The organism is Streptomyces sp. NPDC001922 (assembly GCF_042891165.1).
Classification (GTDB): Bacteria; Actinomycetota; Actinomycetes; order Streptomycetales; family Streptomycetaceae; genus Streptomyces.
This window is the reverse complement of record NZ_JBIASV010000013.1, coordinates 171574-225796: the sequence shown is the minus strand read 5'-3', so window position 1 is coordinate 225796 and position 54223 is coordinate 171574. Positions and strand designations below refer to the sequence as shown.

Annotated in this window: 59 protein-coding genes, 2 tRNA genes and 1 other RNA gene (2 of these 62 running past the window's edge); 40 read left to right on the top strand and 22 right to left on the bottom strand. The window is 72.2% G+C overall.

Annotated elements, in window-relative coordinates:
• From ACFYYR_RS24740 to nsrR, 6 genes are all read right to left on the bottom strand, one after another.
• Window positions 1-8: the 5' portion of a LytR C-terminal domain-containing protein gene (locus ACFYYR_RS24740; protein WP_388857480.1), read on the bottom strand. The gene continues 625 nt to the left of window position 1, outside the view; only the first 8 of its 633 coding nucleotides appear in the window; it begins with the start codon at window positions 6-8; the stop codon falls past the left edge of the window.
• A 114-nt stretch (window positions 9-122) separates the two neighbouring features.
• Window positions 123-419: a type II toxin-antitoxin system VapB family antitoxin gene (locus tag ACFYYR_RS24735; RefSeq protein WP_030543771.1), complete on the bottom strand. Its 297-nt coding sequence runs from the start codon at window positions 417-419 to the stop codon at window positions 123-125.
• 237 nt (window positions 420-656) lie between these two features.
• On the bottom strand, window positions 657-1901 hold the full coding sequence (locus ACFYYR_RS24730) for an RNA polymerase sigma factor (RefSeq protein WP_388857477.1): 1245 nt from the start codon (window positions 1899-1901) through the stop codon (window positions 657-659).
• Window positions 1902-1943: 42 nt separating this feature from the next.
• Window positions 1944-2348, bottom strand: a complete 405-nt coding sequence (locus ACFYYR_RS24725) for a YciI family protein (RefSeq protein WP_388857474.1) — start codon at window positions 2346-2348, stop codon at window positions 1944-1946.
• A 172-nt stretch (window positions 2349-2520) separates the two neighbouring features.
• On the bottom strand, window positions 2521-3738 hold the full coding sequence (locus tag ACFYYR_RS24720; protein WP_388857624.1) for a globin domain-containing protein: 1218 nt from the start codon (window positions 3736-3738) through the stop codon (window positions 2521-2523).
• 147 nt (window positions 3739-3885) lie between these two features.
• The gene (nsrR, locus tag ACFYYR_RS24715; protein WP_388857471.1) at window positions 3886-4329 is read right to left on the bottom strand and encodes a nitric oxide-sensing transcriptional repressor NsrR; all 444 of its coding nucleotides are present in this window, start codon (window positions 4327-4329) and stop codon (window positions 3886-3888) included.
• 172 nt (window positions 4330-4501) lie between these two features.
• On the opposite strand from nsrR, the gene ACFYYR_RS24710 reads away from it, so the two are divergent.
• The gene (locus ACFYYR_RS24710; protein WP_388857468.1) at window positions 4502-4717 is read left to right on the top strand and encodes an SCO3870 family protein; all 216 of its coding nucleotides are present in this window, start codon (window positions 4502-4504) and stop codon (window positions 4715-4717) included.
• 95 nt (window positions 4718-4812) lie between these two features.
• Here ACFYYR_RS24710 and ACFYYR_RS24705 read toward each other — a convergent pair whose 3' ends face one another.
• Both ACFYYR_RS24705 and ACFYYR_RS24700 read right to left on the bottom strand, forming a co-directional pair.
• Entirely contained in the window at window positions 4813-5601 is a 789-nt protein-coding gene (locus ACFYYR_RS24705) for a hypothetical protein (RefSeq protein ID WP_388857465.1), read from the bottom strand.
• 264 nt (window positions 5602-5865) lie between these two features.
• Window positions 5866-6648, bottom strand: coding sequence for a class I SAM-dependent methyltransferase (locus tag ACFYYR_RS24700; RefSeq protein ID WP_388857462.1), 783 nt, complete (start codon window positions 6646-6648; stop codon window positions 5866-5868).
• A gap of 259 nt (window positions 6649-6907) precedes the next feature.
• On the opposite strand from ACFYYR_RS24700, the gene ACFYYR_RS24695 reads away from it, so the two are divergent.
• Entirely contained in the window at window positions 6908-7102 is a 195-nt protein-coding gene (locus ACFYYR_RS24695; RefSeq protein WP_388857459.1) for an antitoxin, read from the top strand.
• Between the two features lie 451 nt (window positions 7103-7553).
• On the opposite strand, the gene ACFYYR_RS24690 is transcribed toward ACFYYR_RS24695, so the two are convergent.
• The 3 genes from ACFYYR_RS24690 to ACFYYR_RS24680 all read right to left on the bottom strand — a co-directional run bounded on the left by ACFYYR_RS24690 (window position 7554) and on the right by ACFYYR_RS24680 (window position 9321).
• Complete coding sequence (locus ACFYYR_RS24690) at window positions 7554-7955, bottom strand: hypothetical protein (protein WP_388857456.1); 402 nt, start codon at window positions 7953-7955, stop codon at window positions 7554-7556.
• A gap of 91 nt (window positions 7956-8046) precedes the next feature.
• A complete protein-coding gene (locus tag ACFYYR_RS24685; protein ID WP_388857621.1) occupies window positions 8047-8814 on the bottom strand; it encodes an N-acetyltransferase in 768 nt (255 codons plus the stop codon).
• Window positions 8815-9236: 422 nt separating this feature from the next.
• A tRNA-Ser gene (locus ACFYYR_RS24680) sits at window positions 9237-9321 on the bottom strand.
• A 74-nt stretch (window positions 9322-9395) separates the two neighbouring features.
• Here ACFYYR_RS24680 and ffs point away from each other — a divergent pair.
• The 10 genes from ffs (at window position 9396) to ACFYYR_RS24630 (ending at window position 20553) form a co-directional block, all read left to right on the top strand.
• Window positions 9396-9490, top strand: an RNA gene (ffs, locus tag ACFYYR_RS24675) — signal recognition particle sRNA small type.
• Between the two features lie 408 nt (window positions 9491-9898).
• Window positions 9899-12307 (top strand): DNA polymerase III subunit gamma and tau, encoded by a 2409-nt coding sequence (locus ACFYYR_RS24670; protein WP_388857453.1) that lies wholly within the window; start codon window positions 9899-9901, stop codon window positions 12305-12307.
• A gap of 291 nt (window positions 12308-12598) precedes the next feature.
• Window positions 12599-12907, top strand: coding sequence for a YbaB/EbfC family nucleoid-associated protein (locus ACFYYR_RS24665; protein WP_388857450.1), 309 nt, complete (start codon window positions 12599-12601; stop codon window positions 12905-12907).
• A gap of 153 nt (window positions 12908-13060) precedes the next feature.
• Window positions 13061-13660, top strand: a complete 600-nt coding sequence (gene recR, locus ACFYYR_RS24660; protein ID WP_351507929.1) for a recombination mediator RecR — start codon at window positions 13061-13063, stop codon at window positions 13658-13660.
• On the top strand, window positions 13653-14321 hold the full coding sequence (locus ACFYYR_RS24655; RefSeq protein ID WP_388857446.1) for a DUF5063 domain-containing protein: 669 nt from the start codon (window positions 13653-13655) through the stop codon (window positions 14319-14321). The genes recR and ACFYYR_RS24655 overlap by 8 nt, the downstream gene beginning before the upstream one ends.
• 297 nt (window positions 14322-14618) lie before the next feature.
• Window positions 14619-15893 carry an aspartate kinase gene (locus ACFYYR_RS24650; RefSeq protein WP_351507932.1) on the top strand — a complete coding sequence of 425 codons (1275 nt, stop codon included), beginning with the start codon at window positions 14619-14621 and terminating at the stop codon, window positions 15891-15893.
• Window positions 15890-16957, top strand: coding sequence for an aspartate-semialdehyde dehydrogenase (locus ACFYYR_RS24645; protein WP_388857442.1), 1068 nt, complete (start codon window positions 15890-15892; stop codon window positions 16955-16957). Before ACFYYR_RS24650 ends, ACFYYR_RS24645 begins: the two co-directional genes overlap by 4 nt.
• A gap of 291 nt (window positions 16958-17248) precedes the next feature.
• Entirely contained in the window at window positions 17249-17890 is a 642-nt protein-coding gene (locus ACFYYR_RS24640; RefSeq protein WP_388857439.1) for a SigE family RNA polymerase sigma factor, read from the top strand.
• A 164-nt stretch (window positions 17891-18054) separates the two neighbouring features.
• A complete protein-coding gene (locus ACFYYR_RS24635; protein WP_388857436.1) occupies window positions 18055-19326 on the top strand; it encodes a hypothetical protein in 1272 nt (423 codons plus the stop codon).
• 225 nt (window positions 19327-19551) lie between these two features.
• On the top strand, window positions 19552-20553 hold the full coding sequence (locus ACFYYR_RS24630) for an SURF1 family protein (protein WP_388857433.1): 1002 nt from the start codon (window positions 19552-19554) through the stop codon (window positions 20551-20553).
• A 90-nt stretch (window positions 20554-20643) separates the two neighbouring features.
• Here ACFYYR_RS24630 and ACFYYR_RS24625 read toward each other — a convergent pair whose 3' ends face one another.
• Entirely contained in the window at window positions 20644-22509 is a 1866-nt protein-coding gene (locus ACFYYR_RS24625) for a S9 family peptidase (RefSeq protein ID WP_388857430.1), read from the bottom strand.
• 361 nt (window positions 22510-22870) lie between these two features.
• Between ACFYYR_RS24625 and ACFYYR_RS24620 the strand changes: the two genes are divergently transcribed.
• The gene (locus tag ACFYYR_RS24620; RefSeq protein WP_388857427.1) at window positions 22871-23101 is read left to right on the top strand and encodes a hypothetical protein; all 231 of its coding nucleotides are present in this window, start codon (window positions 22871-22873) and stop codon (window positions 23099-23101) included.
• Between the two features lie 220 nt (window positions 23102-23321).
• Complete coding sequence (locus tag ACFYYR_RS24615) at window positions 23322-23984, top strand: GPP34 family phosphoprotein (RefSeq protein ID WP_388857424.1); 663 nt, start codon at window positions 23322-23324, stop codon at window positions 23982-23984.
• Window positions 23985-24362: 378 nt separating this feature from the next.
• Here the strand turns inward: ACFYYR_RS24615 and ACFYYR_RS24610 are convergent.
• Together ACFYYR_RS24610 and ACFYYR_RS24605 are read right to left on the bottom strand one after the other, a co-directional pair.
• Window positions 24363-24436 (bottom strand) — tRNA-Pro (locus ACFYYR_RS24610).
• 342 nt (window positions 24437-24778) lie between these two features.
• Window positions 24779-25717 (bottom strand): metallophosphoesterase, encoded by a 939-nt coding sequence (locus tag ACFYYR_RS24605; RefSeq protein WP_388857421.1) that lies wholly within the window; start codon window positions 25715-25717, stop codon window positions 24779-24781.
• A gap of 251 nt (window positions 25718-25968) precedes the next feature.
• Here ACFYYR_RS24605 and ACFYYR_RS24600 point away from each other — a divergent pair, with 251 nt between their 5' ends.
• Window positions 25969-26433 (top strand): GatB/YqeY domain-containing protein, encoded by a 465-nt coding sequence (locus tag ACFYYR_RS24600; protein ID WP_388857418.1) that lies wholly within the window; start codon window positions 25969-25971, stop codon window positions 26431-26433.
• Between the two features lie 617 nt (window positions 26434-27050).
• Here the strand turns inward: ACFYYR_RS24600 and ACFYYR_RS24595 are convergent.
• A complete protein-coding gene (locus ACFYYR_RS24595; protein WP_388857415.1) occupies window positions 27051-29264 on the bottom strand; it encodes a transglycosylase domain-containing protein in 2214 nt (737 codons plus the stop codon).
• A gap of 332 nt (window positions 29265-29596) precedes the next feature.
• On the opposite strand from ACFYYR_RS24595, the gene ACFYYR_RS24590 reads away from it, so the two are divergent.
• Window positions 29597-29983 carry a WhiB family transcriptional regulator gene (locus tag ACFYYR_RS24590; RefSeq protein ID WP_388857618.1) on the top strand — a complete coding sequence of 129 codons (387 nt, stop codon included), beginning with the start codon at window positions 29597-29599 and terminating at the stop codon, window positions 29981-29983.
• A 511-nt stretch (window positions 29984-30494) separates the two neighbouring features.
• On the opposite strand, the gene ACFYYR_RS24585 is transcribed toward ACFYYR_RS24590, so the two are convergent.
• Window positions 30495-31739: an ArsA family ATPase gene (locus ACFYYR_RS24585; protein WP_388857412.1), complete on the bottom strand. Its 1245-nt coding sequence runs from the start codon at window positions 31737-31739 to the stop codon at window positions 30495-30497.
• A 121-nt stretch (window positions 31740-31860) separates the two neighbouring features.
• Window positions 31861-32850: an ArsA-related P-loop ATPase gene (locus tag ACFYYR_RS24580; protein WP_388857409.1), complete on the bottom strand. Its 990-nt coding sequence runs from the start codon at window positions 32848-32850 to the stop codon at window positions 31861-31863.
• Between the two features lie 71 nt (window positions 32851-32921).
• Between ACFYYR_RS24580 and ACFYYR_RS24575 the strand changes: the two genes are divergently transcribed.
• The 4 genes from ACFYYR_RS24575 (at window position 32922) to ACFYYR_RS24560 (ending at window position 35441) form a co-directional block, all read left to right on the top strand.
• The gene (locus ACFYYR_RS24575; protein ID WP_351507959.1) at window positions 32922-33083 is read left to right on the top strand and encodes a DUF4177 domain-containing protein; all 162 of its coding nucleotides are present in this window, start codon (window positions 32922-32924) and stop codon (window positions 33081-33083) included.
• Window positions 33080-33544: a RidA family protein gene (locus ACFYYR_RS24570; RefSeq protein ID WP_351507961.1), complete on the top strand. Its 465-nt coding sequence runs from the start codon at window positions 33080-33082 to the stop codon at window positions 33542-33544. The genes ACFYYR_RS24575 and ACFYYR_RS24570 overlap by 4 nt, the downstream gene beginning before the upstream one ends.
• 152 nt (window positions 33545-33696) lie before the next feature.
• Window positions 33697-34614, top strand: coding sequence for an NUDIX hydrolase (locus ACFYYR_RS24565; protein WP_388857405.1), 918 nt, complete (start codon window positions 33697-33699; stop codon window positions 34612-34614).
• The gene (locus ACFYYR_RS24560) at window positions 34611-35441 is read left to right on the top strand and encodes an MBL fold metallo-hydrolase (protein ID WP_388857402.1); all 831 of its coding nucleotides are present in this window, start codon (window positions 34611-34613) and stop codon (window positions 35439-35441) included. Before ACFYYR_RS24565 ends, ACFYYR_RS24560 begins: the two co-directional genes overlap by 4 nt.
• Window positions 35442-35564: 123 nt before the next feature.
• Here ACFYYR_RS24560 and ACFYYR_RS24555 read toward each other — a convergent pair whose 3' ends face one another.
• Together ACFYYR_RS24555 and ACFYYR_RS24550 are read right to left on the bottom strand one after the other, a co-directional pair.
• Window positions 35565-35954: a hypothetical protein gene (locus ACFYYR_RS24555; protein WP_388857399.1), complete on the bottom strand. Its 390-nt coding sequence runs from the start codon at window positions 35952-35954 to the stop codon at window positions 35565-35567.
• Between the two features lie 25 nt (window positions 35955-35979).
• Window positions 35980-36420 carry a helix-turn-helix domain-containing protein gene (locus ACFYYR_RS24550; RefSeq protein WP_388857396.1) on the bottom strand — a complete coding sequence of 147 codons (441 nt, stop codon included), beginning with the start codon at window positions 36418-36420 and terminating at the stop codon, window positions 35980-35982.
• A gap of 241 nt (window positions 36421-36661) precedes the next feature.
• Between ACFYYR_RS24550 and ACFYYR_RS24545 the strand changes: the two genes are divergently transcribed.
• The 17 genes from ACFYYR_RS24545 (at window position 36662) to ACFYYR_RS24465 (ending at window position 49045) form a co-directional block, all read left to right on the top strand.
• Window positions 36662-36898: a WhiB family transcriptional regulator gene (locus ACFYYR_RS24545; protein ID WP_388857393.1), complete on the top strand. Its 237-nt coding sequence runs from the start codon at window positions 36662-36664 to the stop codon at window positions 36896-36898.
• The gene (locus ACFYYR_RS24540; protein ID WP_388857390.1) at window positions 36895-37722 is read left to right on the top strand and encodes a hypothetical protein; all 828 of its coding nucleotides are present in this window, start codon (window positions 36895-36897) and stop codon (window positions 37720-37722) included. Before ACFYYR_RS24545 ends, ACFYYR_RS24540 begins: the two co-directional genes overlap by 4 nt.
• Window positions 37719-37931, top strand: a complete 213-nt coding sequence (locus tag ACFYYR_RS24535) for a hypothetical protein (RefSeq protein WP_388857387.1) — start codon at window positions 37719-37721, stop codon at window positions 37929-37931. The genes ACFYYR_RS24540 and ACFYYR_RS24535 overlap by 4 nt, the downstream gene beginning before the upstream one ends.
• A gap of 393 nt (window positions 37932-38324) precedes the next feature.
• The gene (locus tag ACFYYR_RS24530; RefSeq protein WP_388857384.1) at window positions 38325-38732 is read left to right on the top strand and encodes a hypothetical protein; all 408 of its coding nucleotides are present in this window, start codon (window positions 38325-38327) and stop codon (window positions 38730-38732) included.
• Between the two features lie 130 nt (window positions 38733-38862).
• The gene (locus tag ACFYYR_RS24525) at window positions 38863-39432 is read left to right on the top strand and encodes a phage tail protein (RefSeq protein ID WP_388857381.1); all 570 of its coding nucleotides are present in this window, start codon (window positions 38863-38865) and stop codon (window positions 39430-39432) included.
• 455 nt (window positions 39433-39887) lie between these two features.
• Window positions 39888-40178, top strand: a complete 291-nt coding sequence (locus tag ACFYYR_RS24520; RefSeq protein WP_351507982.1) for a hypothetical protein — start codon at window positions 39888-39890, stop codon at window positions 40176-40178.
• Between the two features lie 65 nt (window positions 40179-40243).
• A complete protein-coding gene (locus ACFYYR_RS24515) occupies window positions 40244-40597 on the top strand; it encodes a hypothetical protein (RefSeq protein WP_388857378.1) in 354 nt (117 codons plus the stop codon).
• Between the two features lie 263 nt (window positions 40598-40860).
• On the top strand, window positions 40861-41436 hold the full coding sequence (locus tag ACFYYR_RS24510) for a hypothetical protein (protein ID WP_388857375.1): 576 nt from the start codon (window positions 40861-40863) through the stop codon (window positions 41434-41436).
• Between the two features lie 114 nt (window positions 41437-41550).
• Window positions 41551-42060, top strand: a complete 510-nt coding sequence (locus ACFYYR_RS24505; protein WP_388857372.1) for a hypothetical protein — start codon at window positions 41551-41553, stop codon at window positions 42058-42060.
• Between the two features lie 259 nt (window positions 42061-42319).
• Complete coding sequence (locus tag ACFYYR_RS24500; protein WP_388857369.1) at window positions 42320-43177, top strand: hypothetical protein; 858 nt, start codon at window positions 42320-42322, stop codon at window positions 43175-43177.
• A gap of 6 nt (window positions 43178-43183) precedes the next feature.
• The gene (locus ACFYYR_RS24495; protein ID WP_388857366.1) at window positions 43184-44029 is read left to right on the top strand and encodes a hypothetical protein; all 846 of its coding nucleotides are present in this window, start codon (window positions 43184-43186) and stop codon (window positions 44027-44029) included.
• Window positions 44016-46382 carry a hypothetical protein gene (locus ACFYYR_RS24490; RefSeq protein WP_388857363.1) on the top strand — a complete coding sequence of 789 codons (2367 nt, stop codon included), beginning with the start codon at window positions 44016-44018 and terminating at the stop codon, window positions 46380-46382. Before ACFYYR_RS24495 ends, ACFYYR_RS24490 begins: the two co-directional genes overlap by 14 nt.
• A gap of 49 nt (window positions 46383-46431) precedes the next feature.
• Window positions 46432-46722, top strand: coding sequence for a hypothetical protein (locus ACFYYR_RS24485; RefSeq protein ID WP_388857361.1), 291 nt, complete (start codon window positions 46432-46434; stop codon window positions 46720-46722).
• A 75-nt stretch (window positions 46723-46797) separates the two neighbouring features.
• Window positions 46798-47445 (top strand): hypothetical protein, encoded by a 648-nt coding sequence (locus tag ACFYYR_RS24480; RefSeq protein WP_388857358.1) that lies wholly within the window; start codon window positions 46798-46800, stop codon window positions 47443-47445.
• A gap of 111 nt (window positions 47446-47556) precedes the next feature.
• Window positions 47557-48438: a peptidoglycan-binding protein gene (locus ACFYYR_RS24475; RefSeq protein ID WP_388857355.1), complete on the top strand. Its 882-nt coding sequence runs from the start codon at window positions 47557-47559 to the stop codon at window positions 48436-48438.
• Between the two features lie 77 nt (window positions 48439-48515).
• Entirely contained in the window at window positions 48516-48782 is a 267-nt protein-coding gene (locus ACFYYR_RS24470; RefSeq protein WP_388857352.1) for a hypothetical protein, read from the top strand.
• Window positions 48779-49045 (top strand): hypothetical protein, encoded by a 267-nt coding sequence (locus tag ACFYYR_RS24465; protein ID WP_388857349.1) that lies wholly within the window; start codon window positions 48779-48781, stop codon window positions 49043-49045. The genes ACFYYR_RS24470 and ACFYYR_RS24465 overlap by 4 nt, the downstream gene beginning before the upstream one ends.
• Window positions 49046-49320: 275 nt before the next feature.
• On the opposite strand, the gene ACFYYR_RS24460 is transcribed toward ACFYYR_RS24465, so the two are convergent.
• A complete protein-coding gene (locus ACFYYR_RS24460) occupies window positions 49321-49995 on the bottom strand; it encodes a Crp/Fnr family transcriptional regulator (RefSeq protein ID WP_351508004.1) in 675 nt (224 codons plus the stop codon).
• A 250-nt stretch (window positions 49996-50245) separates the two neighbouring features.
• Here ACFYYR_RS24460 and nth point away from each other — a divergent pair, with 250 nt between their 5' ends.
• The 3 genes from nth to ACFYYR_RS24445 are packed head-to-tail and all read left to right on the top strand — an operon-like array spanning window position 50246 to window position 53042.
• Window positions 50246-51067 (top strand): endonuclease III, encoded by an 822-nt coding sequence (gene nth / locus ACFYYR_RS24455; protein WP_388857345.1) that lies wholly within the window; start codon window positions 50246-50248, stop codon window positions 51065-51067.
• Window positions 51068-51080: 13 nt separating this feature from the next.
• The gene (locus ACFYYR_RS24450; RefSeq protein ID WP_388857342.1) at window positions 51081-51830 is read left to right on the top strand and encodes an NUDIX hydrolase; all 750 of its coding nucleotides are present in this window, start codon (window positions 51081-51083) and stop codon (window positions 51828-51830) included.
• Between the two features lie 12 nt (window positions 51831-51842).
• Entirely contained in the window at window positions 51843-53042 is a 1200-nt protein-coding gene (locus tag ACFYYR_RS24445) for a MarP family serine protease (protein WP_388857339.1), read from the top strand.
• A 468-nt stretch (window positions 53043-53510) separates the two neighbouring features.
• Here the strand turns inward: ACFYYR_RS24445 and ACFYYR_RS24440 are convergent, their stop codons facing one another.
• The gene (locus ACFYYR_RS24440) at window positions 53511-53732 is read right to left on the bottom strand and encodes a hypothetical protein (protein ID WP_351508012.1); all 222 of its coding nucleotides are present in this window, start codon (window positions 53730-53732) and stop codon (window positions 53511-53513) included.
• 112 nt (window positions 53733-53844) lie between these two features.
• Window positions 53845-54223, bottom strand: the end of a protein-coding gene (locus tag ACFYYR_RS24435; RefSeq protein ID WP_388857336.1) for an alpha/beta fold hydrolase. Its footprint extends 548 nt past the window's final position; only the last 379 of its 927 coding nucleotides appear in the window; the start codon falls outside the window, past its right edge; it ends in the stop codon at window positions 53845-53847.

Below are 54223 nucleotides of genomic sequence, written 5' to 3'. Positions count from 1 at the left end.
ATGCTCATGGGCGCAGCGTAGCCCCGACTGTCGGCTGTGCCTACTAAATGATCAATGCGTGGCGCCCAGGCCAACCCAAAAGGGTCAATGTGCCTGGCCGCGCCGGGTGTCGGGGGTGCCGGTCAGCCGAGTTCGAGGACGCGGGCGTGCAGCACCTGGCGCTGCTGGAGCGCCGCCCGCACCGCGCGGTGCAGCCCGTCCTCCAGGTAGAGGTCGCCCTGCCACTTCACGACATGGGCGAAGAGGTCGCCGTAGAACGTCGAGTCCTCGGCGAGGAGCGTCTCGAGGTCGAGCTGGCCCTTGGTGGTGACGAGCTGGTCGAGGCGTACCGGGCGTGGGGCGACATCCGCCCACTGGCGGGTGCTGTCCCGGCCGTGGTCGGGGTACGGCCGCCCGTTTCCGATGCGCTTGAAGATCACACGGAAAGCCTACCGGTCCCGACGCTCCGGGCGCAGCCATGGCGCAGAGTGCAAAGGTGGCGAACGGTTGCAAGACGGCACCGACAGCAGAGCGGAATGAGGCATTCCGCCTTGTTGGACCCCTGGGAGGGCCCTGTCGGGGGTGGTTCCGGCGGCGGCTCTCTCCGGGGGTGTCGCGACCGGATTTCCGGGCGTTGCGAGGGGGCGTGGTGTTCGTTGCCGAGTGGATTGAGCGGGTCACGGGCCGTCCGGGGGCAGCAGCCGGGCGGCCCGCATCTGGAGGTAGCGGCGCTCCGGGACGCTGAGCGTGCGCCGCGCCGCCAGGGCGAAGGCGTCGCGCGCCCCCTCGCGGTCGCCCGCCTTCTCCAGCAGATGGCCGCGCACCGCTTCGAGCCGGTGGTGGCCCGCCAGCCGGTCCTCCAGGCGTCCGACCTCGGTGAGTCCCGCCCGGGGGCCGTGCACCATGGCGACCGCGACGGCTCTGCCCAGCTCGGCCATGGGCTCGGGGGCCAGCCGCACCAGCACGTCGTACAGGGCGAGGATCTGCGGCCAGTCGGTGTCCTCGGCGCGCTCCGCCTCGTCGTGCAGGGCCGCGATGGCCGCCTGCACCTGGTACGCGCCCGCCGGTCCCTGCGACAGGGCCTCCTCCACCAGCGCGGTGCCCTCGGTGATCGCCCGCCGGTCCCAGCGGGTTCGGTCCTGTTCGTCGAGCGGGATCAGTTCGCCGTGCGGGCCGGAGCGCGCGGCGCTGCGGGCCTCGGTGAGCAGTATCAGCGCCAGCAGCCCGGTCACCGAGCCCTCCCGGGGCAGCAGCCGGCGCATGGCCCGGGCCAGCCGGATCGCCTCACCGGCGAGTTCGGCGCGGTGCAGCCGGCTCCCCGATGTCGCGGTGTAGCCCTCGTTGTAGATCAGGTAGAGCACCTGGAGCACCGCGGCGAGCCGCCGGTCCCGGTCCTCGGCGCCCGGCTGCCGGAACGGCACCCCCCGGATCCGCTGCTTGGCCCGGCTGATGCGCTGCGCCATCGTCGCCTCGGGCACCAGGTGCGCGCGGGCGATCTCCGCCGTGGTCAGGCCGCCCACCGCCCGCAGGGTGAGCGCGATCTGGGCGGCGGGGGTGAGATCGGGGTGGCAGCAGAGGAAGAACAGGGTGAGGGTGTCGTCCTCGGACGGGGCGCGGCCGACGCCCGGCGGTGGCGCCGTGAAGGCGTCCCGCGGAGTGAGCGCCGCAGCCGTCTCCTCACGTCGGCGCCGGGCCTCGTCGCTGCGCAGCTGATCCACGAGGCGCCGGGAGGCCACCCTGATCAGCCAGCCGCGCGGGTTCTCCGGCACGCCCTTCTCCGGCCACTGCTGCGCGGCGGCGAGCAGCGCCTCCTGCACCGAGTCCTCGGCCTGGTCGAAGTGGCCGTACCGGCGGACCAGCGCGCCGAGGACCTGCGGCGCGTGGCGGCGCAGCAGGTCCTCGACCTCGCTGTTGCGTCTCATGGACCGCCTCGGCAAGCGTCCTGGAAGGGCAGCCGTCCCGGCTCAGCAGCCTTCCTGGATGGGCCGGATGACCACGGGGTAGTCGGGAGCACCCTCCGGGACTGGGCACTGTGCGACGCGTGCCGCGATCTCGGTGACCCGCTCCAGGCTCTCGCAGTCCAGGACCCAGTACCCGGCGAGCAGTTCCTTGGTCTCGCCGTACGGGCCGTCCGTGACGACCGGGCGGCCGTCCGCACCCGCGCTCACCAGACGGGTGCCGGCGGGCTCCGTCAGGCCCTGCGCGTCGACCATCTCGCCGGTCTCCGCGAGGTCGTTGTTGATCGCCTCCATGTGGGCGAACATCGCCTGGATCTCCTGCTCGCTCCAGGCCGGGCTGTGCTCGGAGGCCTTGCCGGCCATCGCCTCGTAGTCGGCCTGGGTGCCCTGCACCATCACCAGATACTTCATGGCTCCTGCTCCCTCGGATGCGGCGTCGCCCCAGCGGGCAACTCTCACAGGGGACGTCGGGGCCGGGGACCGGTTCTCGACACCGCGCGGAGAAAATCCCGGAACCACTCTCCGGGGCTACTCCGGACAGGGGCCGCCGGGGCCGGACCGGGGGCCTTCAGCGGCCGGGGCCTCACTCCCCGCCGAGCCAGGAGTCCGGCCCGAAGATCTCGTAGTGGATCGCGTGTGCCGGTACGCCGCGGCGCAGCAACTGGCCGCGGAGCGCGCGCAGGAACGGCGGCGGGCCGCACAGGCAGGCGGTGAGCCCGTCCGGGAGGTCGAGCGTGCCGAGGTCGGCGAGGCCCGTCGCGGCCCCGGCGGCCGGGTCGCCGGGCTCCTCGTGCCGGTCGCCGTTCTCCTCGTACCAGAGGTGCAGCCGGGCGTCCGGGTGGGACGCGACCAACCGCCGCTGTTCCTCCCGGTGCGCGTGGCCGGCCGGGGAGCGGTCGGCGTGCACCACCGTCAGCGGGCGGCGGGAACCGGTGGCGACGAGATGCCCGAGCATGGCCAGCATCGGCGTGCTGCCGATGCCCGCGGACGCCAGCAGCAGCGGACCGTCCCCCTCCGGCAGCGTCAGATCCCCGAACGGTTCCGACACCGTGAGCACGTCCCCCACCCGCGCGTGCGTGTGCAGCCAGGAGGAGACCTCGCCCTCCGGTCCCGTTCCGCCCCGGACGCGTTTGACGCTGATGCGCCACCGGTCGCCGCCGGGTGCCGCGGAGAGGCTGTACTGCCGGATCTGCCGTGCGCCGTCGGGGAGTTGGGACCGGACGCTGACGTACTGGCCGGGGCGGAAGGGGCCGGCGGGACGGCCGTCGGCGCGCCGCAGCACGAGCGAGATCACGTCGGGGGTCTCCCGGTGCCGCTCCGCGATCTCCATCCGGTGCCAGACCTCGCCGTCCGCGACGCCCGCCTGCCGGTAGAGGCGGGACTCGGCGGCGATCAGCGTGTCGGCCATCAGCCAGTAGACCTCGTCCCACGCGGCGGCCACCTCGGGGGTGACGGCGTCGCCGAGCGTCTCGGCTATCGCCGCGAAGAGGTGCTCGTGGACGATCTTGTACTGGTCGGGGGTGACGCCGAGGGCCGCGTGCCGGTGCGCGATTCTGCCGATCATCGCGTCCGGTCCGGATCCGGGGCTGTTCAGCAGCATCCCGGCGAACGCGGCGATGGAGCCCGCCAGCGCCTTCCGCTGCTCGCCGTTGGCCTGGTTGCCCCGGTTGAACAGGTCGCGCAGCAGCTCGGGGTGGGCGGTGAACAGCTTCCGGTAGAACAGCTCGGTGATCTCGCCGAGGGCGGCGCCGACGGCGGGCAGAGTGGCGCGGACGACCGGGACGGACTGCTCGGAGAGCACGGCGACTCCTAATTGGTAAATGATCTTCATATTTTGATGGATGGGTGTCGGCCCCTGGAGGGGGTCATGGGCTGGGGCTCGAGGGCTGAGGGCTCGGGGCCCGGGGTGGTGGTCCTGCGGCCGGGGGCGCTCAGGCTCCCGGGCCGGTCACTGCGGCGGGCGGCCGGAGAGTCCGACCAGTACGGGGCCGGTGGGCGAGGCCACCAGGTCGGTCACCGTCAGGGGATCGAGCGTGGCGTAGAACGCCTCCTGGGCGTCGCGCAGTGCCCGGCGGAGCCGGCACGCCCCGCGCAGCGGGCACGGCGGATCGCCCTCGCAGGCGACGACCTCGCCCTCCCCTTCCAGCTCGCGCACCAGCCAGCCGATGGAGGCCCGGCGGCCGGTGCCGGTCAGTTCGAGGCCGCCCCCGCGGCCCCGTCGCGCCTCCAGAACGTCGAGGTGCTGCAGTCGCGTGATCGCCTTCGCCATGTGGGCGTAGGGGACGTCCATGGCCTCCGCCACCTCCCGCGTGGTCAGAGATCCGCCCTGCTCGGAGACCGCCAGGCGCATCACGGCACGGAGCGCCAGGTCGGTGAACTTCGTCAGCCGCACACCCTGACGGTATCAAAGTTGCATCCAAGATGCCTATTTGATGCCGCCGGTGCCGCGCACCCTGCGCCCGACGGCGGCAAATGCTTCCGCGCCGCGCCGAAGTGGAAGGTAAGTTCGCTACTGGACAGGCAAGTTGACTGACAGCCGGCCCCCACTGTTCGAAGGAGACAACATGACTCAGCCCGACATCGCACAGCCCCCCTTCGCCGCCCTGTGCACCTCGCTCGCGGCGCTCGGCACCGCGCTGGTGGCCCTCGCGAGCCAGCTGCGCACCGCCGGCTACGAGCAGTACGTGGAGTCCGTGGGCCACGCCGGCGGCATGATGTGGGTCACCGCGGGCCTCACCGCGTACACCTGGTACCGGCACCGTCAGCAGCACTCCGGCTGACGGCCGGCTGCGACGGCGGGCGGTCCGGGGCCGCGGCTCCCGGGCGCCCGCCGGTCACCCGTGCCCTCCGGGGGCGAGGGTTTCGCTTCTCCGGGTCACACCGGAGGCGAGCACCGTGCGGGCAGCGTGACCCTGCCGGGCCGGTGTTCGAAGGTGTCCATCACGAGCCACTCGTCCAGCTCGGGGTCGTACGGATTCTGGATGCCGAACTGCAGCACCTGCCAGAACGTGCCGCGATCGCGCTGATCGACGTAGATGTCGCCGAGTGTCGGCGGGAACCGCAGGAACTTCCCCGGAGGCAGCTGCGGTACGACGACCCCGACCCGCCAGTGGTTCACGTACCGGTTCGGATTCCCCTGGAGGATCTCCCGCCCGACGAACCGCGCGGTGCCGAGCTTCCGGTTCAGGGTCTCCAGATCGAAGCCCGGGATCCGGGAGCACGGATGCTCGGTCAGGCCGGGCCACTTGTAGGTCAGCGTGTAGAGCGCGCCGCGGTGGATCAGGTTGGTGAACCAGATCGGGTACTGCGGGCCTCCCGCGACCATCCGGCTGTCGCCGTCCCGCCCCTCCCAGGTGAACGGGACCGTGATGCCCAGATCCCGGACGATCCACTTCCCCCTCCCGCGGAAGTCACGCGGCAGGCGGGGCGGCCGCGGAGCCTGTGCGGCGGCGTCTGCCCCGGTGGTGTTGGCGGTTGCGGTCGTGGTTGCGGTGACGCGGCGGGCGCCGTAGCCGCGATGGCGGGCGGCGGCGTGGCCCCGGCCCGCGTACCGGCGCCGGCCGGCGACAACGTCGCCGAGGCGACGGCGATGACCCCGGCGAGAACCGCCGACGCCGCCGCCCGGCGTGTGAGTGTCCAGCCCATGGCCTCCCTCGGCTGTCACGTCGAGCGCCGTCGCGGCGCGGGGTGGAACGCCGAGATGCTGCCCGGTCGCCATGCGTGGGGGTGAGAGGTGTTCAGGAGGTGCTCAAGGCGCTGAAGGGCATCAAGGTCAAGAGGCGTCAAGTGGGACACTTCGTACCAGACGGTGGGCGGGGTTCCCGGAAAGGCGAGCCGCCGCCCCCACCACGCTGCGTGGTCTTTCCCCTGTACGGCGGGGTGGGCGGGTCCGGAGGGCCCCACGGGCCGCGGCCTCACTGCCGTTGCTTCAGTTCTTCCGCGCTTCGATGAGGAAGCGTTGCGAGTGGGCCACGAACGGGCCGTGGCGCTCCATGAAGTCGTGGAGCTCCGCCAGACGCTCGCGGTAGGCGTCGACCGTGAAGCCGGGGACGATCCAGATCACCTTGCGGAGGAAGTGGACCACCGCGGCGATGTCGTGGAACTCCATCCGCAGGGCCTCCTGGCGCAGGTCGGCGACCTCCAGTCCCGCCGCTTCCGCCGTGCTCGCCGCCGCGATCGGGGTGGCGCCGGCGGTGGTCGCGAGCGGTCCCGGCGAGGAGTGGGCCGAAGCCGGCTGCGGCCCCATCATGAACTCGGTCAGTTCGCGCACCGACCCGGGGCCCACCTGCTGGGACAGGTACGTGCCGTCCGGCCGCAGGACCCGGCGGACCTCGTCCCAGCGGGTCACCACCGGATGCCGGCTGACGACCAGGTCGAAGTGGTCCGACGGGAACGGCAGGCCGGCCCTGTCGTCCACCTCGGCGACCGTCGCGCCGAACCCGGCCAGATTGCGCCGGGCGATGTCCACGTTCGGTGGCCACGACTCCGTCGCCGCCACCACCGGTGGGGCGACCGGGACCGAGGCCAGGACCTCGCCGCCGCCGGTCTGGATGTCCAGCACCGCCTCGGCCTTCGCCGCCCGGTCCGCGAGCAGCCGCGCATAGCCCCACGACGGGCGCTGCTCGGTCGCGCGACCGGTGAACCAGGAGAAGTCCCAGCCCTCCGTGGGGACGGCCGCGCCTTCGGCGATGAGGTCTTCGAACCGGGACATTCGGCGGGATTCGAACCGGGGCATCCAGCGAGACTGGCAGACGGTCGCGGCCGTCCGCACCGGAATTTCGACGACGGATGCCCCCGGGCGTCCGTGGCCCGGGGAGTGCGCCGGGGGTGACCGGCCGGGCGGCCTCCCCGTCCTCTCGTCGCAGGTCGGACCGCATGATCGCCACACGCGGATGCGAACCGCGCGGCATGCGGTGACCCTGGAGAGGAGGGGGCCGGTGGGGTGGGGCACAGCGGCGAGGAGGACGAACATGTCCATGATGGACAAGCTCAAGAACATGCTGAAGGGGCACGAGGACCAGGCGAGCAAGGGCGTCGACAAATCGGGCGACATGGTCGACGACCGGACCCAGGGCAAGCACCGTCGCCAGGTCGACACCGCTCAGGACAAGGCCAAGGACCAGCTCGGCGGCGACCAGGGACAGGACCGGCCGCCCCAGCCCTGACAGCCGGCCCTGACAGCACCCTTCCCGTGAACCCACCCGTCTCCGAGGGCTGTTGACCGCATCGCGCCTTCGCCGGGACGTCCGGCCCGGCAGCCGGCTGCGGCACCGCACCTCGGCGGTCGGCGGCCTGCCCGACGGGCCCGCGGGGCACAGGCGGAGCGGAACCGATGACGCCTGCGCTGAACCGGTGACGGAAGCCGGATGCGGCAGCGCACCGCGGCGCCACAGGGACGGAACGCAGAGGGTCGGGGCCCGGACCGTACGCGCGGTCCGGGCCTCCGGCTGCGTTGTCGCAGGCCGTCGTGCTCGTGTGTCTCCGCACCCCTCCGGCGAGCTGGCCGGTCTGTCGGCAGGTGGGCGGGTCGCCGGTGTTCCGAGGTCCGGTGCCGCGCGGCCGAGCCCTGTCGGCGGGGACAGCCGGTCCGGCTCGTAAGGAGTGCCGACGGCGGCATCATGCCCCGAGTTCGCGCCGCAGCTCATGGGTGAGTCGGCGCAGGAGCTCGATCGTCTCGGCGTGCTCCTCGGCGCTCATGGTGGGCCGGGTGTGGAATACCCGGCGGGCGAGGCGGTCGGTGAGCTCGACGGTGCCGGCCGCGCACAGGAGGTGGAGAGCGGACCGACCGTCCTGGAGACGCAGTGCCAACTCGTTGATGCCGGGCCCGTCGTCCCCCTCGCGTCGACCACGCAACTGCTCGAAAAGTTGGCTTCCCGCGGTGGTGAAGTCGACGGCGGCCCTGAGTTTTTGCTCCCGCACCCACAGACGGTCCTGTCGGCGCCCCGTGAACCACGAGCCCAGGCCGACTCCCAGCAGGCTCGCCCCGGCCCCGATAACGACGGCGAGTATCTCTGCCACGGCGCTTCCCCCTGCTCCATCGCCCAGGCATCGGAACATACCCAGCGCTGATGCAGACGATGGGCGGAGACCGCCCATCCGCGCTGCGGCCTCAGCCGACCCGGGGGCGGCCGCCGTGGCGGACCCAGACATTGGGTTCGGTGTAGACCGCGTGGTCCTGCGCGGTGTCGCAGTGCACCGGGGCCAGGGCGCCCGGCACCTCGACGGCGCCGTCGCGATCGAAGGGCAGGTCCGTCCACGCCCGCCACTGGGCCAGGGAGCCGCTGACCGTCATCGACGCCGGAGCGACCTTCTCGATGGTGCCGCCGGCCCGGACGTGAACCCGCAGCCAAGGGTCGCTCGGCAGGCCGTCGTTGCGCCGGTGGCGGATGTACTCCGCCATGGGGACGTGCGGTTGCAGGTGCTTGGCCGTCGGACGGACCGGTGCCAGCAGCACGTCATGGCCCTGCCGGCCGACCGCGGCGCGCATCGCCGACAGCATGCGGGAGGACAGCCCGCAGCCGAGATACCCGGTGTCCACCGTGATTTCGAGCGCGCTCGCCGTCGTCGGGGAGTTCCCGCGGCTCCGGTCGGCGAACGCCCACCCCAGGACGCGGTCCCACCCCTGGTCCGGCATCTCCTCGCGCCCCGCGAGCGCGGTGCTGAACGGCACGCTGAGGCCCCGCGCCACCACGCGGTCGCCGTCCGTCGCCACGACGCAGTACTGCGGGAAGTCCTCGGGAACCCGCCACAGCAGGGCACCGGCGATCTGGTCCTGCGGTATGAACGCCGGCCAGCTCTCGGTGATCTCGTAGACCCGGCCGATCAGCGACGGGCGCTCGTCGAGCGCGGTGATCTTGATGTCTGCCACGGCGGGAATATCCCACGAGGGATGCGCCGCGAGTACGGAATATGTGACCGGGGCCGTGGGAGGGCGTCGGGTCCGGACGCTCTGGGGGCTGCCCCTGTGGTCGCGCGTAGGGCGCGATGCTCACAGCGACGTTCCCAGTCGCTCGCGCTGTACTGCGTGGCCCTCCTGTCCGCGGAGGCCGGCCCGGGTGCCGAACAGGATGACGAGGTTCTGTGACGCTCGCCACAACAGGTCTGCGTATCCCGGACATTGCGGTGGGCGCGATCGTGCACGGATCCCGGGGGGTGCTTCCGGTCCGCGCATCTCCCCGGCCGATGGCCCTCGGGGGTCGCAACAGGGCGGGCGACGCGCCCCGGGCGGTGTCGCAGCCCCACGGCGGGCGGATCAACGACGAAGGCCCCGACCGTGACCGGTCGGGGCCTTCCATCAGGCGGAGGATACGAGATTCGAACTCGTGAGGGGTTGCCCCCAACACGCTTTCCAAGCGTGCGCCCTAGGCCTCTAGGCGAATCCTCCGCGGCAAACAATACAAGACGCGGAGGAGTGCTCGCGAACTCGTTCCCACCCGGTCCGATCCGCTAGGGTGGGGCGCAGCCCCCCACGCGGCGCTATCTCACCGAACTCCCCCAGGGCCGGAAGGCAGCAAGGGTAAGTGAGCTCTGACGGGTGCGTGGGGGGCCCTTTGCTGCCCGGGCTCCGTCCCGTGGCGCTTTGTGTCCCGGGCCGCTCCTGCCGTGGTCCCGGGCACACCCAGGCCGTCGTTCCGCGAGGCCCCCGGCTGTCGTTCCGCCGGGACACCACCGTCGTTCCGCGATGCCCCTCGCCGATGTTCTGCGAGCGCCCGGACTGCCGTTCGGGCGGGACCCGACCCGTCTTTCCGCGAGCGCCCCGGCTGTCGTTCCGGCGGGCGCGGCTCTGTTCCGAGGCGGTCCGCTTCGCCGGCTCCGTTCCGGGCGCGTCCGCTTCGCCGCCCCTTCGGACCCTGCCTCCGGCGGAGTCCGGGAGCGTCGGACCGGGCGTGGTGTGCCGGGGCCGGCTGCTCGTGGTCGGCGGGGGCGGCTCGTTGTCGGTGCGGGCCGATATCGTCGTATGCGTGTCGTCCCTCGCGCTCTACCGCCGTTACCGCCCCGAGTCCTTCGCCGAGGTCATCGGGCAGGAGCATGTCACCGATCCGCTGCAGCAGGCGCTGCGGAACAACCGGGTCAACCACGCGTATCTCTTCAGTGGTCCGCGCGGCTGCGGCAAGACGACCAGCGCCCGCATCCTCGCCCGCTGTCTGAACTGCGTGCAGGGGCCCACCCCCACGCCCTGCGGCGAGTGCCAGTCCTGCCAGGACCTGGCGCGGAACGGGCCGGGGTCGATCGACGTCATCGAGATCGACGCCGCGTCCCACGGTGGTGTGGACGACGCCCGGGAGCTGCGCGAGAAGGCCTTCTTCGGACCGGCGTCGAGCCGGTACAAGATCTACATCATCGATGAGGCGCACATGGTCACCTCGGCGGGGTTCAACGCCCTGCTGAAGGTGGTCGAGGAGCCGCCGGAGCACCTGAAGTTCATCTTCGCGACGACCGAGCCGGAGAAGGTCATCGGCACGATCCGTTCGCGGACCCACCACTACCCGTTCCGGCTCGTGCCGCCCGGCACACTGCGCGACTACCTCGGCGAGGTGTGCGGGCGGGAGCGGATCCCGGTGGACGACGGCGTGCTCCCGCTGGTCGTGCGCGCGGGCGCGGGCTCCGTCCGGGACTCGATGTCCGTGATGGACCAGCTCCTCGCCGGTGCGGGTGAGGAGGGTGTGACGTATGCCATGGCCACCGCCCTCCTCGGCTACACCGACGGTTCGCTGCTGGACAGCGTGGTGGACGCGTTCGCCGCGGGCGACGGCGCTGCGGCGTTCGAGGTCGTGGACCGGGTCATCGAGGGCGGCAACGACCCCCGGCGGTTCGTCGCCGACCTGCTGGAGCGCCTGCGCGACCTGGTGATTCTCGCGGCGGTGCCGGACGCCGGGGAGAAGGGCCTGATCGACGCCCCGGCCGATGTCGTGGAGCGGATGCAGGCCCAGGCCTCCGTCTTCGGTCCGGCCGAGCTCAGCCGGGCGGCCGACCTGGTCAACGAGGGCCTCACCGAGATGCGCGGCGCCACCTCGCCGCGGCTGCAGCTCGAGCTGATCTGCGCACGGCTGCTGCTGCCCGCGGCCTTCGACGACGAGCGTTCGGTGCAGGCCCGGCTGGAGCGGCTGGAGCGCGGCGCCGTCGCGGGCGGGGCGGTGGCCGGAGCGGGCGCCGGTCCCGCGATGGGATACGTACCGGGGCCCCAGGCCCATGGCGCCCCGGCCGGTGCCCCGGCGGGCGAGCCGGCACCCGCGGGTCCCGCGGGCCCGGCGGCAGCCCGTGCGGCGCTGCCCGGCAAGGGCCCGGCGGCGGGCGGCGGCGGGCCCGCGGCCCAGGAGGGTTCCGAGGGCGAGGGCACGGGCGGGCAGCGCCCGGGGGCATGGCCCGGCGCCGGGGGCGCGGGAGCGGCGCCCGGCGCGGACGCCGGAGCCCCGCCGGAGGCGGCCCCGGCTCAGAGTGACACCGCAGGTCAGCGCCCCGGGGCCTGGCCCACGGGCGGACCGTCCGGCGCGGGCGCCGGTGCTCCGCAGGGCGCCGCGGAGCGGCCCGGCGAGGGTGCGGCGGCGCAGCAGCGTCCGGGCGCCTGGCCGACGGCCGCCTCGTCAGCCTCGTCAGCCCCGTCCGACGCGACCGGTGGGGCGGGGCGCAGGCCCGGCGGCTGGCCCACCGCGGGTACCCCCGGGCAGGGCGGGGGCCCGGCCCAGGCTCCGGCGGCTCCGGCGTCGAGCGGCCCCGCGCCGTCGAGCGCTCCCGCGCCGTCGGGTGGCTCCGTGGCGCCGTCGGCGGCCCAGGGCGCCGTCCAGGTCCGTCAGATGTGGCCGGACATTCTCGAGGCGGTGAAGAACCGGCGCCGCTTCACCTGGATCCTGCTGAGCCAGAACGCCCAGGTCGCGGGCTTCGACGGCACCACGCTCCAGCTCGCCTTCTCCAACGCGGGCGCCCGGGACAGCTTCGTCGGCGGTGGCAGTGAGGACGTGCTGCGGCAGGCGCTGAGCGAGTCGCTGGGCGTGCAGTGGCGGGTCGAGGCGATCGTCGATCCGTCCGGCGGCGGTGGTTCCCAGGGTGGTTCCGCGGGCCCGGGGCAGGGGCCCGGTCCCGGCTTCGGCGGTGGCGGCGGGGCACCGCGCCCGGCCGCCCCGGCCCCCCAGCAGCCGGCCCGCCCGGCGGCGCCCGCGCCGGAGGCCGCCCCGCCCCCGGCGGCACCGGCACCGGAGGCGCGGCCGCGCCCCGAGGCGGGCGCCTACGGGGCCCCGGAGCGTCCGCCGGTCTCCCTGGAGGACGACCTCCCGGAGGAGGACGACCCGGACCTCGACGAGTCGGCGCTGAGCGGCCACGACCTGATCGTCCGCGAGCTGGGCGCGACCGTGGTCGAGGAATTCAGCCACGAGTAGCGCCACGAGTCACGCGTACCGCCACGAGTCACGAGTAGCGCCACGAGTCATCGCCACGCGGGGCCCGGCACGCGCCCGCCCCGCCCCCGACGGGGACCGGCTCGGCCGCCTGCCGGCGGACCGGCTCCGGCACCCCGTGCCGGCGGACCGGCTCCCGTGCCGGGCGCCGTACCAGGCGTCTTCGTACGGCGTAGGGCGCGGGGCCCGGTGAGCACGTAGGCTCGGGCTACTGGAACAAACGTCGTCGAGTGCCAGGAGCAAGCCGTGATTCCCGGTGGTCAGCAGCCCGATATGCAGCAGCTGCTTCAGCAGGCCCAGAAGATGCAGCAGGACCTCGCCGCGGCCCAGCAGGAGCTGGCCGAGACCCCTGTCGAGGGTTCCGCGGGCGGCGGGCTCGTCAAGGCCACGGTCACCGGAGCCGGTGAGCTCCAGGGCCTGGTCATCGACCCGAAGGCCGTGGATCCTGATGACACGGAGACCCTCGCGGATCTGGTTCTCGCGGCCGTCCGCGATGCCAACAACGCCGCGCAGGAGCTCCAGCAGCAGAAGCTGGGACCGCTCGCGCAGGGCCTCGGCGGCATGCCGGGGATGCCTTTCTGATCCGGCTCCGGCCGGAGGGGCGCGGTTCGTGGCCGTGCCCGGTCCGTTCGCCCGGCACCGGAATCGGAACCGGCCGGTGAGCCGGTTCTGATCCGGACCTTAGAACGGATCAACTAGCGTACGAACCAGGAAAGAAGAAGGAGACGGCGTTCCGTGTACGAAGGCGTGGTCCAGGACCTCATCGACGAGTTGGGCAGGCTGCCCGGCGTCGGTCCCAAGAGCGCGCAGCGGATCGCCTTCCACGTCCTCCAGGCCGAGCCGGCCGACGTCCGTCGGCTCGCCCACGCACTGACCGAGGTCAAGGCCAAGGTCCGGTTCTGTTCCGTCTGCGGGAACGTCGCGCAGGAGGAGCAGTGCCGGGTCTGCCAGGACCCGCGCCGGGACCGGGCGGTCATCTGCGTCGTGGAGGAGCCGAAGGACGTCGTCGCGATTGAGCGGACCCGTGAGTTCCGCGGCCGTTATCACGTGCTCGGCGGGGCGATCAGCCCCATCGAGGGCGTGGGCCCGGACGACCTGCGGATCCGGGAACTGCTGGCCAGGCTCGCCGACGGTGTCGTCACCGAGCTGATCCTGGCCACCGACCCGAATCTCGAGGGGGAGGCGACCGCCACCTACCTCGCCCGCATGGTCAAGCCCATGGGCCTGAAGGTCACGCGACTGGCCAGCGGGCTCCCCGTGGGGGGAGACCTGGAGTACGCCGACGAGGTCACGCTGGGGCGTGCCTTCGAAGGGAGACGACTTCTCGATGTCTGACGCCACGCTCCACGACAGCAAGCAGGACCCGGACGACTTCGCCGTCCAGATCGCCGACCAGGTCGAGAGCTTCATCGTCGCGGTCACGGAAGTGGCCAAGGGCGACGAGCCGGGCAGCGCGATCCCGTATCTCCTGCTGGAGGTCTCCCAGCTGCTCCTGGCGGGCGGCCGGCTGGGGGCGCACGAGGACATCGTCCCGGACGAGCGGTACGAGACGGACGCCGGCCCGGAGCCGGACGACGTCGACGAGCTGCGGGAACGCTTCGCCCGGCTGCTGGACCCGGCAGACGTCTACTCCGAGGTCTTCGACCCGTACGTGCCCCGCAGCGAGCCGGTGGCCTGCCGGATCTCCGACGACCTCGCCGACATCATCACCGACCTGCGGCACGGCATGGCCCACTACCGGGCGGGCCGGGTGACCGAGGCGCTGTGGTGGTGGCAGTTCTCGTACTTCTCCAACTGGGGGCCGACGGCCTCCGCGGCGCTCCGCGCCCTGCAGTCGCTGCTCGCCCACATCCGCACCGAGAGCCCGCTCGACGAGCTGGACGGACTGGACACGGACACCGTCGCGGTGGCCGATGTGTCGCTGGAGGAGGAGGCGGGCCGGGTGATGGCCCAGGAGATCGCCGCCCCGCTGGGCGTGCGTCCGGTCCGCAGCTGAGCCCCGTACCGGGCCTTCCGCTGCGGGAGCCGGTCCGAGGCCGCCGGGTACCCCGTATGCGCGCGCTCACGGCACACCGCCGTGTGAACTGGGTTACGTTTCCGTGTGCTCTGCCCTCCAGCGGGCAGGGGCCTTGCCGGAGCGGGCTCGGAAAGGCAGCGCGCCTGTGATCACGTGGTGAACCCTGGGTCTCACCATGCGATACCAGGGTGGCTCTTTTTCCCTGCTCGTTAGACTGAGCCGACCGAAGGATCCTGATTCGGGGTCCCCGGAAGACAAGAGTTGCGAGGAGCGCACGTGGGCCTTGTCGTGCAGAAGTACGGCGGCTCCTCCGTTGCGGATGCCGAAGGCATCAAGCGCGTCGCCAAGCGGATCGTCGAAGCCAAGAGGAGCGGCCACCAGGTGGTCGTCGTGGTTTCGGCGATGGGTGACACGACGGACGAGCTGATCGATCTCGCTGCGCAGGTATCCCCGATCCCTGCCGGACGAGAGTTCGACATGCTGCTGACCGCCGGAGAGCGAATCTCCATGGCGCTGCTGGCGATGGCGATCAAAAACCTGGGTCACGAGGCCCAGTCGTTCACCGGCAGCCAGGCCGGCGTCATCACCGACTCGGTCCACAACAAAGCGCGGATCATCGACGTCACGCCGGGCCGTATTCAGCAGTCCGTCGACGAGGGCAACATCGCCATCGTCGCCGGTTTCCAGGGTGTGTCCCAGGACAAGAAGGACATCACCACGCTGGGGCGGGGCGGCTCGGACACCACCGCGGTGGCACTGGCCGCCGCGCTGAACGCCGAGGTCTGTGAGATCTACACCGATGTCGACGGTGTGTTCACCGCCGACCCGCGGGTGGTCAAGAAGGCCCGCAAGATCGATTGGATCTCGTTCGAGGACATGCTGGAGCTGGCCAGCTCCGGGTCCAAGGTGCTGCTGCACCGGTGCGTCGAGTACGCACGCCGTTACAACATTCCGATCCACGTCCGGTCGTCGTTCTCCGGCCTCCGGGGCACGTGGGTCAGCAACGAACCGCGAGGGGACGACCAGCCGATGGAGCAGGCGATCATTTCGGGGGTTGCCCACGACACGTCCGAGGCCAAGGTCACGGTCGTCGGGGTGCCGGACAAGCCGGGCGAGGCCGCGACGATCTTCCGGGCGATCGCGGACGCCGAGATCAACATCGACATGGTGGTGCAGAACGTCTCGGCCGCGTCGACCGGTCTGACCGACATCTCCTTCACCCTGCCGAAGACCGAGGGCCGCAAGGCCATCACGGCTCTGGAGCGGACGAAGAACGCCATAGGGTTCGAGTCCCTGCGCTACGACGACCAGATCGCCAAGATCTCGCTGGTCGGCGCGGGCATGAAGACCAACCCGGGCGTCACCGCCGGCTTCTTCGAGGCCCTGTCCAACGCCGGGGTCAACATCGAGCTGATCTCCACCTCGGAGATCCGTATCTCCGTCGTCACCCGTGCCGACGACGTCAACGAGGCCGTGCGCGCGGTGCACACCGCCTTCGGCCTCGACAGTGAGAGCGACGAGGCCGTCGTCTACGGAGGTACCGGGCGATGACTTCCGCCCCCGGGCGCAAGCCCACCCTGGCTGTCGTCGGCGCCACCGGCGCCGTCGGCACCGTGATGCTCGGCATCCTCTCGGAGCGTGCCGACATCTGGGGCGAGATCCGCCTCATCGCCTCACCGCGCTCGGCGGGCAAGAAGCTCGTCGTCCGCGGTGAGGAGGTCGAGGTCGTCGCGCTGAGCGAGGAGGCGTTCGAGGGCGTCGACGTCGCGATGTTCGACGTGCCGGACGAGGTCTCGGCCGAGTGGGCGCCGGTCGCCGCCGCCAAGGGCGCGGTCGCCGTCGACAACTCCGGCGCCTTCCGGATGGACCCGGACGTCCCGCTGGTGGTTCCCGAGGTGAACGCCCGCGCCGCGCGGGTCCGCCCGAAGGGCATCATCGCGAACCCCAACTGCACCACCCTGTCGATGATCGTCGCGATGGGCGCGCTGCACTCCGAGTGGGGCCTGTCCGAGCTGATCGTCTCCTCCTACCAGGCCGTTTCCGGCTCGGGCAAGGAAGGCGTCGACACCCTCCGGGACCAGCTCGCCAAGGTGACGGGCACGGACCTGGGCACCCAGCCCGGCGATGTGCGCCGCGCGGTGGGCGAGTTCGGCCCGTACCCGGCGCCGATCGCGCTCAACGTCGTGCCGTTCGCCGGTTCGCTGAAGGACGACGGCTGGACCTCCGAGGAGCTCAAGGTCCGCAACGAGTCGCGGAAGATCCTGGGCCTGCCCGACCTGCGGGTCACGGCGACCTGCGTCCGCGTCCCGGTGGTCACCACGCACTCGCTGACCGTGCACGCGCGGTTCGAGACCGAGGTCTCGGTCGCCAAGGCGCACGAGATCCTGAGCGGCGCGCCCGGTGTGGTGCTGTGCGACAACCCGGCGCAGGGCGAGTTCCCGACCCCGGCGGACGTCGTGGGCACCGACCCGACCTGGGTGGGCCGGGTGCGGCGCTCCCTGGACGACCCGCAGGCGCTCGAACTCTTCGTGTGCGGTGACAACCTCCGCAAGGGGGCCGCCCTGAACACCGCTCAGATCGCCGAGGTCGTCGCCGCGGAGCTCACCTCCGCGTAGTCCCGCGACGGGTGACTCCCCGACCGTCTGTGAAGGTTATGTGATCAAGTCGTTGGTCCGTACCCTTGAACTGGGCTGACGATCTGTTCGACTATTCGCTCCCCACTCACTGCAACCGGCAGTGGGTGGGGAGCGTCTTTGTTGCCGTCGCTCGGAGTCGCTGAATTAAATGGGGCATTTGGAAAGAACGGTGCGCATGAGGGCATGTAGTGCTTTGTCGAAAGCGGTGGCTCACGCGTACAACCCTCAGGGGGGGAAGCGTGTCCAACAAGCGTGGCAGAAGTACTCGGCATGGCAGCGCCCCATGGGGGCGGCACGGCGGTTCTGCGACCGCTCCGTCCTCGCGCGACCGGTGGAATGCCGGTGATCGCGCCCATGCCCGCTGCGCAGACCACCCACGTACCGTCGCAGCGCGAGGGCGCTGACGAGGCGATGACCGCGGGTACCACAGTCGATCACCTCACCGAGACCTACCGTGCCCACTACCGGTCCCTGCTCGGTCTCGCCGCCCTCCTCCTCGACGACACGGCCTCGTGCGAGGACGTTGTGCAGGAGGCGTTCATACGCGTGCATTCCGCGCGTAGTAGGGTCCGCGACCCGGAGAAGACTCTCGCCTATCTCAGGCAGACGGTCGTCAACCTGTCCCGCTCCGCGCTGCGCCGCCGCATCCTCGGACTGAAGCTGCTGTCCAAGCCGATGCCCGACATGGCGAGCGCCGAGGAGGGGGCGTACGAACAGCTGGAGCGCGACCAATTGATCAAGGCGATGCGCGGACTGCAGCGCCGGCAGCGCGAGGTCCTCGTGCTGCGCTACTTCGCCGACATGACCGAGGCCCAGGTGGCCGAGACGCTCGGGATTTCGCTCGGCTCGGTCAAGGCGTACGGCTCGCGGGGCATCGCGGCGCTCCGCGTCGCCATGGAGGCCCCGGCATGAGCGAGCAGAAGCACGGGCCGGAGAGAGAACCCGAGGCCGCCGTTCGGGGGGATGGGCGGTCCTCCGGTCCGGAGCGTGAGCCGTCCGGCGTGGAGCGTGAGTCGTCCGTTCCGGGGGGCGAGGCGTCCGATGCTGGGCGCTCGGCGCCCGATGCGGATCGTGAGGTGGCCGTGCCGGGTGGTGAGTCCGAGGTGGATTCCGGGGCGACGGACGGGTCCGAGGGCGAGGTGGTGGCGGAGTCCTTCGAGGCCGGCTCCGCGGCGGACGGCTCCGAGGCGGATTCCGGAGCGACGGATGCCTCCGAGGCCGATGCCGCGACGGACGGTTCCGAGAGCGATTCCGCGTACGCCTCCGAGGCCGGGGTGACGGCTCTGCTCGCGGCGGTGCGTGGCCCCGCCGGTTCCGAGGGGCCGTCGAATGCGGATTCCGAGGTGCCGCGGGATGCGGACGGCCCCGGCCTGGACGAGCAGGCCCTCCGGGCGCTGCTGCACACCGCCGTCGACGACATCGAGCCTGCGCCGCACGCGCTCGACCATCTCCGGTACGCGGTCCCGGCGCGCCGTGCCCGCAAGCGGCAGGCGCTGGTCGGCGCGGCGGCCGCCGTGCTGCTGGTCGGCAGTGCCGTGCCCGCGCTGGTGCACGTCGCCCGCGACGCGGGGGTGACGGAGGCGCACCCGGCCAACGCCGGGCACAGCGAACGGACTCACGGCGGCTCCGGTGGCGCCGCCGCCGAAGCCGAGGACGGCGGGAAGGCGAAGGAGCCGTCCGACAAGGAGACCGAGAGCGGCAAGCGCGACCGGGACAGTGAGAAGGGCGACGCGTCGGAGCAGCCGGCCGGCGGCACGGTGGGTGGCGGGGCGGACCCGTCCGAGACCATGGCCGCCACCTCGCCGACCTGCACCCGGGACCAGCTCAGCGGTGGTGTCGCCACGCCCGCCACGCTCGACGGTTCGAGCACGGTGTACGGCTCGTTCCAGGTCACCAACACCTCCGACGCGGCCTGCACCGTCGACGGAGGCGGACAGGTCTTCGCAACCGCGCAGGGCGGCGCCGACGGAACCCGGATCTCCGTGGTGGACCACACCGCGGGCGACCCGGCCACCGGCCTGCCCGACCCGGCCACCCAGCCCCAGACGGTGATCCTCCAGCCGGGAGTCGCCTATCAGGTGAAGTTCGCCTGGGTGCCGGCCGAGGGGGGTGCGGGCGGCTGCCCCAACCCCGGTCCGACGCCGGACCCGGGCAGCTCGGGCACCGCGGGTGAGCCGGACGGCGCGACGGTGGCCGAGACGACCGAGGGCGACCAGGGCACTCCGCCCGCGGGCAGCGTGGCACTCAGTCACACCCCGCAGGCCGGTGCGCCCAGCGCCGCCGACGCCACCATCACCAACGCCTGCGCCGGGACGATCTACCGCACGGGGGCACTGGCGACCGCCTGAGCTGCTGCTGGAGCGGCTGCTCGGATGGCTGCGGAAACGGCTCTCGGGTCATCGATCGGGTGACCGCTCGCGTTGCTGCCGGGGCTTCCTCCGTCCGGGCTGTCCGGCCCGGAGCCCGGCTGCCCGGATGCCTGCCCCGGGTCCGGGCTTGTCCGGACTCCGGTGGGCGGGGGAGGCGGTGACCCCGGGGGCGGGGGCCCCGGCTGTGGCCCGTACCGTGGTGGTGTGTACCGGTTCCTGCTGACGCCCCGCTGGTGGGGAATCAACCTCTTCGTCGCGCTCGGCGTGCCGTTCTGCCTCTTCATGGGCAGCTGGCAGCTGGGCCGCTTCGAGACGCGCGTGGAGTCCCATCAGGAGCAGCAGCGGGACGCGGACGCCCATGCCGAGGAGGCGGCGGCGCCGCTGGCCGATCTGCTGCCGGTGACCAAGGAGACGTCGGGCCGGCGCGCCACCGCGACCGGCCACTACGACACCCAACTGCTCGTCCCCGACCGCCGCTTGGGCGACCGGAACGGCTTCTACGTCCTCACGCTGCTGCGTACCGAGGGCGGCGACGCGCTGCCCGTCGTCCGCGGCTGGCTGCCCGGGGACGCCGACCGGGCCGATGTCCCCGAGCCGCCGCGCGGCAAGGTCACCGTGACCGGGGCGCTGCAGGCGTCGGAGACGCAGAGCAGCGACGGGGCCCGGTCCGGAGGGCTTCCCCAGGGGCAACTCGGCATGATCAGCGCGGCGTCGCTGGTGAACGTGGTGCCGTACGGGGTGTACGACGCCTGGATCACGCTCCCCGGGGCCGGGGCCGGGGCCGGGGCGCACGGCGCGCTGCGGCCGGTGCCCCCGACCGCCCCGCAGGGGAGCGGCCTGGACCTCAAGGCGTTCCAGAACCTCGGCTACACGGGTGAGTGGTTCGTCTTTGCCGGGTTCGTGGTCTTCATGTGGTTCCGGCTGCTGCGCCGTGAGGCGGAGGCGCACCGCGATCTGGCCCTGGGCCTGCTGCCGGAGCAGACCGAGCACACGGGAGCCGACCGGACGGGACGATCCGAAGAGCCGGTAGAGGGGTCGGAAGAGGGGGCGGCAGAGGGCGGACGGTCGGAGCAGTCCGGACCCGCCGAGCGGACGAACCCCGCCGAGCCGACGGAACGTGCTGCTGGCCGGGCTCCGGTGAGCGGACCGAGTGACACCGGTTCCGGGCGTGCGGTGCCGGAGTCGGACCCGGCCGGCCGGTCCTGAAGCCCGTCCGACCGGAGCCTGGGGCCGGGGGCTCGTCGGGTACCGCCCCCAGCCGTCAGGTCCGCCCGTGATCCGGGTTGCACCCGGTCCTCAGCCGCCGTTCCCGGTCTTCAGGTGCCGCTCGGCGAAGTCGATCTCCAGGCGCAGTTGCTTGATGCGCTCCTCCACGACCAGGGAGCCGTGTCCCGCGTCGTAGCGGTACACCTCGTGCGGTGCTCCCCGGTCGGCCAGCCGCTGGACGTAGTTCTCCACCTGCCGGATCGGGCAGCGCGGGTCGTTCACGCCGGCCGAGATGTAGACCGGTGCGCGCACCCGGTCCACGTAGGTCAGCGGGGAGGAGGCCGCGAACCGCTCCGGTACCTCCTCCGGGCTCCCGCCCAGCAGGGTGCGGTCCATGGCCTTCAGCGCCTCCATCTCGTCGTGGTAGGCGGTGACGTAGTCCGCGACCGGGACGGCCGCCAGGCCCAGGGCCCAGGCCTCCGGCTGGGTGCCCAGACCGAGCAGCGTGAGATAGCCGCCCCAGGAACCGCCCGCCAGAACCAGGCGGTCCGGATCGGCGAGCCCGGACTCCACGGCCCAGTCGCGGACCGCGGCGATGTCCTCCAGCTCGATCAGCCCCACCCGGTGCTTGAGGGCGTCCGTCCACGCGCGGCCGTACCCGGTGGAACCGCGGTAGTTGACCCGTACGACGGCGAAGCCGTGGTCCACCCAGGCCGCCGGGCCGGCCGCGAAGGCGTCGCTGTCGTGCCAGGTCGGCCCCCCGTGGATGTCGAACACCGTCGGGAACGGGCCCTCACCCTCCGGCTGTTGCACGAGCGCGTGCACCCGGCCGCCGGGTCCCTCGACCCAGGCGTCCGTGACCGGCACGGAATTCGGTGCCTTCATCCCGGGGGGATCCAGCACGGTCCGCCCCGTCGTGGAGCGGACCACCGGCGGCAGCGCTGCCGAGGACCAGAGGTACTCCACCGAGCCGTCCGGCCGGGCCGTCGCCCCGGACACCGTGCCGGGCGGGGTCTCCAGCGGCAGCAGTTCATGGGTGGCGGGCTCGTAGCGCCACAGCCGGCTGCGCGCCTGGTGGCTCTGCTCGATCAGCAGGGCGGAGCCGTCCCCGCCGTCCGCCGGCGCACCCGCCGGCCGGGAGGCGCCGGCCCCGGGAGGCCGGGGGAACCACTCGGCCTCGATGTCCCCGGGCAGCTCGATGGCGAGGGCGGTCTCCTCGCCGGTCAGCGGGTCCCAGATCATCGGCTCCCAGCGGCCGCTGCGCTGGTGCCCGACGAGCATCCGGGAGTCGCCGTCCAGCGGGGAGAATCCCAGGCAGCTCAGGCCGAGTTCCGTCGTGCCGCCCTTGGTGTCGTCGAGTTCGGCCACCACCGAGCCGTCGAGCCGGAGCACCCGGAGCGCGGAGTGCATGGCGTCGCCGTGCTCGGTGTGCTCCATGGCGATCAGCGTGCCGTCGCGGGAGAGGTCGGCGACCCCCGCCGACTCCCGGTGCCGGTAGATCTCCACCGGTTCGGCGCCCGGGCGCAGCACATGGATCGTCGAGCCGTCCTCGTCCGTGGAGCGGCCGACCACGGCCGTGCCGTCCCGGCCCAGTGCCAGACCGGCCGGGTAGGAGGGCTCGAGGCCCGGGGTCGCGGGCTCGTCCGCCCCGCCGCCGAACGGCTGCCGCAGCCAGACGCCGAACTCGTCGCCGTCGGTGTCGTTGAACCACCAGATCCACTCGCCGTCCGGCGAGAGCAGTCCGTCCGTCGTGCCGTTCGGCCGGTCCGTCGCCTGTCGCTGCCCGCCCGTTGTGCGGTCCCAGGCGTAGAGCTCGTAGGTGCCGGTCGCGTTCGAGACGAACAGCGACCGGTCCGGCGCGTCCTCCGCCCAGTCGGGCAGCCCGACTCGCGGTGCCCTGAAGCGCTTCTCCCAGTCCGGCACGGAGCCGGAGGACCCAGTGGTGTCGTCAGTCATGGGCCCATTCTGCGCAGACGTGCCGACATCGTGGTGGGGCGGCCCCCAGCCTGTGGATAACTCTCCGCGGGGCGTCCTCCGTGCCACTCTGCACGGGGGCGTGGAGGGCCGCCCTCAGGGCTGCACCGGGGCCGGACCGGGGGCCGGATGGGGGACGGGATCCGGGTGGCCGGAGCAGGCGTCGGTGCCGCCGGCGGCCCGGCGCTCGCGATGATCTTGAAAGGGATGGATTTCTCCCCTGCGGACCCCGCCGAGCGCACCGTTTTCCCAGGTCAAAGCCGTGCCTCTGCGTCGTGGGGCGATGATCCGCACCAGGTGAGAAGCTGGGACCAGGGGAGTCGTCCACCGGGGAGCGTGCCCGATGGGAACCAGCATGCATGTGGTCTGGAGCAAGAAGGAACCGGGCCAGGTCGTCTACGAGACCTACGCCATCGTGACGACGGAGAAGGACGACGGCACCCAGGCCGCGGTCCGCAGCAGGAAGCACGAGGTCGTCATCCGCAGCCGCTCGCACGCGGCGCAGATCGCGGCCGAGCACGGGTACGAGCTCTTCGGGGAGGGCGAAGCCTGGGAGAGCCTGCCCGAAGAATAGGCCGGGGCCCGCGCCGGTCCCGGACAAGGCCGGACGTCCGGGCCCGAGCACGTACGGAAGCGGTCGCCGCGGCTGCGCCGGACCCGGCCGCCGAACCGCTCCGGTGTGGGGGCACCGCCATCCCCACCGCAGTCACGCCCGTCGACCGTAAGGGGCTCTCACCCCTATTTGCCGTGATCAGGTGTGTTTCATTGATCAAGGCAGGGAGAGATCCATAAATATGGAAACCACACTCAGTGAGCAGATCATGCTCCTGTCGCTCGACGACGCCACCGGCACCCCTCGGCTCCAGGTGCAGTGCGAGTTCGCGATCTCCAGCGCCTCCGTGCTGGAACTGGCGCTCGCGGGACGGGTCCGGTCGGAGGGCGACCACCTGGTCGTCACCGACTCCGCGCCGTTGGGGATTCCGGCCCTGGACGGGACGCTGCAGCGGATCGCCGCGCAGAGCGAACGGGAGGACGCGCAGGCGTGGATCTTCCGGCTCAGGAAGCCGGCCGTCGACGACGCCCGGCGGGCGCTGCTGGAGAAGGGTGTCATCCGTGAGGAGCGGACGAGGCGTTGGGGCATCTTCCCCGCCCATCGCTACCCGGAGGCCGACGGCACGGTCGAGAGTAGGCTGCGCCGGACACTTGCGGCGGTGGTGCTCGAGGGTCAGGAGCCCGACGCGCGCACGGCCGCACTGGTGGTGCTGCTGCACAGTGGTGGGCTGCACGAGCTGGTCTTCGGCGAGGCCGACCGGGCGGCCGCCCGGAAGCGCATGAGCGAGCTGACCGAGGGGCACTGGGCCGAGCCGGTCATGCATCAGCTGGTGAACTCGGTGCACTTGGCGCTGACGACCACCGCGGCGGCGACGACGGCCGCGGTGGTGAACACCGTCGTGTAACGCGGGTCCGGGCATGCCGGGGGAGTGACCGGGATAGTGATGAGCCGTCAGGTGCTTCTCGATTCCCCGGCTGCTCCTCTGTGCCTGCCGTGCAGGAACTGCGCGTGGTGCAGCGCCTGTTGCTGTGCCGCTGTGCGACACCGCGCACGTGGCCCGGGGTGGGCGCGTCCGGACCGGCTTGTTCGGCAAGGAGTGGCGGCTGCGTCGACTTGCCCGTCCCGATGATCTCGGGCAGGGATGTCTGAGAGAGCGTTGGCGGACACCGGCCTGGAAGCAGGATCCAAGACCCTCTCCCGGGCTTTGCTCATCCCCCGCGGAAATGCGGCAGGGGCCTGATCCGATTTCTCGGATCAGGCCCCTGACCTGGTGTTCCTTCAGTCGGGGTGGCGGGATTTGAACCCACGACCTCTTCGTCCCGAACGAAGCGCGCTGCCAAGCTGCGCTACACCCCGAAGCAACGAGCTCTACTTTAGCGGACCTGTCGCTCCATGCGAAATCCGGTTACCTGCTCGCAGCGGGTGGCCCCTCGCCCGGCTCCGTGCCGGTGGTGGAAGCCCGAGCGGCGGAAGAGCGGGCGGGGTTGACGGAGTTGTCGTCGTTCCCGGCCGGTGGGGCGGAAGGGGGCGGGGGCGTGCTTCGCCCGCGTGTCGCTGGATGTGACCGCCGTCACAGGTCCTGCTCGTGGTTCCCCGGTCGCGGCCGGATGTGGGGGCGCCGTGCCGGGAAAGCGACTGCCCGGGCCGGTGGCCGCGTGGGAGCGGCCGCCCGGTCCGGGCAGGGGGGATGCGGTGGGGTCAGGCGTCGCGCGCGGTCAGGGTCAGCAGCGTCGCCTCGGGCGGGCAGGCGAAGCGCACCGGGGTGTACCGGTTGGCGCCGCAGCCCGCCGAGACGTGCAGGTAGGAGGTCCTGCCCTCGGCGCTGTGCGTCGACAGGCCCTTGACCCGCCGGGTGTCCAGGTCGCAGTTGGTGACCAGGGCCCCGTAGAACGGGACGCAGAGCTGGCCGCCGTGGGTGTGCCCGGCCAGGATCAGCGGGTAGCGGTCCGCGGTGAAGGCGTCGAGGGTCCGCAGGTACGGGGCGTGGACGACGGCCAGCGAGAGGTCCGCGTCCTCGGGGCCGCCCGCCACCTCGGCGTACCGGTCCCGCTTGATGTGCGGGTCGTCCAGACCGGTGAGCGCGATCTCCAGGCCGTCGAGTCCGCCGAGCTTCAGCCGGCCGCGGGTGTTCGAGAGTCCCACCCAGCCCGCCTCGTCGAAGGCGTCCCGCATGCCCTCCCACGGGTTGCGCTCGACGCCGACCGCCGGGTCGTTCTTGCCGTTGAGGCCGTGCTGACCGCGGGCCCTCTCCAGGAGGTAGCGGGCGGGGTTGCGCAGCCGGGGTGCGTAGTAGTCGTTCGAGCCGAAGACGTACGCCCCGGGGAACTCCATCAGCGGTCCGAGGGCGTCCAGCACCTCGGGGACGGCCGTCTTGTCGGAGAGGTTGTCACCGGTGTTGATGACGAAGTCGGGCCGCAGGCCGGCGAGCGACTGCAGCCACCGCCGTTTCTTGCCCTGTCCGGAGACCATGTGGATGTCCGAGACCTGGAGCATGCGCAGCTGCCGCATCCCGGGCGGCAGCACCGGCACCGTGATCCGGCGGAGCCGGAACGAGCGGGGTTCGATGCCGGTTGCGTAGGCGAGGCCGGCCGCGCCGACTGCCGTGATTCCCAGGGGTACTGCGTATCGCGCGCGCATGGCCCCATGGTCGCAGACGGTGCGGGAACCGGGCAGTCCGGGCGGTCCGTGCGGGCTCCCGCTACGCCCTCGCCGGTGGGACCGCGGAGGCCTGCGTCCGCCGTCGGACGCCGGGGCAGGACGTGGGCCGCCGCCCGCGACGGTCGTGCTCCGTCGGCCGGGTGCCCGGGGCGGACGGCGGCACGGTCTCCGGGCCGGGGCGGCAGGAATGCGGTGGGCGGGGCCCAGTGCCGCCGGGCATACTCATCGGCATGACCACGCTCAAGGCCACACTTCAGGACGACCTCACCGCGGCGATCAAGGCCCGCGACGAGCTGCGCTCCTCCACGCTCCGGCTCACCCTCTCCGCGATCACCAACGAGGAGGTCGCGGGCAAGTCCGCGCGCGAGCTCTCCGACGACGAGGTGCGGAAGGTGATCGCCCGCGAGGCGAAGAAGCGCCGGGAGGCGGCCGAGGCGTTCGCCCAGGGCGGCCGGACCGAGCAGGCCGCACGGGAGAAGGCCGAGGGCGAGGTGCTGGCCGCGTACCTGCCGCAGCAGCTCTCCGACGAGGAGCTGAGCGCGCTGGTCGCGGAGGCAGTGAAGGAGGCCGTGGCCGGTGGCGCCGAGGGGCCGCGGGCCATGGGTGCGGTCATGAAGATCGTGAACCCCAAGGTCGCCGGGCGGGCCGAGGGCGGCCGGGTCGCCGCCGAGGTCAAGCGCCACCTCGCGGGCTGACCTGCCGCCGGGGCGGGACCCGCCGGCCGGGCGGGCGGCTTCCCGGGGGCCGTGCGCTCCTGCCCGGTGCGCCGGTATCCGGGTGTCGGGGCCGCCCCGCGAGCCGTGCCGGTCCCGACGTCATGTCCCGCTCATGCGGACCCGAGCCCGCGCCCCGCTCGCCACGTGCGGCTCGACGGGGCTCGCCAAGGTCACCTCACCGTCGGCGGACCCTGAGGGCGCGTCCCCTTCGGGCGGACCCCGAGAGCGCGTCCCCCTCGGGAGGACGCCCAGGCCACCTCTCCCTCGTGCGGGTCCCGAGGGCGTACCCCTTGCGCGCGTTCCCCTGCCCTCCGCACCGGTCGGCACAGACAACAGAGGCGGGGGGGGGGCCCCCCGGGGGGGGGGGGGGGGGGGGGCCGCCGCGGGCGGGGGGGGGGGCCCCCCCCGGGGGGGGGGCCGGGGGGCCGGGGCGGGGGGGGGGCGGCCGGGGCGCCCCCGGGGGGGCGCGCCCCCCCCCCCCCCCCCCCCCCCCCCCACACCCCCCCGGGGCCCCCCCCCCCCCCGGGCCCCCCCCCCCGCCTCTGTCAGCTCCGCTTCGACCTCTGCCGCACTTCAGCCGGCTCCGCGCCGCGTGCTCAGTGCTTCCGGCCGCGCCCCTTGCCGCCGCCCGTGAGGCCGTCGGCGCCGCCGATGAGGTTCGGCGGGAGCGAGATCTCGGGCCACTCGAAGTCGCCACCGCCTCCGCCGTGGCCGCCGCCGCCGTGGCCGGGGCGGTCGGGCTTGGCCGCGGGCGGTTCCGCGACGTGCACCGTCGGCAGCCGGGGCGCCGGCTTCCCCTCCAGCGCGCCGCTCATCGCGTCGCGCCAGATCGGTCCGGGGACCCCGCCGCCGAAGACCTTCGGGTAGTACTGCCCGCCGATGGTGATGTTCTCCATCGGCACCTTGGTGGTCGGGCTGCCGACCCAGACCGCGCCGGCCAGGTTCGGCGTGTAGCCGACGAACCACGCGGCCACGCGGCCGTCGGTGGTGCCGGTCTTGCCCGCGCTGTCCCGGCCCGAGAGGCCCGCCTGCTTTCCGGTGCCGTCCTCGACCACGCCGCGCAGCAGGGTGTTGATGCTGTCCGCGGTCTTCTGCGACATGACCTTCTTGCAGCTGCTCTTGGGCACGCGCAGCTTCCGGCCGGCCGCGTCGGTGACGGAGTCGATGGCGACCGGAGTGCAGTAGGTGCCCCGGTTGGCGAAGGTGGCGTAGGCGTTGGCCATGGCCAGCGGGGAGATGGTGGCGCTGCCCAGGGTGACCGCGGGGCCCTGCGGCAGCTTGTCGCCGTTGCCCATCCGGATCCCCAGGTCGGACGCCAGGTCGGTGACGGGGCAGACGCCGATGTCGCTGATCAGCTGCACGAAGTAGGTGTTGACCGACTTGGCGGTCGCCTCCTTCATCCCGTACGGCCCGACCTCGGACTCCAGCTCGTTGCTGACCGTGGCGCCGTCGGTGTTGACCCAGTTGCCCTTGCAGGTCTTGACCGGGCTCGGGTACGCCATCTTGTACGGCGCCGAGTAGCTCTTGCTCATCGGCAGGCCCTGCTCCAGCGCCGCCGCGGCGGTGACCGGCTTGAACGTCGAACCGACCTGGAAGCCGTAGTTCGAGCCGCCCATCTGCCGGTCCACGGACAGGTTGATCTGCGTCTCGTGGTCGCCGAAGCCGTACGGCCTGCTCTGGCCCATGCCCATGATCCGGCCGGTGCCCGGCTCGATCAGCGACACCGCGGTGGCGACCTTGTCGCCCTTCGAGACGTGATCGTCGATCGAGGCCTGGACCGACTTCTGCGCCTTCGGGTCGAGCGTGGTGCGGATCGTCATGCCGCCCTGCGCCCAGCGCTTGGCGCGTGCCTTGCGGCTCTTGCCGAAGACCTCGTCCTGGAGGAAGACCTCACGGACGTAGTCGCAGAAGAAGCCGGCCGCGCTGGTGGCGGTGATGCAGCCGTTCCGCGGCGTGCTGACGTCCAGCCGGATCGGCTTCCGCTTCGCCGCGTCGGCCCGGGCCTGGGAGATGTCGCCCAGGTCGGCCATGCGCTGCAGGACGGCGTTGCGGCGCTTGGTGGCCTCGCCCTCGTTGTTCATCGGGTCCCAGCGGCTGGGCGACTGGACGATCCCGGCCAGCAGCGCGGCCTCCTCCAGCTTCAGGTCCTTCGCCGAGGTGCTGAAGTAACGCTGGGCCGCGGCCTCGACGCCGTAGGCCTGCTGCCCGAAGAAGGTGATGTTGAGGTAGTTCTCGAGGATCTTCTTCTTCCCGAGCTCCTCCTCCACCTGGATCGCGTACTTGAGCTCCTTGACCTTGCGGCCGATCGTCTGCTGGGTGGCCTGGGCGACCTTGTCCGGGTCGTCGCCGGCCTCCTCCACGAAGACGTTCTTCACGTACTGCTGGGTGAGGGTCGAGGCGCCCTGGGAGACGCCTCCGCTCTGGGCGTTCTTGTTGAGGGCCCGCAGGATGCCCTTCAGGTCGATCGCCCCGTGCTGGTAGAAGCGCGCGTCCTCGATCGCGACGATCGCCTTCCGCATGTACGGGGAGATGTCGTCGAGGTCCACCACCGTGCGGTCGCGGGAGTAGACCGAGGCGATCCTGCCGCCCTTGGCATCCAGGATCGTGGTCTTCTGGCTCAGCGGCGGCCGCTTGAGATTCGCCGGGATCTCGTCGAATCCCTCGACGGACCCCTTGGCCGCGAGGCCCAGGGCTCCCGCGGCGGGGAGTGCGATGCCCGCCAGTACGGCTCCGGCTAGCACGCTGACACCGAGGAACCTGGCGGCCTGCTGTGTTCTGCTCAGACCACCGCCCGAACGCTTCTGAGACATGAGGGCAGCCTACGTTCTCATTCGCCGGACACGTATACATCCCTTGGCCTAAGCTGTCTCTGACTGTCACGGCGACGTGTGTCCGCGCTTCTCCTCCTCGTCCTCCCCCCGGACGGAGTTGTGTCCGGAGTGACGTCTTGTGCCGTCCGGCATCCTCGGCGAGGCCTCGCAACCCATCCCGCTTTGTCGGGATTGTTACGTATGCCCTCACATCACTCCGTTGGGTGATCTGCCGCGTACGCATAGTCCGTTCGGGCCATCCAAGATTGGGCCCGCAGGGGGTGTTGCGCCCTGTCTGCCTTCCGTAACGTCCTCAACTGGCAACGGTGAATATGCCGCTGCCGCCGTGGGGGAGCCTCGATTCGGGAGAGGACGGCACCAGCATGAGTAGCTGGGTTACCGACTGGAGCACGCTGGCAGCGTGCCGCACGACTGATCCGGACGAACTGTTCGTCCAGGGGGCAGCGCAGAACAGGGCCAAAGCGGTCTGCACCGGATGCCCGGTGCGCACCGAGTGCCTTGCCGACGCGCTCGACAATCGCGTCGAGTTCGGCGTGTGGGGTGGCATGACCGAGCGGGAGCGGCGAGCGCTGTTGCGCCGTCGTCCCACGGTCACCTCATGGCGCAGGCTTCTGGAGACCGCGCGTACGGAGTACGAGCAGAGCATCGGCATCCTGCCGGTGGAGCTGGAGGACGAGGACTTCGCCGCGGCGGGATAGCCGGCTGGCGGATGCGCTGAACTGATCCCGCGGCCCCCCACACCCACGTCTGCCGCTGTTCGGTCCGCCGTCGCTCGCGACACCGGACAGGAACCCGCCGGATCCGCTGGGAACAGTTCCTCATCCACCGGCCTCCTCACCACCCGTGTCTCATCCGTGTGCCGACTCCGGGTTCGGCAGCTCGTGCGCCGTCGGCTGTATGCCGTCGGTACGGGAGCTGCCGGCCCTTCGGCGGCACGTCGAGCCGCGGTGATCTCGCGCACCCCGGTGCGGCGGCGCCGTAACGCGTCGCCGCACCGGGGCGAGGCATGCCGTGACGCGGTGCGTGCGCCCGTGGCTCAGCGCCCCGCCGGGCCGAGTCCGGCCGACCAACGCCGGGTGGACCGGTGGCAGACGCGCGGGCCGATAACGGCCGGACGGGTCGAGGCCGGTCAGGCGCGGCGGCCGGTCGGGTACATGGTCGGTCGGGCGCGGCGGTCGGTCGGGTACCGGGTTGTTGAACGGGCCGGGCTCAGGCTCCGACCGGGCTGCCGGTCGCGAGCCGGTTTCCGATGGCGCGCAGGCCGTCGAGGTCGTGGACGTCACCGGGCAGTGCCGCCACCTCGGCCACGGCGACCTCCGGGTGCAGGGCGGTGAACCGGTCGCGCATGCGCTGCTCACGCGCGAGCACCTGCATGCGTTCGGCGTGCAGCCGCAGCAGTCCGGCGGCGAGTAGTTCTGCGGGATCCGAATCGCCCTCGACCGCGGGGGAGTCACCGTCGGGGCTCTCGGGCGTACGACTGCCAGCTTGCCCGCCCGCACGATCGACAATGCGGCTTTCCTCAAGATTTTCCGCGGCCGCCAGGGCACGCTCCGCGCTGAGCCGAGCGGCGCCGCTGCTGTGCACCCGGTTCAGCACCAGTCCGGCCAGCGGCATGCTCTCGGCGGCCAGCCGCTCGACGAAGTACGCGGCCTCGCGCAGGGCGTCCCGCTCCGGCGCCGCGACCACCAGAAACGCCGTGCCCGGCGCCTGGAGCAGCCGGTAGGTGGCGTCGGCGCGGGTCCGGAAGCCGCCGAACGTCGTGTCCATCGCCGCCACGAACGTCTGCACGTCCCGGAGCAGTTGCGTCCCCATCAGCTTGCTGAGGGTGCCGGTCATCATCGACATGCCGACATTCAGGAACTTCATCCCCGCCCGGCCGCCGATCTTGGCCGGAGCCATCAGCATCCGGATGAACTTGCCGTCCAGGAACGAGCCGAGGCGCTTGGGGGCGTCCAGGAAGTCCAGAGCCGAGCGGCTGGGCGGGGTGTCCACGATGATGAGGTCCCACTCGTCCCGCGCGCGCAACTGGCCCAGCTTCTCCATGGCCATGTACTCCTGCGTGCCGGCGAAGCCCGCGGAGAGGGACTGGTAGAAGGGGTTCTCCAGGATCGTGCGGGACCGTTCGGCGTCCGCGTGGGCCTCGACGACCTCGTCGAAGGTCCGCTTCATGTCGAGCATCATCGCGTGGAGTTCGCCGCCGGGCGCCGCGTCGATCCCCTCGACCCGGCGGGGAACGTTGTCCAGCGAGGCGATGCCCATCGACTGGGCGAGCCGGCGGGCCGGGTCGATGGTGAGGACGACGACCTTCCGGCCGCGCTCCGCCGCCCGTACACCCAGCGCCGCGGCCGTGGTCGTCTTGCCCACGCCGCCGGAGCCGCAGCACACGACGATGCGGGTGCCCGGGTCGTCCAGCAGCGGGTCGGTCTCCAGCGGGGGAGCGGCCTCCAGGGTCATGCGGTGTCCTCGCTTCGTCCACGGCACTCGGGGCGGTCACGGCGGGTGCGGCGCTCGGGGCGGGTGCGGCCGGGCCGGCCGGCAGCGTGGCCCCGGGGGCCGGGCCGGTGGCCGCCCCGGCTCACCACGCCTCCTCCTCGACGCCCTGCTTCCGCAGGTCCCGGGCGAGCCGGTAGAGGCCGGAGAGGTCGCCTCCGTCGCCGAGGAGTTCCAGTTCGTACGTCGGCAGGTCGAGGTCGGCGATGGCCGTCCGCTGCTCGCGCTCCAGCCGGAGGCGCTCGGCGTGCTCGCGGGCCTCCTCCAGCAGCGGATCGACGAGCCGCTCGGCCAGCCCCCCGCGGCGCGCCCCGCCCAGTCCCGCCTGGGAGAGCGCCTTGGCGACGGCTGCGCGACGGCTGGTGGCCGCCGCCTCCACGGCCTCCTCGTCGAGGACCTGCGGCCGCACCATGTTGATCAGGATGCCGCCCACGGGCAGGCCCGCTTCCCGCAGTTCCGCGACGCCGTCCATGGTCTCCTGGACCGGCATCTCCTCCAGCAGCGTCACCAGGTGGACGGAGGTCTCGGCGGACTTCAGGACGCGCATGACGGCCTGGGCCTGGTTGTGTATCGGTCCGATCCGGGCCAGCCCGGCGACCTCGTCGTTGACGTTGAGGAAGCGGGTGATCCGGCCGGTCGGCGGGGCGTCCATGACCACCGAGTCGTAGACCGGGCGGCCGTCCCGGCCCTTGCGGCGCACCGCCTCGCACGCCTTGCCGGTGAGCAGGACGTCCCGCAGACCGGGGGCGATGGTCGTGGCGAAGTCGATCGCGCCGAGCTTCTTCAGCGCCCGGCCGGCGCTGCCCAGTTTGTAGAACATCTGGAGGTAGTCGAGCAGCGCGCGCTCGGCGTCGATGGCGAGCGCGTACACCTCGCCGCCGCCCGGGGCGACCGCGATCTTCCGCTCCTCGTAGGGCAGCGCCTCGGTCTCGAAGAGCTGCGCGATGCCCTGCCGGCCCTCGACCTCGACCAGCAGAGTGCGCTTCCCCTCGGCGGCGAGGGCAAGCGCGAGAGAAGCGGCGACCGTGGTCTTGCCGGTGCCGCCCTTGCCACTGACGACGTGGAACCTGCTCATGCTGGGGAGCCTAACCAGTGGAGGCAAGGGCTACGCACGAGGCTTCGGCCACAGGCATTACAGTCGGCCCCATGACGAAGTGGGAATACCAGACCGCGCCGCTGCTCATCCATGCCACCAAGCAGATCCTCGACAACTTCGGCGAGGAGGGCTGGGAGCTCGTCCAGGTCGTACCGGGCCCGCAGGGCGGGGACTCCCTGGTGGCGTACTTCAAGCGGGAGAAGCAGGCATGAGCGCCGTCGAGGAGAAGCTGAGCTCGCTGGGGCTCACGCTGCCGGCCGTCGCGGCGCCGCTCGCGTCGTATGTGCCGGCCGTCCGCTCCGGCTCCTATGTCTTCACCGCCGGGCAGCTGCCGCTGGTCGAGGGCAAGCTCGGGGTGACGGGCAAGGTCGGCGCCGAGGTGACGCCGGAGGAGGCCAAGGAGCTGGCGCGCCTCTGCGCGCTCAACGCCCTGGCCGCGGTCAAGTCGGCCGTCGGTGACCTGGACCGGATCGCGCGGGTCGTGAAGGTCGTCGGGTTCGTCGCCTCGGCGTCGGACTTCACCGGCCAGCCCGCCGTCGTCAACGGTGCCAGTGAGCTGCTCGGCGAGGTCCTGGGCGAGAAGGGCGTGCACGCCCGGAGCGCCGTGGGCGTCGCGGTGCTGCCGCTGGACGCTCCGGTCGAGGTCGAGATCCAGGTCGAGATCGCGGACTGACCTCCGTACGGATCCGTGCCGCCGCGGGGCGGCGGGCGGCTCCCCGGCAGGTGCCGGGCCGCTGCCGCGTGCCGCCCCGGGCCGGACCGTTCCCGGCCCGGCGGCCGCGGGTGCCTCTCGAACATCCCGTCGGAAACGCATAGCATCCGGCCATGTCCACCACGAATGGCCAGTGGTACCCGCCGGAGTGGCCCGACCGGATCCGCGCGCTCGCCGGCGGCGAGCTCACGCCGGTGGAGCCGCGCCGTGCCGCCACCGTCCTGCTGCTGCGCGACACCGAGCACGGGCCCGTCGTCCACATGCTGCGCAGACGGGCCTCCATGGCGTTCGCCGGGGGCGCGTACGCGTATCCCGGCGGTTCGGTGGACCCGCGCGACGAGCGGTCCGTCGGGTGGGCCGGTCCCGCACCCGAGACCTGGGCGGCCCGGCTCGGACTGGAGGACGAGGCCGCCGCCCAGTCGGTCGTCTGCGCGGCGGTGCGCGAGACCTTCGAGGAGGCGGGCGTCCTGCTGGCGGGGCCGTCCGCGGACACCGTGGTCGCGGACACCACGGGCGAGGACTGGGAGGCCGACCGGGCCGCACTCGTCGCCCGGGAGCTGTCCTTCGCCGAGTTCCTGGCGCGCCGCGGGCTGGTGCTGCGCAGCGATCTGCTGAGCGGCTGGGCGCGCTGGATCACCCCGGAGTTCGAGCCGCGCCGCTACGACACCTGGTTCTTCGTGGCCGTGCTGCCGCAGGGGCAGCGGACCCGGAACGCCTCCACCGAGGCGGACCGGACGGTCTGGATCCGCCCCGCGGACGCGGCGGCGGGCTACGACCGCGGTGAGCTGCTGATGATGCCTCCCACCATCTCCACGCTCCGGGAGCTGGAACCGTACGGGTCGGCGGGCCAGGCGCTGGACGCCGCGCCCGCACGCGACCTCACCCCGGTGCTGGCCCGGGCGGAGCTGCGGGACGGCGAGATCGTGCTGAGCTGGCCGGGGCACGCCGAATTCACCCGGCACATCTCCCCGGCCTCCCCGGTCCCCTCGGACTCCCCGGCCTCCCCGGCCGAGGGCGGAGCCGCCTCATGACGTACGCAGCCTCCCTGCCCGGGCAGCCGCGCGGCGGGACCATCGCCGGCCCGGCGACGGAGCGTGCCGTCTGCGTGCTGGCCCCGAACCCGTCGCCGATGACCCTGGACGGCACCAACACCTGGATCGTCGCCGAGCCCGACGCGGACCTCGCCGTGGTCATCGACCCGGGGCCGCTCGACGAGGACCACCTGAACGCCGTGATCGCCACGGCGGAGCGGGCGGGCAAGCGGATCGGGCTGACGCTGCTCACCCACGGGCACCCGGACCACGCGGACGGGGCGAGCCGGTTCGCGGAGCTGACCCGCACCCCGGTCCGCGCGCTGGACCCGGCGCTGCGGCTCGGGGACGAGGGCCTGGAGGCCGGCGACGTGATCACCACCGGCGGGCTGGAGCTCCGGGTGGTGCCCACCCCCGGCCACACCGCCGACTCCCTCTCCTTCCATCTGCCGGCCGACGGGGCGGTCCTGACCGGGGACACGGTGCTCGGCCGGGGCACCACTGTGGTGGCCCACCCGGACGGGCGGCTCGGGGAGTACCTGGAGTCGCTGCGGCGACTGCGCTCGCTCACCGTGGACGACGGCGTGGACACGGTGCTGCCGGGCCACGGGCCGGTGCTGAACGACGCCCGCGGCGCGGTCGAGTTCTATCTCGCGCACCGCGCGAACCGGCTGGCGCAGGTGGAGACGGCGGTCGAGGCGGGGTACCGGACGCCCGGTGAGGTCGTCGCGCAGGTGTACGCCGATGTGGACCGGTCGCTGTGGCCCGCGGCGGAGCTGTCGGTGCGGGCGCAGCTGGACTATCTGCGGGAGCACGGGCTGATCTGAGCAGGGGCGGGTCCGAGCAGGAGCATGGGCCGAGCTGCCGGGTGGCTGTTCCGAGCAGGAGCACGGGCTGAGCTGCGGGGGAGCGGGCTGTTCCGCGGGGCATGGGGCCCGTGCCCGGCGCCGTCAGCCGGACTGTTCGCCGGGTTTGCGCTTGCGGTGCGGCATCAGCGGTTCCTGGCTGCGGAGTTCGCGGGCGCGCGGCGCCGGCAGCGGTGAGTCGATCAGGGCGATCACCTCGGCGAGCGAGGTGGCGCCGGTGCCCCGGTTCTCCTGTTCGGCGAGGTGCCGCATGGCGTCCTGCCACCCCTGGGCGTAGCCGGCCTCATGGGCCTGCTCCAGGGCGTCCCGGTGGTGGACGCCGAGCTCCCCGGCGGTTGTTGCGCGGCCCATCTCCAGGAGTAAGTTGGCCAGTTCGCGGGCACCGAGGGTGATCGGCCGGGAGGCATCGGGGGCGGCGGAGCGTGGTCCGGTGCCAGGGCGGCCGGGTGCCGCCCTGCTCTCGTCCGTGCCCATGAAGTTACCCCCGTTTCTCCCGTTCTCAGCCGGTGCCCGCCCTGCGCCGCTGAGCCTCGGGCTCCTGGGACGGCAGGAACGGGGCCGCAACCTGAAGGAACAGCCCCCGTCGCTCCTCGGGGATTCCGAGCAGCTCGGCAGCTTCCGCCAGTGTGATGTTCCGGCTCCCTGCTGCGCTTTGCCGAGCGTATGCCACGGGCACGGGCAGGTCCTCTTCGGTCAGCTTCCCCGAGCGGATCAGCACGTCCCGCACGGGGACGTCCAGGGCGCGGGCCAGTCCGCGCATGGTCGCGAGGTCGGGCATGCTCTGGCGCTGCAGCAGCCGGGTGACCGCGGCACGGTGCACGCCCGCGTCGTCGGCGACCTTGGACCTGCCGCCGCCGCGCGGGTGGTCGATGTCGTAGCCCCGGGACCGCATGAGGTCCTCCATCCAGGCCGCGAAGTCCTCCAGGGTGTCCTTCGTCACGTCCGCTCCCTCCATCCGCGCACCAGGGTAACGCGCGTGCGCGTGCGAAATGTGCTGGAAGTGGGAGGTGCCCCGGATCGTCGTACGGGGTAGTCCGTAGGCGGGAAGCGGGAGTTGTGAAGAAACTGTGAGTTGCGTGCGAGTGCGCAACATGAAAAGATTCCCGAGAGCTCGCAAGGTAGTTCGAATCTTGCTGTCCCCCCACACTCCGTTCCGCTTCGGCCTTCCCATCGGAGTGCCCATGCCACCGCACGATCCCGAGGGCTTCGACTGGCGGTCCATCGCCCGCTGCGCTGCTCTCCCTCCGGCCTCAGTCTTCGCCCGGCGACCCGTCGACGCCGCACCCGCGTTGCGGGCGTGCAACACCTGTCCTGTCACCGACCGCTGCCTGCGCACCGTGGACCCCGCGAACACCTGGTTCGACGGCGTCTGCGGCGGCCGGCTGTGGAGCAACGGCCGTGAGGTACCGCTGTCATGAGTGAGACGACTGTCATGAAGGAGGCGACTCCGATGCGTGGGACGCCTGTCATGAAGGGGACGACCGGCCCGGCACCCACGGACGGTACGCCGCACCGGGCGGCCCCGGGCGCCGCGCCGGACCCGGCCGCCGAGCGCGCCCGCACCTGGCTCGGCCTGCTGAGCCGCCAGTTCCCGGAGCTCCTCGAAGAGCTCCTCCCGGGCCGCCCCGGGAGCCGGCCCTCGTACGACCTCGCCCCCGCGGACCTCCTCCGGCAGGCCCAGGAGGCGCGCGCGGACCGGGCCGCCGCCGTCTGGAACGCCCGGCACGGCATCACCCCGCTCGGCGGCGGGGCCGCACCCCTGCGGCTGCACGTCTCCGACGCCCTCCGGGACATCACCGACGGCGTGATCGAGCTGGAGGAGGCCGTCCGCGACCGGCTGCGGCTCGGCCGTCCCCGCAAGGCGGACGTGCCGCAGCGGCTGGCGCGGATCGCCGGACTGCTGGACCGGATCGGTGACGACCGGGTGCTCCTGGAGCACGTGCTGACGGAGGCCCGGCGGATGGCCCGCCGCTGCGGACAGGCCCTCGGCGAGGCCGAGCCGCTGGTCCGGGTGCGGGGCCGCTGCCCCTGGTGCGACTCGGTGTCGCTGCGCGCGTTCCCCGTCCGGCGGACCGTGCTGTGCATCAACCCGGCCTGCCGCTGCGCCGACGAGGAGTGCGGCTGCGCGGACAGCCCGGCGTACCGGCACACCTGGCCGGAGGACCGCTGGACCGAACTCGCGGACGCGAGCGGCACCCTGCCGCAGGACCTGCTCACCGCGGTGACGGGAGACGAAGCATGATCGCGGGACTGCTCACCGGCTCCCTCGCCGCCCTGGAGGTCGAGGTGTCGGCGGCGACCATCCGGAAGTGGGTGCAGCAGGGGCACCTGCGGCCGGCGGGCAAGCGCGGACGGGCCCAACTGTTCCGCTTGGAGGACGTGTTCGCGGCGGAGCGGCTCACCCGGCGGGGGCATGAGCGGGGCGGGGCGGGGGGTGTTGTGCGGGGGTAACGGCAGATCGTCCGACCCGACCGCAGCTACCGAGCATGCTGCCCTCACCACATCTTGGATGTGGTGAGGGCAGTTTTTCGTTCCCGGGCCGTGGGGGCGCTGTTGCCCGGGTTCGCATCGGGCAGCCCATGACCCGGCCAGGTCCTGCGAGTCCTGGCCGAGTGGCCGCCCCGGCACCCGGATCTCATCGGGCCGCTCTCTCATGAGAGACGTTGGTTGCGCGCTCGCACGATCTCGTTCACACTTGGTGCAGCGGCGGAGCTGTGCCCGACACCGGGCAACGGTCCGCCGTTTCGCATGTGCGCGGCTCGCCGTCCGTACTCCTTCCTCCATCCGCACGGACGGCGGCCGCGCGCTTCTCTCCTGCCACCGCTTCCGACAAGGAGCCCGCATGTGAGTGATGCCCTGATCGCTTTCCCCGATGTGGAACGCCTCGTCGTCGACCACCTCAAGGACCGTGCCGAGCTGGCCGGGGTGACGGTCGACAACCGGCCGCCCGCCGGCTTCAACGGCACCCAGAAGGCCGTCCTGGTCTCGCGGACCGGCGGGGCCTGGGTGGACGACCAGCACCTCGACCAGCCCCTGGTGGACCTCGAGGTCTACGGGCCGGACAAGACGGCCGCGCACGGCGTGGCCCTGGCCGCCCGCGCCGCACTGCTCCAGGCGCGCGGCACGACGTACGGCGGCGCGTACGTCACCGATGTCGTCGAGGCGGACGGCCCGCGCTGGCTGCCCGACTACAACCGCCCCGCGGGCAACCGCTACCTCTCCACGGTGCGGCTGCTGATCCGCACCGCCTGAGGCGCACCACCTGATGCGCACCGTCTGATGCGCACCGCCTGAGGCGCAGTTCGCGCCTCTCTCCTACGGGCCCTGCCGGAACGATCCGGCGGGGCCTTTGCCATACCCACCTGATGAATGAGGAGTTCACATGGCAGGCAACAAGGGTTCCGAGATTCGCGTCGCCGGTTCCGGCCGGGTGCTGGTCGCCGCCCCGGGCAAGGCCGCCCCGGTCGACACCGCCGCCGCGTGGAGCGCCGACTGGATCGACCTCGGCTACACCACCACCGACGGCATCAAGTTCAACAAGAAGGACAAGATCGACCCGGTCGACACCTGGCAGTCGGTGAGCCCGGCGCGGTTCATCTACTCCGACCGCGACCTGACCGTGAAGTTCCAGCTCCTCCAGCTGAACAAGGACACGCTGCCGTTCTTCATGGGCGGGGACGCGGTGGCCGCCGGCGCCGCCGCGGGGCAGTTCAAGTACGACCTGTCCGCCGAGCCGAAGAAGGACGAGCGGCAGCTCGGCATCGAGTTCAGCGACGGCGGGGTGGCGACCTACCGGTTCATCATCCCGCGCGGTCAGGTCACCGAGACCGAGGAGATCTCCTTCACCCGCACCGGTGCGGTGAAGCTCGGTGTCACCTTCACCGCGCTGGCCGTGGAGGACGCCACCAAGCCGCTGGCGACCATCCTGATGAAGGACCCGTCCTACGCGTAAACGGCGGGTGTGGGGCGGCTCTTCGGGGCCCCTTTCGGAGTCCCTCTTCGGAGACCGCTCAGGTCCGCGCGGGCGCACCGTCCCCGTCGGTGCCCGCTCGCGCGGACCCGCACGTCCCACACGTCCGCATATCCCGGACGTCCTGCACGTCCCTCGCGTCACGGCACGGGCCGGCCCTCCCCCGTGGGCCTCTGCGCGTCCGTGCCGTGGCGGGGATTCCGGGTGCGTGGCGCGATTTCCGTGTCGCCGTACCGGCTGCCGGCGGTGGTTGTGCGGCCGTGCCGCTGCCCGAGTGGCGGTGGTGCGGCCGTGCCGCTGCCCGTGTGGCGCTGTACGGCCGGCCCGGCTGCTCGTCACGCACCACGGCGGTGTCCGGTGTGCCCCCAAGGCGCATCGGACACCGCCCCCTCCCTCTCCACACCTCATCTCTCCACCACCTGTGAAGGAGTCCGCGCATGTCCGGATTCGACGTCAACGCAGCCCGTGCCCAGCGCCTGGAAGCGCTCGGCCGGGCCTGGACGTTCCAGCTCGACGACGACACCTTCGAGCTCCCGACCGAGCTCACCCGGCAGACCGCCAGGAACCTCCGGGACCTCGACGACAACGACGTGGACGGGCTGCTCCAGCTGCTCCTCGGTGAGCAGCAGTTCGCCCGGTTCAACCGGCACGAGGTGACGATGCAGGACATCGGCGCGATCCTCGAGGCCTACGGCAAGGAGACGGGGCTGGGCCTGGGGGAAGGCTGAGCCTCGGCGCGTTCGTCGACGAACACGCCGAGGCCCTGGAGGCGGACCTGCTCCGCCACTACGGCGTGGATCTGCTCGACTGGCACCGCGGCCGGCTCTCCTCCCGCCGGCTCGCGGTGCTGCTCGCGCACCTTCCACGCGACGGAGCGGTCGCCCGCGAGCTGCACGACGAGGCGGCGGAGTGGTCGGTGACGGACCACCTGCTGGCCACCGTCGCCGATCAACTGGCGGTCTCCAACTGGATGTTCGCCACGGTCAACCGGGACGAGGACGCGGAGCCGTTGGACTACCCGGAGCCGATCCCGCGGCCGGGGGCGACAGGTCCGGAGGCCATGGGTGAGGATCGGTCCGGTGAGGCCGGTCAGGTGTCGTCCTCGCCGGTGCCCGACCGGACGGAGCTCATGCGCTTCTTTTCCTGAGTGCGTCAGTGCTCCGTTCTCCTGAGTGGGGCTTTCGGGCCGCAGTTGCCCAGGAGACAACGATTCCGGGAACGGCACAGTAGAGATTCCACCGCCCTTGATATGGACCTCCCGCTGGCTGTGTGCCAAGAGTCGGAACGCTGCACGCGCTATGCAGTTCAAGGTCGGCCGCCATTCGAATTTCTCGCCGGTGTGGTTGTCTGCACCGTCGGTGTGCGGTTTGATGTTCTTCTGCATTGCGCGCGATTCAGGGGAGGGTGGGCATGGCGGACGCGAAATCCAGCGCATGGTCGGGCTGGAGAGACAAGGAACTTGCAATTCCGGGTGCGGGGAAAGGGGTGCCGATCCCGCTGGAGCTCCGAGGGGGCTTCAGCAGCAGCTTCAGCTTCCACCCGGTCCGTAGCGGTACTCGCGGGAGGGATGCCGGCCCCAACCTCGGGAGCACTGCGGGACGCGGAGCGTTACGTGTCGTCCTCCCTGCCAGGTTCGACTCGGTGGCGATCCGGCGCCGTCGGGGCCATGAGGGAGCCGGCGGCATGCACCGATGGAAGATCAGGGTGCTGGCTCCGGACGATGTGCCTCTGCTCTCCTCGGAGCCGTACAAGGGGCACGGGTTCGACACCGTGGCATTCTTGGACGGCTCTCGCCGATCCGTCGATCTCCACTACGAGTTCGAGGACGAGCATTCGTACGGCGACATCCTCTTCAATCCGGAATCGGGGAGGGAGCCTCAGTGCTTGGTCCGTTATGACGTGCAGCACAGGGGAACTCTCCGCCTTCCGGAGCCGGGATACGTGACCTTCGAAACCCCGGATCGTTGGGAAGTGCGAGTGGAGTAACCTCAGAAGTTTCAGTCGAATAGGGCGCCCGTGGATTTAACTGCGGGCGCCTTTTTGTTTTCCGATGCCGCCGGGATCTCGTGCATGGCGCCCGGGAAAAATGGAGGTGGATCCGTGGGGAAATCTGACAGCGGAGACGAGGTCTGGATTGTCGGCCTCTTCAAGAGGGAGTTCTCCAGCTTCAAATCGAGCTGGAAATCATTCACGGAAGACATGGTCAAGCGGGAATACGTCAAACAGTTTGAGGCTTCGGGGGTCAAGACTGAAGCCAATGCTGTTGTGGGTGCCGCCAACCTTGTCAATGCGGAGGCAACCTGGCTCAAACTGGAGAAGACCCTGTGGGACCCCTTGGGGGATCTTGAGAAAGCGAAGGAAGAGGAGAAGCTTCGCAGAAGCAACATGCACCCCACTCAGCTCCGGGATGCCATCACCGATGCCAAGAGGGACCTGAGGCAGGACATCGCAAGAGTGCGGGGCGAGGCCGGGCAGGCCCGCAACAAAGCAGAGGAAGCGAAGCGGGCCGTTACGTCCATTCGCCGGCAGACGGCCCGGGACCTGCAAGGAATTGCCGACGAGTTCGAGCGCGTCGAGACGCGTATCAACGGCCTCGGACAAGCCCTCTGAGCAGGGGCGTCATCGAATGAGAACTCTCTGAAGGAGGGGAAATATGTCGCTCACGGTGAAGCTGCGGGCTGCCAATTCGGCCCTGCGGGGCTTTGCGCGGACCGCAGGGGGGAGCGCCTCATCCGTCAACAGATTGAAAAATGCGGCGGCACAGAGTTCCGCGCCGCTGGGCCGGATGAAGGGAGGAACGGACAAACTGGCCTCCTCCGTAGGAAAGTTGCGGGGCGCTGCTACGCAAAGCGGCAGCGGACTACGCACCATGCGCTCCGCTCTGACCCAGACGGATGGTTCGCTGGGGAAGGCCAAGAGGGGAGCGGACCGGCTCAAGTCGTCCCTCGACAAGCTCAAGTCCTCCGCCGGCAATGCCCAGAAGGCCCTCCGCGACGTCAAAAGGCAGTCCGACGCCGTCGAGAAGTCCGTCGGCAAGGCCGGCAAGAACGCCGACCGGACCGGTAAGTCGATGGGCGGACTCGGCAAGGGCCTCAAGGGCGCGTCCCTCGCGCAGAAGGGGCTCAACCTGGCCATGGCCGCCAACCCCTTCGGCCTCATCATGACGCTGCTCGCTCCGCTCATCGCCCGCTTCGTCGACATGGACAAGGTCGTCAAGCTCGGCAAGCGTGGCATGGAGATCGCCTGGAGCGCGATCAAGGGGGCAACCAGCTCGGCGATCAAGTTCCTCACGCCCCTCCTCAAGGGCGTCGTCAACGTCTTCACCGCGCCCATCCGCGGCCTGATCACCGCCATGAACGGTGCGATCGGCGGCCTGAACAAGATCAAGGTCAACATCCCCGGCTGGGTACCCGTCGTCGGTGGCAAGTCGTTCGGGCTCAACATCCCGAAGATCCCCAACATCCCGGCCCTCGCCCAGGGCGGTGTCGTCCAGCCCCGCAACGGCGGCCGGCTCGCGCTGCTCGCCGAGGCCGGTGAGGCCGAGGCGGTCATCCCGCTGTCGAAGCTGGAGCGGATGTTCAGCCGCCACCAGGGCGGCGGCGCCGCGCTGCAGCGTCTCGCCCAGGCCATGGAGCGCCTCGCCGAGCGCCCCGTGCATGTCCAGGTCGACTCCCAGACCATCGCCCGCGCCGTCCTCGTCGGACAGCGCCAGCTCGCCCGGAGGTGACGACGGATGGCCAGAAATCTGTGGATCGGCAAGCCCGGTCTGCTGCGTGAGATATCCCAGGCCGCCCGCAGCTGGGACCGCAGTGCCGAACTCAACATGACCGAGTTCCGGTCGCTGGAGGGCCGGGTCACGGCGATCGCCCCGGCCCGCACCACCCGCCGTCTCAAGCTCTCCTGGGAGTGGCTGGAGCCGGCGGACGCCCAGCACCTGACCCGTCTCGCCCGGCGCGTCAACGGCCCCGGGATGCTCGGGCGGAACGTCTATGCGGGCGGTGCCGTCGCCGTTCTCGACCCCGCGTCGGTCAACCTGCTGGACCCGCTCCAGGCCGCCGGGCAGTCCGAGCGGTCCAACGGCGGGGACCACTGGTTCACCGTCAGCGGCACCATGGTCATCAGCCCCTTCATCGGCGACGCGGTCCTCGGCGACTGCCAGGACGAGGCCACCGCCATCGGCTGGCGGCACGGCAGTTGGGCGGGCTGGCCGGTCATGCCCGGCATGCAGGTCTCCTGGATGGTCCCGCCGGACTGGAACGCCGGCCTCTGCCAGGCCCAGCTGGACTGGAAGGACATCGACGGCCAGTACCTGTCGAGCACGGCGACCGCCGGACCGGTGACCACCGGCCTGGCCCCCGAGGGCGCCGCCTACGTCACCCCGGTCGGCCGCCCCGGCGCCACCGGCATGACCGCGCTCGCCGGCGCCTGTCTGACCGTCGGGGAGCCGCCGGTGGCCTTCGCCCTCGGCGACGGCTGCCCCGCCATGGCCGTCACGGCCTTCACCGACACCCCCGCCACCCGCCTTCCGTACCGCAGCATCAGTCTCGACCTGGTGGAGGTGCTCGGTGCAGCCCTCTGACGAGGTTCTGGACGCGGCCCTCGCCGCCCCGCAGCGCGACGTGGCCCAGTCCACCCGGCTCGGCGGCCGGGAGCTCGGCCCGCAGGTCCAGTCCTGGAAGGTCGAACGGGCCTACAACACCGACCTGCCCGAGGCGATGCGGGCGGTCTCCGGCAGCGCGTCGGCCCAGCTGGAACTCCAGCTCTCCGGCGCCGACGGCGTGCCCGCGCCCCGGATGTACTCGGCCTGGGCCGACCGCGCCACGGGCGACGTGGCCCGCCCCGGCCAGTCCGTCGTCCACTCCGCGGGCCTCACCGGCCGGATGCTGCCCGCCTTCCGCGGCACCGTGCGGTCGCGCTCCGCCGACTCCGGCAGCGACACCGTCACCGTGCAGGCGCTGGACGGCGCGGAGCGGCTGCGCGGTCCGGCGTCCCTGCCCCGCCCCTACCACGGGGTGCTGTACGGGCGTCCGGTCGCGACGGCCACCTGGTGCGTGGACGAGCTGCTCCGCCAGGGAGGCATCCACACCTGCCCGCCCCCGCGCGCACCCGAGCTCGACAAGGAGGACGCGGACCCGTTCACCGTCCTCTACGCCTCGCTGCACGGCGGCTTCAACGCCTCGTACGGGCAGCCCGAGACGGTGCCCGCGCCCTCCGCGTACGACTGGGTCCGTGAAGGGGCCCCGTTCGAGATGGCGCTGATGCCGAAGGAGGCCGGGCTGACCGTCTCCTGGATGCCGCGGTCGCGGTTCGTCCTGCCGGGCAGCATCTTCCAGGTGGAGTGCTGGGTCAACACGGCGCTGTCGCGGGGCAGCAAGCTCGAGCTGAAGACGGTGTTCGACCGCAGTGCCGGGGCGAGCGGCCATCTGACCGCGGTCTTCGACACCTCCAGCGGAGCCGTGACCATCACGTCCGGCACCGTCGGGGGCACCTCGGGGACCTGGACGTGGAACTTCCCCAAACTGGCGTCGGCCAAGGGCCGCTGGCACCTGGGCTTCATGGCCGACGCGACCGGCACCGGGACCTCGGTGATCCCCAGCTTCCAGCCGAGGCTCACCGCTCCCGACGGGGGATACCTCGTCGGCGGGAAGTCGGCGTCCAGCACCAACACCAACGCCGCGCAGCCACAGTCGGAGCTCAACCGCGTCGATGTGATCACCGACATGGCCGTGGAGTGCGTCCAGGTCACCGACCGGATCTGGACCGACACGGCCGGCTATCCGGCCGAGGAGTGGGAACAGCGGGGCCGGTGGAGCAAGGGCGCGGCGCTCGACGAGGCCGCCCTGCCGCTCTACGACGTGCCCAAGGTCTCCGGCTCGCTGTGGGAGGCGATCACGGAGATCGCCCGGGCCAGCATGTCCACCGCGGAGTTCGACGAGTTCGGGGTCTTCCGCTGGCGCGGCCCGAAGCGGTTCCAGACCACCCCCACCGAGCCCGACCTCACCCTCACCACCCTCCGGGACATCGCCTCCCTCACCGTGGGCGAGGAGATCGACGCCTGCCGGAACTACTGCGAGCAGCCCTACAAGGACTGGTCGAAGGTCACCTCGGTGCTCGGCACCGTCGTGGACGACCCGACGAAGTGGGAGATCCCGCCGGGCGGTTCACGGGAGGTGTCCTATGCCGTCGCCGAGGACGAGAACGACTTCGGCCCGCCGGTCGTCGACGACGACGTGACGCCCATCAAGGGCGGCAGCAAGGTGCGTTTCGGCACCGCCGTCACCGGTGGCAAGGCCGTCAAGGGCGCGGTCACGGTGAGCACCCGGCGCCAGGGGCCGCTCGTCATCCTGCGCTTCACCAACCGGGGCACGGCCGCCGTGTGGACGGTCACCAAGGACGGCAAGGGGTCGGTGCACCTCGAGACCATCAAGTCCGGCGCCGAGCCCAAGCAGCGCAGCTACGCGTGGTTCAACACCGACAGCCAGAAGTACTACGGAAAGCAGCAGTACCTGGCCGAGGCGTCCGACTGGGTCCAGGACCGGCCGAGCGCCTCCGACCTGTCGTTCGCCATGCTCGACGCCGGCCGCTACCCGATGCCGCTGCTCGGCGAGGTCGAGGTGCTGCACGACCCCCGGGTCCAGCTCGGCGACGCCGTCCGGGTCGTCGACTCCGCGGGCGCCGCGCTCGACACCCTCGCCTGGGTCGTCGGCATCCGCACCACCGCCACGGCCGGCAGCGCACCGCAGCAGGTCCTGACCCTGCGCGGGGCGTCCTGGACGAGTCCGCCCCGGGACGAGGGCCTGGTCCCCGACCCGCCGCTGGACCCGAACGTCGGCCGGCAGCGCCCGTACACGGAGGTCACCGCGGCGTACGACACCCTGGCCGACCTCCTCGCCAAGGGCATCCCCTACCGGGCCCTGAAGCAGTACGGCTGACCATCCGCCCGCGGCCGACCGCCGCGCGCCCGACCGAGGACGGTACGCAGTGAGCGAACCCCTCCGCGAAGCCCGGCCACTTCCCGAGGCCCAGTCCCTCCTCGTGGCCCAGCCACTCCCCGAGGCCCAGCCTCTCCAGGCCGGACAGCCCTTCCCGCAAGCCGGTCCCTTCCCCGATGCCGAGCCCCTCCCCGAAGCCGGACCGCCGCCGCTGCCCGGCCCGGCACCGGCCGCCCCGCCCCCCGACTGGACCGCCCTGACCCCGATCGACGATCCGACGATCCGGGAGGGCGACGCGCAGTCGGGGGAGTACGTCCTGCCCCCGCCGATGGGCGACTGACCGCTTCCGACCCGCCGTGGGCCCCCCGCCGGGAGGCCCGCCCTCCCGGGCCGCCACACAACTCACGGAGACCGCATGAGCAAGCTCACCCCGCTGGGGAGCCTCCCCTATCCGCAGCCCACCGACGTGGCCGACGTGCCGCTGCACCTGCAGTCGCTGGCCGAGGCGATCGACGGCCGGACCGTGCTGCGCTTCACCGACATCGCCAACCTCCAGGCCCGGGTCACCAACCCGGTCGCGGGCATGGTGGCTTGGCTGGGCACCCCGGGCCGGCTCTTCCACTACGCCGGCAACCACTGGGCGCCCGTCGCGCCGGGCCCGGTCCACAAGGTCAACAACAACGAGGGCTCGACCACCTCCACCACCTTCGTGGAGACGCTGACGAGCGCCACCGGCGACCCGATGGCCGTGTCCTTCACCGCGCCGCCCTCCGGTTCGGTGATCGTCACGGTCGGCGCCTACACCTACAACTCCGCCGCGGACGGCCTGGCGTACATGTCGGCCGCCGTCCGGCTCGGGACGACCGTCAAGCTCGCGGCCCACGAGGACCGGTCCTCGATCGTCCGGTCGGCCGCCCGGGTCTCGGCGTCCACGCAGTTCCAGGTCTCCGGCCTCACCGGAGGAGCGCTCCACACGGTGACACCCGCGTACCGGGCGGGCGGCGGCGCGGGCAACACCGCGTCGTTCGACAACCGCTTCGTACGGATCGACCCGGTCACCTGAGCCCGCCGGAACGGGGCGGGCACCGGCCCCCGCCCGCCCCGTTCCTTCAGCACCGCACCCACCCGCCCCGAGCCCGCCGGCCGGGGCTTTTCCCTGCCCGGAGGAGAACCCATGGCCACTCCCCTGAGCGCCGACGCCTTCGCGCGCGCCCTGCGCGCCGAGGGCGTCCGTGTCGTCGAGCACGACGGCTGGCGCACCCGCAACCGCAACCACATGGGCCCCTGGGGGCCCGTCAACGGCGTGATGCTGCATCACACCGCCGGCCGGGACAGCGTCGCCCTGTGCCGGAACGGCATGACCGGCCTCCCCGGCCCGCTGTGCATCGGCGTCATCGCCAAGGACGGCTCGGTCCACCTCGTCGGCTACGGCCGCACCAACCACGCGGGCCGCGGCTCGCGCGCCGCGTACGAGGCCGTGCGCAAGGAGTCCGCCCAGCCGGGCGGCCGCCCCGGACCGGACGCCGTGGACGGCAACGTCCACTTCTACGGCTTCGAGATCGAGAACCTCGGCAACGGCCGCGACCCCTACCCGGACGCCCAGCTCGCCGCCGTGGAACGGGTCGCCGCGGCCGTCTGCCGGGCGCACGACTGGTCCTCGGCGAGCGTCATCGGCCACAAGGAGTGGACGATCCGCAAGATCGACCCGTCGTTCTCGATGGCCGCCATGCGCACCCGGATCGCCAAGCGCCTCGGCGGCCGGCCCAAGCCCCCGAAGCCCGCGGACACCCCCGACGGGTACGAGCCGTTCCCCGGCGCCGCCTTCTTCGCCGCCGGCCGCCGCAGCCCGCTGATCACGGCGATGGGCCGGCGGCTGGCCGCCGAGGGCTGCGGCCGGTACGCGGTCGGACCCGGCCCGGAGTGGTCGGACGCCGACCGGGCCTCGTACGCCGCCTGGCAGCGCAAGCTCGGCCACTCCGGTGCCGACGCCGACGGCATACCGGGCCGCGCCAGCTGGGACCGCCTCCGGGTGCCGCGCGCCACCCGCACCGCCTGAACGCCCCCCGCACTGCCTGAACACCCCACCGCACCGCCTGAACGGGCACCACCCGCACCGCCTGAAAGGGAACACCCATGTCCGAAGCCGCCAAGCGCACCGCGCGCACCGTGCTGCAGACGGCCGTCGGCCTGGCCGTCGCACTCCCCGCGATCGTCGGCGCCGCCGGCATCCCGGCGGCCCTCCCCGGGGTGGCGGGGGCGCTCGCCGTGGCCGGAGGCCTCGCGCGGATCATGGCGCTGCCCGCCGTGCAGCTGCTGCTGCCGGGCTGGCTGCGCACCGTGCCGGCCACCCCCGACGAGGAGCTCCGCGCCCTGCTGGACGGCCGCGGGAGCCGCGGATGAGCGGGCCGGAGGGCCGCTCCGACGCCGCGTCGGTCGCCCTGGAGCTGGAACGGCTGCGGGGCACGGTCGAGGCGGGGTTCGCCCGGGTCGACGGCTCCCTGGCGCTCCTGGTGCAGCGCAGCGACCAGACGGACAAGCAGCTCGCGGACCACGAGTTCCGGCTGGACGCCCTGGAGCGCACCCGCTGGCCGCTGCCCTCACTGGCGGCCGTGACGGGCGTCCTGGCCCTGGTGACGGCGGTGTACGGCGCCTTCGCGCGGTAGCGGGCGGGACCCGTGCCCGGGAGCTCGGTACCCGGACCCCGTACCCGAGGGATGCCCCGCGCCCGGGATGCCCCGTGCCCGGGGGAGGCTCCGCGTCCGGGAGGCCCGCGTCCGGCATGCCCGTGACCCGCGCCGGCCGGGACCCACCGCCGGAGACCCACCGCCGGAGACCCTCCGGCCCCACCGCCGGGCACCACCCGGCCCGCACAGCGAAGAGCCCCGCCTCCCGGAGGCGGGGCTCTTCGTCATGCGTGCGGGGCCGTCGCGGCCCCGGCTCAGCGCGAGCGCTTCGCGAGGCGCTCCACGTCGAGCAGGATCACGGCGCGCGCCTCCAGGCGCAGCCAGCCGCGGCCCGCGAAGTCCGCGAGCGCCTTGTTGACCGTCTCGCGGGAGGCGCCGACCAGCTGGGCCAGCTCCTCCTGGGTGAGGTCGTGCACCACGTGGATGCCCTCCTCCGACTGCACGCCGAAGCGGCGCGAGAGGTCCAGGAGCGCCTTGGCGACACGGCCCGGAACATCGGAGAAGACCAGGTCCGACATCGAGTCGTTGGTGCGGCGCAGTCGCCGGGCGACGGCACGCAGCAGGGCGGTGGCCACCTCGGGCCGGGCGTTCAGCCACGGCTGGAGGTCGCCGTGCCCGAGGCCGAGCAGCTTGACCTCGGTGAGGGCGCTGGCCGTGGCCGTGCGCGGACCCGGGTCGAAGAGCGAGAGCTCGCCGATGAGCTCGCCGGGGCCGAGGACGGCGAGCATGTTCTCGCGGCCGTCGGGGGATGTGCGGTGCAGCTTGACCTTGCCCTCGGTGACCACGTACAGCCGGTCGCCGGGGTCCCCTTCGTGGAACAGGGCATCGCCCCTTGCGAGGGTGGCCTCGCTCATGGAGGCGCGCAGCTCGGCCGCCTGCTCCTCATCGAGGGCAGCGAAGAGCGGAGCGCGCCGCAGAACGTCGTCCACGTGATCTCTCCTTGTCGACATGCTCAGGGGGCCGTGGTCCCCATGATGCCGGACGGTAAAACTGTGTGATCAAACACAAGTGTGGCGCATCCCTGCCGGAAGCCCTACGGCAGGGGTCCGATCGGGGCGCCGTTCTCCGGCGCCCGGGGCGGATGTCGGTGGCGGGCTTTAGTCTGGCCGAGTGTCCAATACGCCGGTGAGAGCAGAGGGCAAGGGGGCCGGGCGGGTGACTTCGGGCCGTAATTCCGCTGTGGGCGAACAGGAGCCCACGGCGAAGAAAAAACCGGCGAATGCCGCAAAGTCCAAACCGGAGTCCCGGCTGGCGCTCGTCCGCCGGGCCCGCCGGATCAACCGCGAGCTGGCGGAGGTCTACCCCTACGCCCACCCCGAGCTGGACTTCGAGAACCCGTTCCAGCTGCTCGTCGCCACCGTGCTGTCGGCGCAGACCACCGACCTGCGGGTCAACCAGACCACTCCCGACCTCTTCGCCGTGTACCCCACGCCCGAGGACATGGCGGTGGCGAACCCGGAGGAGCTGGAGCAGATCATCCGGCCCACCGGCTTCTTCCGCGCCAAGACGAAGTCGCTGATCGGCCTCTCCACCGCCCTGCGGGACCGCTTCGGCGGGGAGGTGCCGGGCCGGCTGGAGGACCTGGTCACCCTGCCCGGAGTGGGCCGGAAGACGGCGCATGTGGTCCTGGGCAACGCCTTCGGGGTCCCCGGCATCACCGTGGACACCCACTTCGGCCGGCTGGTCCGGCGCTGGAAGTGGACCGAGCAGGAGGATCCGGAGAAGGTCGAGGCCGAGGTCGCCGCGCTGTTCCCGAAGAGCGACTGGACGATGCTCTCCCACCGGGTGATCTTCCACGGCCGCCGGATCTGCCACTCCCGGAAGCCCGCCTGCGGAGCGTGCCCGATCGCGCCGCTCTGCCCGGCGTACGGCGAGGGCGAGACCGACCCGGAGAAGGCGAAGAAGCTCCTGAAGTACGAGATGGGCGGCGCCCCCGGGCAGCGCCTGAAGCCCCCGCCGGACTACCCGGGCAGGCCCGCACCCCCGCTGGGGGCGGCGTGACCGGGGCGGCGGCGTGGCGGACCGCGGCGGCCCCCTGCCCGGCGCACCGGGGCCCGGACCGGGGAGGGCGCCGGTGACGCGGGCCCAGGAGGCGAACGACGGCGCCCTCGTCAGCGACGCGGGCCTGCCCGGCTGGCTGGAGCCGGTGTCCCGGGCGGCGCGGACGGTCCGGCCCGAGCAGCTGAGCCGGTTCCTGCCGCCCGAGTCCGGAGGCCGCCCGTCCGCGGTGCTGGTCCTCTTCGGCGAGGGCTCCCACGGGCCGGAGCTGCTGCTGATGGAGCGGGCCGGCACGCTGCGCTCGCACGCCGGCCAGCCGTCCTTCCCGGGCGGCGCCCTCGACCCGGAGGACGGCGACCCGCAGACCGAGGGCCCGCTCCGGGCGGCGCTGCGTGAGGCGGAGGAGGAGACCGGGCTCGACCCGTCGGGGGTGCAGCTCTTCGCGGTGCTGCCGCGGCTCTTCATCCCGGTGAGCGATTTCGTGGTCACCCCGGTGCTCGGCTGGTGGCGGAAGCCGAGCCCGGTCTCCCCGGTCGACCCGGCGGAGACCGCGCGGGTCTTCTCCGTCCCGGTGGCCGACCTCGCGGACCCCGCCAACCGCGCCACCGCTGTTCACCCCAGGGGTCACACCGGTCCCGCGTTCCTCGTCCGGGATGCCCTGGTCTGGGGTTTCACGGCCGGTGTGATCGACCGCATTCTGCACTTCGCGGACTGGGAAAGGCCCTGGGACCGCACGAAGCGCGTCCCGCTCGACTGGCGTGCATGAGACGGTGTCCCGGTGAATGTGCTGGACATCCTGTTGCTGCTCGCTGCCGTGTGGTTCGCGATCGTCGGCTATCGCCAGGGCTTCGTCGTCGGCATTCTGTCGGTGACAGGGTTCCTCGGGGGCGGGCTCGTCGCGATCCATCTGCTGCCCGTGATCTGGAGCCAGTTCACGGGCGAGCGCACGCCCGGGACGGGCGCGGCGGTCGCGGCGGTGGTCATCGTCATCGTGTGCGCCTCGGTCGGCCAGGCCTGCACCACGCATCTGGGCAACAAGCTCCGCCGGCACATCACCTGGTCACCGGCGCGCGCCCTGGACGCCACCGGTGGCGCCCTGGTGAACGTGGTCGCCATGCTCATGGTGGCCTGGCTGATCGGCTCCGCCCTGGCGGGCACCTCGCTGCCGACGCTGGGCAAGGAGGTCCGCAACTCCAAGGTGCTGCTCGGCGTCTCCCAGGTCATCCCGGAGTCGGCGAACACCTGGTTCGGTGACTTCAGCACCGCCCTCGCGCAGAACGGTTTTCCCCAGGTCTTCAGCCCGTTCTCGAACGAGCCGATCACCTCGGTCGAGCCGCCCGACCCCAAGCTCGCCACCAGCCCGGTCGCCACCCGCGCGCAGCGCAGCATCGTCAAGGTGCTGGGCACCGCGCAGGGCTGCGGCAAGGTGCTGGAGGGCACCGGTTTCGTCTTCTCCCCGCACCGCGTCATGACGAACGCGCACGTCGTCGGCGGGGTGGACGAGCCGACGGTGCAGATCGGCGGGAAGGGCAAGCTCTACGACGCGACCGTGGTGCTCTACGACTGGGAGCGCGACATCGCGGTCCTGGACGTGCCGGCGCTGCGCGCCCCCGCGCTCCGGTTCACCGGGACCGACGCCGGGACGGGGAACAGCGCGATCGTCGCCGGCTTCCCGGAGAACGGCGCCTTCGACGTACGGGCCGCGCGCGTCCGCGGCCGGATCAACGCCAGCGGCCCGGACATCTACCACCGGGGCACCGTGCGCCGCGACGTCTACTCGCTGTACGCCACGGTCCGGCAGGGCAACTCCGGAGGCCCGCTCCTCACCCCGGACGGCCGGGTCTACGGCGTGGTCTTCGCGAAGTCGCTCGACGACAAGAACACCGGCTACGCCCTGACCGGGGACGAGGTGCGCGAGGACGTCCTCAAGGGCCGGTCGGCGGACCAGCCGGTGGAAAGCGAGGGCTGCGCGCTCTGACGCCGGCCCGGGCCCGCACGGCGCCCGTGGGCGCCCCGGACCGGCGTGCCGGCGGGGCAGCGGCCACCGTTCGGGAAGGCTCAGGGCAGCGGAACACCACTGACGGCCGGAGCGGGCCCGCAACCGGCTCGGTACCAGCAGAGCCGGGGCGTCGCCCGTCAGGTCTGCGGAGCGCGCCCAGCCGTATCCAGGCCGCTCCCACTGCCCCGGCACCTCCGGGCCGCTCCCGACCCCGCCACGGGCCATCGCCGGACGCACCCGGCTCCCCGACGGCAGGCGTATCCGCCGAGGCAACGGGAACCGTCCGGGAGGTACCCCGGTGACCCCCGCCCACGGTCGGTGCATCCTCCGTCGACGCAGCGGTACGGGATCACGGACCGCGGCAGCCGCCCACGACCGGGCGCGGTGGCACAGGCCGGCTGCTGCGGATTCCGTCCGGTCCGCGGACGGTGGGGCGGCGGAGCGGCGTCAGCCGCGCGGATGCCGCAGGCGCGCCGACACCCAGCGGGCACGGCGGCGAAGGATGCGTGGGATCCCCAACTGGAGATCGGCGATTCTGCCGGGGTGCCCCACCACGACCACCCCCTGCGGGGTGCTGCGTGCGGCGGAGGCGCGGCGGCTACGAACTGCGTTGTCCCGGGGGTCCACCCCCGGACCCCCGGCATTGCGGGAGTCGTGCGTCCAACCCATACCGAAGAGGGTGCCCCTGCCCCTTGGTCGGTAACCGCGCTCGGGACTGCCAATTGGCCTATGCGGGCGGCAATTGGCCGCCGACCCACGGGCGGACGGGGTGTTCCGGAGTTCAACGATCCGGTTCGGGGTCCTTGAGCCAGTTGATGAGTTCCGTGGTGAACGCGACCGGGTCCTCCTCGTGCGGGAAGTGCCCGAGCCCGTCGAAGAGCCGCCAGCGGTACGGCGCCTCGACGTACTCCCCGGATCCCGCCGCGCTCCGGGTGCGCATGACCGGGTCGAGCGACCCGTGCAGATGCAGCGTCGGCACCCGCACCGGCCGCTTCATCCGGCGGTTGAACTGGACGCCGTCCGGGCGGGCCAGCGACCGCACCATCCACCGGTAGGGCTCGATGGAGCAGTGGGCGGTCGACGGGATGGTCATCGCCCGCCGGTACACGTCCACGGCCTCCTCCTCGGGGGGCCGGGGCCCGGACCAGTCCCGGATCAGC

What these genes read in the sequence shown, in the direction of transcription:
- ACFYYR_RS24730 (WP_388857477.1), bottom strand. Translation starts at nt 1,901, where the DNA reads ATGAGACGCAACAGCGAGGTCGAGGACCTGCTGCGCCGCCACGCGCCG.
- ACFYYR_RS24725 (WP_388857474.1), bottom strand. Translation starts at nt 2,348, where the DNA reads ATGAAGTATCTGGTGATGGTGCAGGGCACCCAGGCCGACTACGAGGCG.
- ACFYYR_RS24710 (WP_388857468.1), top strand. Translation starts at nt 4,502, where the DNA reads ATGACTCAGCCCGACATCGCACAGCCCCCCTTCGCCGCCCTGTGCACC.
- ACFYYR_RS24700 (WP_388857462.1), bottom strand. Translation starts at nt 6,648, where the DNA reads ATGTCCCGGTTCGAAGACCTCATCGCCGAAGGCGCGGCCGTCCCCACG.
- ACFYYR_RS24695 (WP_388857459.1), top strand. Translation starts at nt 6,908, where the DNA reads ATGTCCATGATGGACAAGCTCAAGAACATGCTGAAGGGGCACGAGGAC.
- ACFYYR_RS24665 (WP_388857450.1), top strand. Translation starts at nt 12,599, where the DNA reads ATGCAGCAGCTGCTTCAGCAGGCCCAGAAGATGCAGCAGGACCTCGCC.
- ACFYYR_RS24655 (WP_388857446.1), top strand. Translation starts at nt 13,653, where the DNA reads ATGTCTGACGCCACGCTCCACGACAGCAAGCAGGACCCGGACGACTTC.
- ACFYYR_RS24645 (WP_388857442.1), top strand. Translation starts at nt 15,890, where the DNA reads ATGACTTCCGCCCCCGGGCGCAAGCCCACCCTGGCTGTCGTCGGCGCC.
- ACFYYR_RS24640 (WP_388857439.1), top strand. Translation starts at nt 17,249, where the DNA reads ATGGCAGCGCCCCATGGGGGCGGCACGGCGGTTCTGCGACCGCTCCGT.
- ACFYYR_RS24625 (WP_388857430.1), bottom strand. Translation starts at nt 22,509, where the DNA reads ATGACTGACGACACCACTGGGTCCTCCGGCTCCGTGCCGGACTGGGAG.
- ACFYYR_RS24620 (WP_388857427.1), top strand. Translation starts at nt 22,871, where the DNA reads ATGGGAACCAGCATGCATGTGGTCTGGAGCAAGAAGGAACCGGGCCAG.
- ACFYYR_RS24615 (WP_388857424.1), top strand. Translation starts at nt 23,322, where the DNA reads ATGGAAACCACACTCAGTGAGCAGATCATGCTCCTGTCGCTCGACGAC.
- ACFYYR_RS24605 (WP_388857421.1), bottom strand. Translation starts at nt 25,717, where the DNA reads ATGCGCGCGCGATACGCAGTACCCCTGGGAATCACGGCAGTCGGCGCG.
- ACFYYR_RS24600 (WP_388857418.1), top strand. Translation starts at nt 25,969, where the DNA reads ATGACCACGCTCAAGGCCACACTTCAGGACGACCTCACCGCGGCGATC.
- ACFYYR_RS24595 (WP_388857415.1), bottom strand. Translation starts at nt 29,264, where the DNA reads ATGTCTCAGAAGCGTTCGGGCGGTGGTCTGAGCAGAACACAGCAGGCC.
- ACFYYR_RS24590 (WP_388857618.1), top strand. Translation starts at nt 29,597, where the DNA reads ATGCCGCTGCCGCCGTGGGGGAGCCTCGATTCGGGAGAGGACGGCACC.
- ACFYYR_RS24585 (WP_388857412.1), bottom strand. Translation starts at nt 31,739, where the DNA reads ATGACCCTGGAGGCCGCTCCCCCGCTGGAGACCGACCCGCTGCTGGAC.
- ACFYYR_RS24580 (WP_388857409.1), bottom strand. Translation starts at nt 32,850, where the DNA reads ATGAGCAGGTTCCACGTCGTCAGTGGCAAGGGCGGCACCGGCAAGACC.
- ACFYYR_RS24575 (WP_351507959.1), top strand. Translation starts at nt 32,922, where the DNA reads ATGACGAAGTGGGAATACCAGACCGCGCCGCTGCTCATCCATGCCACC.
- ACFYYR_RS24570 (WP_351507961.1), top strand. Translation starts at nt 33,080, where the DNA reads ATGAGCGCCGTCGAGGAGAAGCTGAGCTCGCTGGGGCTCACGCTGCCG.
- ACFYYR_RS24565 (WP_388857405.1), top strand. Translation starts at nt 33,697, where the DNA reads ATGTCCACCACGAATGGCCAGTGGTACCCGCCGGAGTGGCCCGACCGG.
- ACFYYR_RS24560 (WP_388857402.1), top strand. Translation starts at nt 34,611, where the DNA reads ATGACGTACGCAGCCTCCCTGCCCGGGCAGCCGCGCGGCGGGACCATC.
- ACFYYR_RS24555 (WP_388857399.1), bottom strand. Translation starts at nt 35,954, where the DNA reads ATGGGCACGGACGAGAGCAGGGCGGCACCCGGCCGCCCTGGCACCGGA.
- ACFYYR_RS24545 (WP_388857393.1), top strand. Translation starts at nt 36,662, where the DNA reads ATGCCACCGCACGATCCCGAGGGCTTCGACTGGCGGTCCATCGCCCGC.
- ACFYYR_RS24540 (WP_388857390.1), top strand. Translation starts at nt 36,895, where the DNA reads ATGAGTGAGACGACTGTCATGAAGGAGGCGACTCCGATGCGTGGGACG.
- ACFYYR_RS24535 (WP_388857387.1), top strand. Translation starts at nt 37,719, where the DNA reads ATGATCGCGGGACTGCTCACCGGCTCCCTCGCCGCCCTGGAGGTCGAG.
- ACFYYR_RS24525 (WP_388857381.1), top strand. Translation starts at nt 38,863, where the DNA reads ATGGCAGGCAACAAGGGTTCCGAGATTCGCGTCGCCGGTTCCGGCCGG.
- ACFYYR_RS24520 (WP_351507982.1), top strand. Translation starts at nt 39,888, where the DNA reads ATGTCCGGATTCGACGTCAACGCAGCCCGTGCCCAGCGCCTGGAAGCG.
- ACFYYR_RS24510 (WP_388857375.1), top strand. Translation starts at nt 40,861, where the DNA reads ATGGCGGACGCGAAATCCAGCGCATGGTCGGGCTGGAGAGACAAGGAA.
- ACFYYR_RS24500 (WP_388857369.1), top strand. Translation starts at nt 42,320, where the DNA reads ATGCGCTCCGCTCTGACCCAGACGGATGGTTCGCTGGGGAAGGCCAAG.
- ACFYYR_RS24495 (WP_388857366.1), top strand. Translation starts at nt 43,184, where the DNA reads ATGGCCAGAAATCTGTGGATCGGCAAGCCCGGTCTGCTGCGTGAGATA.
- ACFYYR_RS24480 (WP_388857358.1), top strand. Translation starts at nt 46,798, where the DNA reads ATGAGCAAGCTCACCCCGCTGGGGAGCCTCCCCTATCCGCAGCCCACC.
- ACFYYR_RS24475 (WP_388857355.1), top strand. Translation starts at nt 47,557, where the DNA reads ATGGCCACTCCCCTGAGCGCCGACGCCTTCGCGCGCGCCCTGCGCGCC.
- ACFYYR_RS24470 (WP_388857352.1), top strand. Translation starts at nt 48,516, where the DNA reads ATGTCCGAAGCCGCCAAGCGCACCGCGCGCACCGTGCTGCAGACGGCC.
- ACFYYR_RS24465 (WP_388857349.1), top strand. Translation starts at nt 48,779, where the DNA reads ATGAGCGGGCCGGAGGGCCGCTCCGACGCCGCGTCGGTCGCCCTGGAG.
- ACFYYR_RS24440 (WP_351508012.1), bottom strand. Translation starts at nt 53,732, where the DNA reads ATGGGTTGGACGCACGACTCCCGCAATGCCGGGGGTCCGGGGGTGGAC.